This window comes from Flavobacterium sp. HSC-61S13 (genome assembly GCF_024171535.1).
Lineage (GTDB): Bacteria > Bacteroidota > Bacteroidia > Flavobacteriales > Flavobacteriaceae > Flavobacterium.
This window is the reverse complement of sequence record NZ_JALJZV010000003.1, coordinates 1-57,671: the sequence shown is the minus strand read 5'-3', so window position 1 is coordinate 57,671 and position 57,671 is coordinate 1. Positions and strand designations below refer to the sequence as shown.

51 protein-coding genes (1 of these 51 running past the window's edge) are annotated in these 57,671 nt (G+C 37.2%); 39 read left to right on the top strand and 12 right to left on the bottom strand.

The genetic code is table 11. The annotated features are described in order from the left end of the window. From L1275_RS04165 to L1275_RS04145, 5 genes are all read left to right on the top strand, one after another. Positions 1-1,910 carry the 3' portion of a choice-of-anchor J domain-containing protein gene (locus L1275_RS04165; RefSeq protein WP_253470124.1) on the top strand. Its footprint begins 6,394 nt before the window's first position, so the window shows 1,910 of its 8,304 coding nt (coding positions 6,395-8,304); its start codon lies beyond the left edge, outside the window; the stop codon is at positions 1,908-1,910. Between the two features lie 55 nt (positions 1,911-1,965). Beyond that, positions 1,966-2,889, top strand: a complete 924-nt coding sequence (locus L1275_RS04160) for a type IX secretion system membrane protein PorP/SprF (RefSeq protein ID WP_253470122.1) — start codon at positions 1,966-1,968, stop codon at positions 2,887-2,889. A gap of 595 nt (positions 2,890-3,484) precedes the next feature. Continuing rightward, positions 3,485-4,408, top strand: coding sequence for a type IX secretion system membrane protein PorP/SprF (locus L1275_RS04155; protein WP_253470120.1), 924 nt, complete (start codon positions 3,485-3,487; stop codon positions 4,406-4,408). A gap of 114 nt (positions 4,409-4,522) precedes the next feature. After that, positions 4,523-6,409, top strand: a complete 1,887-nt coding sequence (locus L1275_RS04150; protein ID WP_253470118.1) for an OmpA family protein — start codon at positions 4,523-4,525, stop codon at positions 6,407-6,409. 132 nt (positions 6,410-6,541) lie between these two features. Beyond that, positions 6,542-7,753, top strand: coding sequence for a hypothetical protein (locus L1275_RS04145; protein ID WP_253470116.1), 1,212 nt, complete (start codon positions 6,542-6,544; stop codon positions 7,751-7,753). Positions 7,754-7,809: 56 nt separating this feature from the next. On the opposite strand, the gene L1275_RS04140 is transcribed toward L1275_RS04145, so the two are convergent. The 3 genes from L1275_RS04140 to L1275_RS04130 form a co-directional block, all read right to left on the bottom strand. Continuing rightward, positions 7,810-8,595, bottom strand: a complete 786-nt coding sequence (locus L1275_RS04140) for a S1/P1 nuclease (RefSeq protein WP_253470114.1) — start codon at positions 8,593-8,595, stop codon at positions 7,810-7,812. Between the two features lie 83 nt (positions 8,596-8,678). Further along, positions 8,679-9,188, bottom strand: coding sequence for an acyl-CoA thioesterase (locus L1275_RS04135; RefSeq protein WP_253470112.1), 510 nt, complete (start codon positions 9,186-9,188; stop codon positions 8,679-8,681). Positions 9,189-9,257: 69 nt separating this feature from the next. Beyond that, positions 9,258-10,199 (bottom strand): SPOR domain-containing protein, encoded by a 942-nt coding sequence (locus L1275_RS04130; RefSeq protein ID WP_253470110.1) that lies wholly within the window; start codon positions 10,197-10,199, stop codon positions 9,258-9,260. 203 nt (positions 10,200-10,402) lie between these two features. On the opposite strand from L1275_RS04130, the gene dprA reads away from it, so the two are divergent. Then, the gene (gene dprA, locus L1275_RS04125; RefSeq protein ID WP_253470108.1) at positions 10,403-11,506 is read left to right on the top strand and encodes a DNA-processing protein DprA; all 1,104 of its coding nucleotides are present in this window, start codon (positions 10,403-10,405) and stop codon (positions 11,504-11,506) included. A 33-nt stretch (positions 11,507-11,539) separates the two neighbouring features. On the opposite strand, the gene trpS is transcribed toward dprA, so the two are convergent. After that, entirely contained in the window at positions 11,540-12,514 is a 975-nt protein-coding gene (gene trpS, locus L1275_RS04120) for a tryptophan--tRNA ligase (RefSeq protein WP_253470106.1), read from the bottom strand. Between the two features lie 178 nt (positions 12,515-12,692). On the opposite strand from trpS, the gene L1275_RS04115 reads away from it, so the two are divergent. Beyond that, complete coding sequence (locus L1275_RS04115) at positions 12,693-13,436, top strand: 1-acyl-sn-glycerol-3-phosphate acyltransferase (protein WP_253470104.1); 744 nt, start codon at positions 12,693-12,695, stop codon at positions 13,434-13,436. Between the two features lie 78 nt (positions 13,437-13,514). Here L1275_RS04115 and recA read toward each other — a convergent pair whose 3' ends face one another. Continuing rightward, entirely contained in the window at positions 13,515-14,519 is a 1,005-nt protein-coding gene (recA, locus tag L1275_RS04110; RefSeq protein ID WP_253470102.1) for a recombinase RecA, read from the bottom strand. A gap of 252 nt (positions 14,520-14,771) precedes the next feature. Here recA and L1275_RS04105 point away from each other — a divergent pair, with 252 nt between their 5' ends. From L1275_RS04105 to L1275_RS04065, 9 genes are all read left to right on the top strand, one after another. Then, positions 14,772-16,133 (top strand): rhodanese-related sulfurtransferase, encoded by a 1,362-nt coding sequence (locus tag L1275_RS04105; RefSeq protein WP_253470100.1) that lies wholly within the window; start codon positions 14,772-14,774, stop codon positions 16,131-16,133. A gap of 3 nt (positions 16,134-16,136) precedes the next feature. Beyond that, positions 16,137-17,378 (top strand): peptidase U32 family protein, encoded by a 1,242-nt coding sequence (locus L1275_RS04100; protein ID WP_253470098.1) that lies wholly within the window; start codon positions 16,137-16,139, stop codon positions 17,376-17,378. Further along, on the top strand, positions 17,378-17,608 hold the full coding sequence (locus tag L1275_RS04095; protein ID WP_253470096.1) for a ferredoxin: 231 nt from the start codon (positions 17,378-17,380) through the stop codon (positions 17,606-17,608). The genes L1275_RS04100 and L1275_RS04095 overlap by 1 nt, the downstream gene beginning before the upstream one ends. Before the next feature lie 122 nt (positions 17,609-17,730). Beyond that, on the top strand, positions 17,731-18,084 hold the full coding sequence (locus L1275_RS04090) for an arsenate reductase family protein (RefSeq protein WP_253470095.1): 354 nt from the start codon (positions 17,731-17,733) through the stop codon (positions 18,082-18,084). 334 nt (positions 18,085-18,418) lie between these two features. Next, a complete protein-coding gene (locus tag L1275_RS04085) occupies positions 18,419-19,267 on the top strand; it encodes a YicC/YloC family endoribonuclease (RefSeq protein ID WP_253470409.1) in 849 nt (282 codons plus the stop codon). A 115-nt stretch (positions 19,268-19,382) separates the two neighbouring features. Continuing rightward, complete coding sequence (gene gmk / locus L1275_RS04080) at positions 19,383-19,958, top strand: guanylate kinase (protein WP_253470093.1); 576 nt, start codon at positions 19,383-19,385, stop codon at positions 19,956-19,958. 6 nt (positions 19,959-19,964) lie between these two features. Then, entirely contained in the window at positions 19,965-20,549 is a 585-nt protein-coding gene (nadD, locus tag L1275_RS04075) for a nicotinate (nicotinamide) nucleotide adenylyltransferase (protein ID WP_253470091.1), read from the top strand. Between the two features lie 612 nt (positions 20,550-21,161). Next, positions 21,162-22,157, top strand: a complete 996-nt coding sequence (locus tag L1275_RS04070) for an NAD(P)H-dependent glycerol-3-phosphate dehydrogenase (RefSeq protein ID WP_253470090.1) — start codon at positions 21,162-21,164, stop codon at positions 22,155-22,157. A gap of 199 nt (positions 22,158-22,356) precedes the next feature. After that, a complete protein-coding gene (locus tag L1275_RS04065) occupies positions 22,357-23,340 on the top strand; it encodes a TerC family protein (RefSeq protein WP_253470089.1) in 984 nt (327 codons plus the stop codon). A 57-nt stretch (positions 23,341-23,397) separates the two neighbouring features. On the opposite strand, the gene L1275_RS04060 is transcribed toward L1275_RS04065, so the two are convergent. Next, entirely contained in the window at positions 23,398-23,805 is a 408-nt protein-coding gene (locus L1275_RS04060; protein WP_253470087.1) for a hypothetical protein, read from the bottom strand. Positions 23,806-24,166: 361 nt separating this feature from the next. On the opposite strand from L1275_RS04060, the gene L1275_RS04055 reads away from it, so the two are divergent. The 12 genes from L1275_RS04055 (at position 24,167) to atpG (ending at position 35,310) form a co-directional block, all read left to right on the top strand. Next, a complete protein-coding gene (locus tag L1275_RS04055) occupies positions 24,167-25,636 on the top strand; it encodes a DUF5687 family protein (RefSeq protein ID WP_253470086.1) in 1,470 nt (489 codons plus the stop codon). A 22-nt stretch (positions 25,637-25,658) separates the two neighbouring features. Next, a complete protein-coding gene (locus L1275_RS04050; RefSeq protein WP_253470407.1) occupies positions 25,659-26,354 on the top strand; it encodes an ABC transporter ATP-binding protein in 696 nt (231 codons plus the stop codon). 176 nt (positions 26,355-26,530) lie between these two features. Further along, positions 26,531-29,149, top strand: coding sequence for a lipopolysaccharide assembly protein LapB (locus tag L1275_RS04045; RefSeq protein WP_253470085.1), 2,619 nt, complete (start codon positions 26,531-26,533; stop codon positions 29,147-29,149). A gap of 6 nt (positions 29,150-29,155) precedes the next feature. Next, entirely contained in the window at positions 29,156-29,545 is a 390-nt protein-coding gene (locus tag L1275_RS04040) for a polymer-forming cytoskeletal protein (protein WP_253470084.1), read from the top strand. Then, entirely contained in the window at positions 29,546-29,770 is a 225-nt protein-coding gene (locus L1275_RS04035; protein WP_253470083.1) for an AtpZ/AtpI family protein, read from the top strand. It abuts the gene before it with no gap. A 22-nt stretch (positions 29,771-29,792) separates the two neighbouring features. Beyond that, positions 29,793-30,194 carry a hypothetical protein gene (locus L1275_RS04030; RefSeq protein ID WP_253470081.1) on the top strand — a complete coding sequence of 134 codons (402 nt, stop codon included), beginning with the start codon at positions 29,793-29,795 and terminating at the stop codon, positions 30,192-30,194. A 117-nt stretch (positions 30,195-30,311) separates the two neighbouring features. After that, a complete protein-coding gene (gene atpB / locus L1275_RS04025; protein WP_371923418.1) occupies positions 30,312-31,409 on the top strand; it encodes a F0F1 ATP synthase subunit A in 1,098 nt (365 codons plus the stop codon). A 40-nt stretch (positions 31,410-31,449) separates the two neighbouring features. Beyond that, a complete protein-coding gene (gene atpE, locus L1275_RS04020) occupies positions 31,450-31,650 on the top strand; it encodes an ATP synthase F0 subunit C (RefSeq protein ID WP_133712667.1) in 201 nt (66 codons plus the stop codon). Between the two features lie 84 nt (positions 31,651-31,734). After that, positions 31,735-32,226, top strand: coding sequence for a F0F1 ATP synthase subunit B (locus L1275_RS04015; protein WP_253470077.1), 492 nt, complete (start codon positions 31,735-31,737; stop codon positions 32,224-32,226). 9 nt (positions 32,227-32,235) lie between these two features. After that, positions 32,236-32,769 (top strand): ATP synthase F1 subunit delta, encoded by a 534-nt coding sequence (atpH, locus tag L1275_RS04010; RefSeq protein WP_253470075.1) that lies wholly within the window; start codon positions 32,236-32,238, stop codon positions 32,767-32,769. Positions 32,770-32,808: 39 nt separating this feature from the next. Then, positions 32,809-34,383, top strand: coding sequence for a F0F1 ATP synthase subunit alpha (gene atpA, locus L1275_RS04005; protein WP_253470073.1), 1,575 nt, complete (start codon positions 32,809-32,811; stop codon positions 34,381-34,383). A 66-nt stretch (positions 34,384-34,449) separates the two neighbouring features. Beyond that, the gene (atpG, locus tag L1275_RS04000) at positions 34,450-35,310 is read left to right on the top strand and encodes an ATP synthase F1 subunit gamma (RefSeq protein WP_253470071.1); all 861 of its coding nucleotides are present in this window, start codon (positions 34,450-34,452) and stop codon (positions 35,308-35,310) included. Between the two features lie 135 nt (positions 35,311-35,445). Here atpG and L1275_RS03995 read toward each other — a convergent pair whose 3' ends face one another. The 3 genes from L1275_RS03995 to L1275_RS03985 all read right to left on the bottom strand — a co-directional run bounded on the left by L1275_RS03995 (position 35,446) and on the right by L1275_RS03985 (position 40,429). Then, positions 35,446-36,840: a DUF5689 domain-containing protein gene (locus L1275_RS03995; RefSeq protein ID WP_253470069.1), complete on the bottom strand. Its 1,395-nt coding sequence runs from the start codon at positions 36,838-36,840 to the stop codon at positions 35,446-35,448. Positions 36,841-36,854: 14 nt separating this feature from the next. Continuing rightward, positions 36,855-39,650: a carboxypeptidase-like regulatory domain-containing protein gene (locus L1275_RS03990; protein WP_253470067.1), complete on the bottom strand. Its 2,796-nt coding sequence runs from the start codon at positions 39,648-39,650 to the stop codon at positions 36,855-36,857. Between the two features lie 353 nt (positions 39,651-40,003). Then, on the bottom strand, positions 40,004-40,429 hold the full coding sequence (locus L1275_RS03985) for a hypothetical protein (RefSeq protein WP_253470065.1): 426 nt from the start codon (positions 40,427-40,429) through the stop codon (positions 40,004-40,006). Positions 40,430-40,782: 353 nt separating this feature from the next. Between L1275_RS03985 and L1275_RS03980 the strand changes: the two genes are divergently transcribed. The 6 genes from L1275_RS03980 (at position 40,783) to L1275_RS03955 (ending at position 47,781) form a co-directional block, all read left to right on the top strand. Further along, positions 40,783-42,027, top strand: coding sequence for a regulatory iron-sulfur-containing complex subunit RicT (locus L1275_RS03980; RefSeq protein ID WP_253470063.1), 1,245 nt, complete (start codon positions 40,783-40,785; stop codon positions 42,025-42,027). After that, positions 42,011-42,502, top strand: a complete 492-nt coding sequence (locus L1275_RS03975; protein WP_253470061.1) for a gliding motility lipoprotein GldH — start codon at positions 42,011-42,013, stop codon at positions 42,500-42,502. The genes L1275_RS03980 and L1275_RS03975 overlap by 17 nt, the downstream gene beginning before the upstream one ends. Before the next feature lie 170 nt (positions 42,503-42,672). Further along, positions 42,673-44,970 (top strand): transglycosylase domain-containing protein, encoded by a 2,298-nt coding sequence (locus L1275_RS03970; RefSeq protein WP_253470059.1) that lies wholly within the window; start codon positions 42,673-42,675, stop codon positions 44,968-44,970. Positions 44,971-45,041: 71 nt separating this feature from the next. Beyond that, a complete protein-coding gene (locus L1275_RS03965) occupies positions 45,042-45,743 on the top strand; it encodes a CoA transferase subunit A (protein WP_253470057.1) in 702 nt (233 codons plus the stop codon). 87 nt (positions 45,744-45,830) lie between these two features. Then, positions 45,831-46,487, top strand: a complete 657-nt coding sequence (locus L1275_RS03960) for a CoA transferase subunit B (RefSeq protein WP_253470055.1) — start codon at positions 45,831-45,833, stop codon at positions 46,485-46,487. A gap of 136 nt (positions 46,488-46,623) precedes the next feature. Then, a complete protein-coding gene (locus L1275_RS03955; RefSeq protein ID WP_253470053.1) occupies positions 46,624-47,781 on the top strand; it encodes an AI-2E family transporter in 1,158 nt (385 codons plus the stop codon). Between the two features lie 79 nt (positions 47,782-47,860). Here the strand turns inward: L1275_RS03955 and L1275_RS03950 are convergent, their stop codons facing one another. Continuing rightward, a complete protein-coding gene (locus L1275_RS03950; RefSeq protein ID WP_253470051.1) occupies positions 47,861-49,150 on the bottom strand; it encodes a GNAT family N-acetyltransferase in 1,290 nt (429 codons plus the stop codon). A 127-nt stretch (positions 49,151-49,277) separates the two neighbouring features. Here L1275_RS03950 and L1275_RS03945 point away from each other — a divergent pair, with 127 nt between their 5' ends. After that, a complete protein-coding gene (locus tag L1275_RS03945; RefSeq protein ID WP_253470049.1) occupies positions 49,278-50,543 on the top strand; it encodes an ectonucleotide pyrophosphatase/phosphodiesterase in 1,266 nt (421 codons plus the stop codon). 51 nt (positions 50,544-50,594) lie between these two features. Here the strand turns inward: L1275_RS03945 and L1275_RS03940 are convergent, their stop codons facing one another. Together L1275_RS03940 and L1275_RS03935 are read right to left on the bottom strand one after the other, a co-directional pair. Continuing rightward, positions 50,595-50,939 (bottom strand): hypothetical protein, encoded by a 345-nt coding sequence (locus L1275_RS03940; RefSeq protein ID WP_253470048.1) that lies wholly within the window; start codon positions 50,937-50,939, stop codon positions 50,595-50,597. Between the two features lie 12 nt (positions 50,940-50,951). After that, positions 50,952-52,478 carry a carbon-nitrogen hydrolase family protein gene (locus tag L1275_RS03935; RefSeq protein WP_253470046.1) on the bottom strand — a complete coding sequence of 509 codons (1,527 nt, stop codon included), beginning with the start codon at positions 52,476-52,478 and terminating at the stop codon, positions 50,952-50,954. Between the two features lie 154 nt (positions 52,479-52,632). On the opposite strand from L1275_RS03935, the gene L1275_RS03930 reads away from it, so the two are divergent. The 4 genes from L1275_RS03930 (at position 52,633) to L1275_RS03915 (ending at position 56,159) form a co-directional block, all read left to right on the top strand. Further along, positions 52,633-52,971, top strand: coding sequence for a single-stranded DNA-binding protein (locus L1275_RS03930; RefSeq protein WP_253470044.1), 339 nt, complete (start codon positions 52,633-52,635; stop codon positions 52,969-52,971). Between the two features lie 844 nt (positions 52,972-53,815). Beyond that, positions 53,816-54,178, top strand: a complete 363-nt coding sequence (locus tag L1275_RS03925; protein ID WP_253470043.1) for a hypothetical protein — start codon at positions 53,816-53,818, stop codon at positions 54,176-54,178. A 590-nt stretch (positions 54,179-54,768) separates the two neighbouring features. Further along, positions 54,769-55,293, top strand: coding sequence for a hypothetical protein (locus tag L1275_RS03920; protein WP_253470041.1), 525 nt, complete (start codon positions 54,769-54,771; stop codon positions 55,291-55,293). 563 nt (positions 55,294-55,856) lie between these two features. Next, the gene (locus tag L1275_RS03915) at positions 55,857-56,159 is read left to right on the top strand and encodes a hypothetical protein (protein WP_253470039.1); all 303 of its coding nucleotides are present in this window, start codon (positions 55,857-55,859) and stop codon (positions 56,157-56,159) included. Positions 56,160-57,671: the final 1,512 nt, after the last annotated feature.

Sequence of the window (57,671 nt, the reverse complement as noted above, 5' to 3'; positions counted from 1 at the left end):
TGGGGTCGTTTACTAAAAACGGTACTGAATTCCCTTTTAAAGAAGGAATCGTCATGTCAACTAGTGAAGTACAATTCGTACCAGGTCCTTTCACAACGGGTGCAAAAGGAACTAACCGAAATCGTTGGGTTGGAGATAAGGATTTGAATGATGCCATCAATGATACAGGTGGAAACCCTGAGTGGGATAAAAGAATGCGTGTAACTCAATTGGAGTTTGATTTCTTCTCGATCAAGGATTCTATTAAATTTGATTACTTATTTGCATCGAATAGCTACATCGATGGTTGTACCTATACTTGTAAAAATGGATCTTTATTTGCAGCTTGGTTGATTGATACCACTACTGGGGAAGGTCAAAATTTAGCCAAGATAAAAGGAACTAATACGCCTATTGCTCTAAACACCATTTGGGATACCTCAAAGGCAGGAGGGACTTGTCAAAGCTCAAACCCTGATTTATTCTGGAATCAGTATGAAAGAGCAGGTCAAAGTCCAGCAGGTGAGGCGCCTATCAATTTTGCAGGCTCAACCATAGGAATGAGTTCTGAAACGGTATATGTAGTACCGGGGCGTACCTATCACATTAAATTAGCTGTAATGGATTTTTGTACTAACGATGATCATTCATCTGCAGTCTTTTTTGGAGCGGCAAGTTTCGACTTAGGAAACCTCGACTTAGGTGCTGATTTATTGGTGGAAAATGGAACGGCACTTTGTAATGGAGAAGCAAGAACGATCAATTCTGGTTTGGCTAGCGAGGATGTTACCATCAAATGGTTTAAAGATGATGTGTTGTTGCCTGGTGAAGACAAACCGGACTTAGTGGTAAGTGAAAGTGGAATTTATAAGGTTGTAGCTAAATACGATGCCATTGACTGTGATGTTATGGGTGAGGTTAGAGTAGAGATTTTCCCTCCTATAAATACGGTAGTTGGTGCTCCGAAAGCCTTCGAAATTTGTAGAAATTCGTTAGCTCCGATCAAGGTTGATTTGACGACGGTGGAAGACTATATGTTTAGAATTTCGGATCGAACGATCTATAACGTTTCTTATCACCAAGAACTGGCTGATGCCGAATCGGGCACGAATCCTATCGGTCCAATATATGAATTGGTGACTAATGGAGAAGACAGAAAGGTATTTATTCTTGTCGAAGATACCAGAACGGGATGTAAGGAAGTATTTGAATTGCCTTTTAAAGTGTTAAAAGGAGAGTTGCCAGTGAAACGAGAAGACCTAAAGGTTTGTGCAACTTACACTCTTCCTGCACTAGAAGCCAATCAATTCTATTATACAGAAGCAGCTGCACAAGGAATACAATATCAAGCTGGTGATGTATTAACAGAAGTAAAAACACATAAGATCTACGTTCTTCAGAAAAATGATGAGGCAGGTTGTTATGAGGAAATTTCATTCAATGTAACCATTACAGCAGTGGTTAAAGCAGATGTCTTTGAAAATGTTGAGTTAGAATGTCAGCTACATCAACTAGCTCCATTAACCGAGAATAACAGATACTTTACCCAATCCGGTGGACAAGGAATTGAATTAATCCCGGGTAGTCTAGTTCCTTACGCTCAAATCATCTACGTATATGCATCTTCAGTAGATGGATTATGTACCGATGAAAGCAGCTTTAAAGTGAGCTATTTAGACTGTCCGATTCAAAAGGGAATTTCTCCTAATGGCGATGGTAAAAACGATCGTTTTGACTTAAAAGAACACGGCGTAACCAGTATGGTAATTTATAACCGTTATGGTGCTGAGGTTTTTGCTTTCCAAGGAGAGTATACAGACCAATGGTATGGTCAAGATAAATCTGGTAAGGGACTTCCTGACGGAACATACTATTACGTGGTTATTGCACACGGTAAAACCAGAACAGGATGGGTTCAGATCAATAAATAATTAATAAAATAAAAGTCGGCAGTTTATACTGCCGACTTTTTAAATAATCATATTTATGAAGAAACTATATTTTGCGGTATTAACGGTCTTCTTCTTTGTCGGGGAAAGCTCCGCACAACAAGCTCCGCACTATACCCAATACATGTATAACATGAGTGTGGTAAATCCAGCTTATGCCGGCTCTCAGGAATCGCTATCGATGGGTTTGCTATACCGCCAGCAATGGGCAGGTCTTGATGGAGCTCCTCAAACGGGAACCTTGTTTGGACACACTCGCGTCGGTAAAAAAGTGGGACTAGGTCTTTCGGTGATCAGCGATAAAATCGGCCCAGTAAAAGAAAATAACATCTATGGAGATTTTTCTTACACCCTAGACTTAGGGGGTGAGCATAAATTGGCCTTGGGGCTTAAAGCGGGAGTTACCTTGCATGATATCGGTCTATTTTCAGATATCGGAAGCGAGAGTTATATGGATGCTAACGACCCGTCGTTTGCAGAAGACTCGAAAAGCACGCTTTTCAATGTAGGGGTAGGAGCTTTTTATTACACTCAAAACTACTATGTCGGTTTGGGGGTTCCCAATATGCTTAAAGGACGTTATTTGGATTATGACGGTAAAAAATACGGTAGTCAAGTGATGCACGCCTTTTTAACGGGGGGATATGTATTTGAATTGAATCAAGATTTTAAATTGAAACCGTATTTTATGGTTAAATATGCTACGGATGCACCGGTATCGGCAGACTTGTCGGTGAATCTGATGTATATCAATAAATTCGAAATCGGAGCAAACTACAGAATTGATGATGCCATAGGGGGGATGGTGAATTATAGAATCACACCCAATCTACGTGTAGGATATGCCTATGACCACGTGATGTCTGATTTAAAGGTTAAAGCCAAAGCATCGCATGAATTTATTTTGTTGTATGATATTTATTTTTCAAAGAGAGTGTCAAGCTCACCAAGATATTTTTAAAAGGCATACGGTATGCAGTTAAGAGATTTATCGAGATAGTAGTACCTTATGTACCGTTGTTTTTGCGAAATTATTCATGGAAACAGTAGTGAACAGTCGTTTGCTGCTGTTTCTTTGTTTTTGGAAAAATCTTGTTTTTTAGGATGATTTATATGTGATATTTTTATGAAAAAACAATTTTTTTTACCATTTTTAATGATTTAAGCACTCTTAAAATGATTTTTAGAGAATTTTTTTATTTTTGAATGAATTGAACTGTGTAAAAATTAACAAAAAACGATTATCTTGCTAAGAAAAAAAGTATATATTTGGACAATAACTAATCCAAATGTAATATTGGAGGAAGTTAAACGCGCTTTCTTTTTTGTTTTTCTCTTTACAGCTGGCTGTTTCTCAGGATTTACGGTCGCTTAGGGTACTGGTGATAATTGAAAAGACCAAGCCGTATTAAAGATCATTTTTAATAAGTGATTGCGATTAAATGTTAAAAAACGTTGTCAAGAATAGAAATTAGGATTAATAGACCTTAAAATAATTAAAATTTATAGTCGGTAGTTTGTGCTGCAGACCCTTAAACTTGTTTAAATAAATACTTATGAAGAAATTATATCTCGCAGCTTTAACTGTTTTTTTATTTCTTAGCGAAGCTCAAGCACAGCAGGCGCCTCACTATACGCAGTACATGTATAATATGAGTGTGGTAAATCCGGCATATGCGGGATCTCAGGAATCCTTGTCAATGGGATTATTGTACCGCCAACAATGGGCGGGCCTTGATGGAGCACCTCAAACGGGAACCTTGTTCGGGCATACTCGTGTGGGTAAAAAAGTGGGATTGGGTCTTTCGGTTATTAGCGATAAGATCGGGCCTGTAAAAGAAAACAACATTTATGGAGATTTTTCTTACACCTTAGATTTAGGGGGTGAGCACAAATTGGCATTAGGTCTTAAGGCGGGTGTTACCTTACATGATATTGGTCTATTTTCTGATATTGGAAGTGAAAGCTACATGGATCCTAATGATCCATCATTTGCAGAAGATTCGAAAAGTACGCTTTTCAATGTTGGAGCAGGGGCGTTCTACTATACGCAAAACTACTATGTAGGATTGGGGGTGCCTAATATGTTAAAAGGTCGTTATTTGGACTATGACGGTAAAAAATACGGTAGCCAAGTTATGCATGCCTTTTTGACTGGGGGATATGTGTTTGAATTAAATCAAGATTTTAAATTGAAACCATATTTTATGGTGAAATACGCCATGGATGCACCGGTATCAGCAGATTTATCTGTGAACTTAATGTATATCAATAAATTTGAGATTGGAGCAAACTACAGAATTGACGATGCTATCGGAGGTATGGTTAATTATAGAATTACGCCAAATCTACGCGTTGGATATGCCTATGATCACGTGATGTCTGATCTTAAAGTTAAAGCAAAAGCTTCACACGAATTTATTTTATTATACGATATTTATTTCTCTAAAAGAGTATCGAGTTCGCCGAGATATTTTTAATTTTAAAAAAATAGTATTCACAGTATGAAATCGCTAAAAAAAATAGGTACTGATATTCAATACCAGGTGTTTTAAAGCGAGACCATATGACCTTAAAAAAAATAATATCCACATATGAAAAAAATATATTTAAGTTTGTTTTTTGCTTGTAGTGTGTTTCTAGGGCATGCTCAAGATGAAAAAACCAAGGTTGCCGATCAATATTTTAGTAAATATGAATTTGTCAACGCGGCAAAGGAGTATCAAAAATTGGTCAGAGGAGTTAAAACAGATAATTACATTAATCTGCAATTAGCAGAGAGCTATTATAATATTTTTAATACCGTTGAGGCTGCTAAATACTACGGTAAGGCTATTGAGGCCAATCCTAAGTTAGACGCTGAAATATATTATAAATATGCACAAATGTTGAAGGCGAGTGGACGCTATGACACGGCTAATGATGTGATGCGTAAATTCGCTAGACTAGCACCGTCAGATCAACGAACCATCGCTTTTCAAAGAGATCCAGATTACATACCTAAGTTGAGAAGTCAAGAGGAATTATTTACCTTCGAAGATAGCGGAATCAATATACCGGATGGATCTGATTTCGGGGCTTTCTTGTCTCAAAACGATACACTTTATTTTACTTCAACACGTACCGAAAACAAAAAAACGTACGGATGGAATAATCAACCTTTCTTAGATTTATTTCAAGCGAAATTTGATCCGCAAAGTCAGGTTTTTAGTGAAATTAAGGCCATCTCTGAAGTTAATACAAAATACCACGACGGACCAGCTACAGTGAGTGCAGATGGGAAGACCATGTTTTTTGCAACCGAAAGTTTCCGTGAAGGTAATTTTGTTAAAAACAAAGCGAAATTGTTGAAACTGGGGAAAGTGAGTTTGTTTAAAGCTACTAAAAAAGGTAAGAAATGGGGTGATTTCGAAGCATTTCCTTACAACGGAAAAGACTACTCTGTTAGTAATCCTAGTTTGAGTAAAGATGGTAAAACCTTGTATTTTGCTTCTGATATGCCAGGAACTCTTGGAGGAATGGATATCTGGAAAGTAACTATAAATGAAGATGGTACCTATACAGAACCACAGAACTTAGGAAGTAGAGTTAATACAGAAGGAAGAGAATCATTTCCTTTTATCTCTGACGATAACAAACTGTATTTCGCATCAGACTCTAGAAAAGGATTTGGAGGATTGGATATTTATGTCTTAGACTTAGAAATTAAAGACGCTGAATTAAAGAATTTAGGCGCGCCGATTAATACGGCGAAAGACGATTTTGCGTTCACTTTCTATCCGGATAAAAACGTCGGATTTTTCTCGACAAACCGAGTGGGAAGAGACGATATCTATAAAGCCATTCCGGTTTGTAATGTAGAAATGTATGTCACCGTTATCAATGAGAAAACAGGAGAAATCTTAAGCGGTGCTCAAGTTAAAATATTAGATGATAGGAAAAATATCATTGAAGTCAAATATAGTGACGCCAGAGGATTGGTGGAATACGTAGTGGAATGTCGTCAGGGATTCGTTTTGCAAGTGGATAAAAATGGTTTTGAAGGAAAAATCGTTAACCTTCCACCGCATAAAGGAGGAAGACAACAAGTTACGGTAGCTTTGAAACCAATTGAAGTTATTGTAGTTGACGAACAAGTATTATTAGGAGATGTGTTCTTCGAGTTTAACAAAACAAATATTACACAACAAGGATCGTTTGAGTTAAATAAATTAGTTCAAGTGATGGAGCGTAATCCAAATATGAGAATTAAAATCGAAGCACATACAGATTCTAGAGGAAGTGATGAATACAACTTAAAACTATCTGAAAGAAGAGCTCAAACAACATTGCAATATATGTTATCAATGGGTATTTCTCCAGATCGTTTAGAATCACAAGGGTATGGTGAAAGTCAACCAAGAGTGAAGTGTGGAGATCATTGTACAGAAGAACAACACGCTCTTAATAGAAGATCAGAATTTATTATCTTACAGAAATAAAAACATTTTTTTAAATTGTCTCTAGCAATCCCAGTACTTCTCAAGTGCTGGGATTGTTGTTTTTAGTGAGGAATGTTATTATTGGCATAGTAGTTGGTATTATGATAATAGTAAACATCAAAAAACAAAAACATGAAATTATATAGAACAACATTAATATGTATAGCACTTTTGCTCTCTGCTTTAGGATATTCTCAGAAAGCTACTGTTGCTGCTATGAATTATGATATTAGTGATAACTTAGATTTACAAGCTGTTGCTTCTATTTTTGGGGACTCTAGAGATTTAGCCGATTTCGAAAGACGCTTAAATGATCCGCAGTCGCAAATATCCAACTTGGACTTAAATAGAGATAATTATGTTGATTATTTAAGGGTTATTGAAGTCACAGAAGGACAAACCCACTTGATTGTTATACAGGCTGTTTTGGGGCAGGATATGTTTCAGGACGTCGCGACCATTGAGGTAGAGAAAGATCGTAAAAACCGCGTGCAGGTGCAAATTGTAGGTAACGAATACTTATATGGACGCAACTATATCTATGAACCGGTTTACGTATCGACACCAATTTTGTTTGATGTTTTCTGGGGTGTTTCTTATAGACCTTATTATTCTTCTTGGTATTGGAATTATTACCCAACGTATTATTCTCCGTGGGAGCCCTATCCAATTTACCGATATAGAAACAATATCCATGTACATATCAACACGAGTAACCGTTATGTATACGCTTCAGATCGCAGAAGTTCTAGATCAGTAAGATTGTTAAATGATGTGCGTGGAAATTCGTATGAAAGACAGAATCCGCAAAACTCGTTCAGCAGTAGAAATGCCAATACTTCTAATCGATACGTCTTAGATCAAAATAGAAATAGTAGTCGATCAGTGCAAAGTCAAAACGGAAATTCCGTGAGTTCAGGAAGAGGTAATGATGGAAGTAATTCTGGACGTCAAGTGAACAGCAGCACTCGTGAAAGTTATAATACAACTAGTGCCAGACCGGTTAGTAGTTCAAGAGATGTAAATTCTTCGTCTTCAAGATCTACCAATACAATGTCCACTCGTGTAGCGCCTTCAACAACTAGCAATAGTTCTAGGAGTTCATCTAGTAGAAGTAGTATGAGATCCAGTTCAGCAGCTACAAGTCAACCGGCGCGTATAGAACGTGCGACTAGCTCGTCAAGATCGAGTTCGAATTTTAATTCCAACAGCGGTTCATCAAGCAGAAGCTCTTCTTCGATGTCAAGTGGTCGTTCTTCCAGTTCGTCCAGCATGGGAGCCTCTTCAAGCAGTAGAGGATCGGGTGGCGGTTCTAGCAGTAGAAGTGGTAGTAGTTCAAGATAATTAATTATTCATTCAATAAAGACATAAAAAAAACAGGCTATAAGCCTGTTTTTTTGTTATCCGTATATTTCATTTAGGATTTTCGCCAAGCGCAAACCTCCTTTGAGAAGTTGATCTTCAAGATCTTTTTGATGGTCAAAATAATATTTGTAACTCAATTTATCATCGGCTTTTGCAGTGTCGTAGATGTGCTGCGCTGCAGTATAAGATTCATAGAGCCAAGTTACCAATTCACCTTCGCTTAAGCGGTTGTTAAACTTTTTATCGTGTATGTTTAAAACCGTTGAAAACTCGGTATAGCTGTATTGTGTAAAGTCTACTAATTTGGAATCCCAAAGGGTGTGGAGGTTGGTTTTTTGACCAAACCATTCTACTCCAATTCTGTTTCCCCCCAAGTCTTCGGCTCTACCAACGTGTAAGGGTTGATGTGCGTCTCCGATCAAATGGATTAGAAAATAAAGGTTCACTTGTTTTTTCTCTAAAGAAAGGTCCTTGTCTTTCAGTTCTTCTATAAGGGAAAGCGTTTTTTTATAGAGATTATCCGCTGTGGTTTCATTCATCTCTTTGGTGAAATCCGTCGGGGTTAAGGAAGTTCCAACATTGACATAATGCCAAGCATCAGCGTGTTTCCATGTTGGATCCGATTTGATAAAATCGGGCCAATTGGACCAATAGGCCAATTTTTGGTCTCCAATTATTTTCTTTAGATTTTTTTTCGCTTTTCGAGTCAAATTGCGTTCGGCAATTTCGGCTACTACGCGATGTCCTGTTGTGCCCCAGGCCCAAGACGTGGAGGTATTGATCAATAGAACAGCTAAGGCTAAAAATAATATTTTTTTCATTGTTTAAAATTTTACACAAAGTTAGGCACTACATGTAAGAGTTGGAAGTGCCTAGAGTGTTAATAAAAAGATAAGATCTTAACTTACTTGAATAAAGCTTTTAGTTCTGTAGCTTCAGACGGTTTCATCTTTCCTGCCAATACGAGGCTCAATTGTTTTCTGCGTAGTGCTGCTTCAAAGCGTTCTGTTTCCAATTCCGTTTCTGGAACAATTTGGGGTACTGCTATTGGTCTTCCGGTTTCATCGACAGCAACAAAGGTATATATGGCCTCATTTGCTTTGTTTTTAACGCCGGATTCCCGATCTTCTATCCATACGTCTATAAACACCTCCATAGAGCTGTTAAAGGCTCTTGAAATACGCGCTTCTATCGTTACTACGCTACCTAATGGAATGGCTCTGTTGAAAGCGACATGATTTACCGAGGCGGTTACACACACGCGTCGCGAGTGTCTGCGGGCTGTGATACTCGCAGCACGATCCATTCTAGCCAATAATTCACCACCGAAAAGGTTGTTTAAAGGATTGGTTTCTCCAGGGAGTACTAAATCGGTTACTACAGTTACGGACTCTGATACTAATTTCGGCTTCATCTGTTTTTTTTACAAAGATAAAAACATTATGACAAAAAAAATCCTGAATTTTAATTCAGGATTTTTGTTTTATTTTACCAGTATCCAAGCTTCCTTGTTGTGTTTCTTGTGAATAGCTCTCATGGCATCTTGTGCTTCTGAAAGATTCGCATAACTTCCGTAGGCTACTGGGTATAGACCGTATTTGTTTTTTTCTAAAAAAGTAGATTCAAAACCTTTTTCTTCCAATTCTTTAGCGGCTTTAGCGGCGTTTTTTTCGCTTTTAAAAGCACTTGCTATAATGTGGTAGGGTTTGAGTACAATGGGTTCCTTGATGGTAAGTACCACTGGACTTAAGGGTTTTTCAATAAAGAAAGTCGCTTGCTGTATTTGATAATCAACCTTTTCTTGTACGGCTTTCTCTACTTCCAAAGTTTCTTTAGCGATGTAAGCATCGTGTTCTTGTTTGTATATAGTAGTTCCTAGGCTGGCAGCGACTACAAAAACCGCAGCATATTTTAAAAAAGTATATTTTCTTCTTCGCTTCGTGATTAGAGCGATGGTAGGAGTCACGTCAAGCTCTTTTTCTTCTTCTGGTATTGGAAAAAGATTTCTTCCAATGGCAGGAGCAGAAACGGTACTGAGGCCAAAAGCTGCCGTCAAATAATTTGTCGAGGCTTGTGGTTCGAAAATCCAATTTGAATCCGTGTTTACATGGATGGTTCCAATCGGTTTTAAAACGAGCGTTTTATCAACGGATAGACGCTGTTTCCAATCGCTAACGCATTGCTGAATTTCTGCTAGGGCGCTTTCATAAGTCATCCCTTCCTCCAAAGCGATGTGATTGGCTAACAGACCATCATTATGGATCAATTGTGTATTAAAAGAAATTGACTTTTTTGGTGGAAAAAAAGTCTGAGTAGCCTCATGGAAGCTAGCAGATTGAACTTCTGTCAAAAAAGCGCCAAATCCAGGCACTATAACACATTGATAGCGATATAATAAGGCGGATATGTATTTTTCTATAATCATATTACAAAGTTAACGAATCAACACACAAAGCAAAATTTTATCCACAAATGTTATTAACAAAACGGAAAATAAATGTAAATAACTTGTTCATAAGATGTTGACTAATTAATCAAAGAATGCTCTTAAAATGTTTTTTTTAAAAGCCTAAGGGTAGTCTGTTGATATTTATTATATTAGGTGATGTTTAATTGATTTCCTGTTTTATGAATGAGGAAAAATTGTTTTATACGCTGGCGCTGCAAAACGTCGAGGGCGTTGGAGATGTTATAGCAAAAAGATTGTTGAGTCATTTTAAAGATGCGAAGACCGTTTTAAAAGCTTCGACTGCTGATTTGATGCAGGTTGATGGAGTTGGTGATCGGTTGTTGAAAAATCTACGCGATAAAAATATTTATCAGGAGGCTGAAATGGAGCTGAATGCGATTAATAAACTAGGGATTCAGGTTAGTTTTTATACAGATGACGATTATCCCAGTCGATTAAAACATTGCGATGATGGACCGGTATTGCTTTATTCAACCCGTCGGTTCGATTGGAAAAACTCGAAAATCATCAGTATCGTTGGTACAAGACGACATACGAGTCAGGGAAAAGAATTCTGTCAGGCACTCGTAGCGGGTTTGGCGATCTATAATCCGATTATTGTTAGTGGATTTGCTTTTGGAATAGATATCATCGCACATAAAGCTGCGGTCGATAATCAACTGCGAACTGTTGGGGTTTTGGGTCATGGATTGCAGGATGTTTATCCCAGATCTCACTATAAGTATATGGAAATCATCAAGGAGCTTGGTGGATTTTTAAGCGAGTTTAAAACCCGAAGCAGTATGGAGCGCGAGAATTTTATTCGAAGAAATAGGATAGTGGCAGGGCTTTCTGAGGCTACTGTAATTGTAGAGAGTGCACAGAAGGGAGGTTCTATGAGTACGGCTCGTTTTGCTAATGATTACAATCGAGAAGTGTTTGCTGTTCCGGGTCGAGTGACCGATAAATATAGTCAGGGTTGTAATGAATTGATCAAGTGGCAAAGAGCACAATTGATTACTTCTGCTCAGGATGTCATCGATATGTTGCAATGGGATGGTAAGGGAGTGAATCAAGGCTCGGGGCAAAGAGCCATATTTGTAGAATTGAGCGAAGAGGAACAAAAAATTTACGACTATTTGGCTTTTTCAGGAAAGCGGACTATGGATGAAATTGCACTGGCTTGTCAATTGGTCGTTTATAAAGTGGGGGTCTTGCTGTTGAGTATGGAACTCAAAGGGGTTATACGGCCGATGCCGGGAAAGGTTTTTGAGTTGATATAAAAAGAAACGGACTCCAAGGGAGTCCGTAAAAAATTAAATGCGATAACCCAATTTCTGGCGAACGCGATTTAAGGTGTTTTGTGCTATGATACTGGCTTTTGCTGCGCCAATCTTTAATAGTGCGTCGATTTCGTCAAGGTTATTGATATAGTAATCATATTTCTCTCTTTCCGTTTTAAATCGGGTAAGGATCAAATCAAAAAGTTCTTGTTTGGCATGCCCGTAACCATAATTACCTCCTAAATATTTATCCCTTAAAGCGGCAGTTTGATCAGCGCTTGCAATCAATTTATAGATTGAAAAGATGTGACAGGTATCTGGGTTTTTAGGATCCTCCAAAGGAGTGCTGTCGGTTTGTATGTTCATGACTTGCTTGCGCAAGGCCTTGTCATCCTGAAAAATATTGATATAATTATTTCGGGATTTACTCATTTTTTCACCGTCAGTTCCCGGCACGATCATCACTTCTTCCGCAATTTTAGCTTCTGGTAAAACAAAAGTTTCACCCATTTGATGATTGAAGCGTGAAGCGACATCTCTAGTGATTTCTAAATGTTGTAGTTGGTCTTTTCCAACCGGTACGAATTCCGCATCATACAGCAGTATATCTGCGGCCATCAACATCGGGTAAGTGAAAAGTCCAGCGTTCACATCGTCAAGATGTGATGCTTTATCTTTAAAGGAATGGGCTAGTGTCAATCTTTGAAATGGAAAAAAACAACTTAGATACCAAGATAATTCAGTGGTTTGTGGAACGTCGGATTGTCGGTAAAAAGTTACGTGATTGATGTCTAATCCACAAGCCAGCCAGCTAGCAGCTACACTATACGTGTTGCTTTGCAAGGTGGATGCTTCTTTTATCTGTGTCGCCGAGTGTAAATCAGCAATAAAAAGAAAGGAATTGTTTTCTTTAAGGTTGGCCATTTGTATCGCAGGGATGATAGCTCCTAAAAGATTTCCTAAGTGGGGAGTACCTGTACTTTGTACTCCAGTTAGAATTTTAGCCATTTTTGATTTTTTCTATATTTAGTACAAATATAGCGGATTTGAATTACCTAGTATGGGTTTTGGTTTAATTACTGGGTGCTTTTTTTATAATTGATTGTTGCTTTTGGCTTACTGTGATGAAATATTGATTAATATGTTTACTTTTGGATTTGTTAAAAATTTTAGAAATAGATACTGCATGAGGTTATTGAAAATCGCATTTTGGGTTTTATGGAAAATTTGGTTTTATTTTTTAATGACTGTAGTTATTATATTAATGTCTCCTTTGTTGGTATTGACTATTTCGAGTGATCGAACCTATCCTTATTTTTTTATTCTGGCTCGTTTTTGGGCAAAAGTCGTCTTTTATGGTATGGGCTTCCGGTACCGTGTTGAATGGCAGCAGAAACCGGAAAAGGGTAAAAGTTATATGTTGATTTCTAATCACACTTCGATGATGGATATTATGTTGATGTTGATTTTGATAAAAGACAACCCTTTTGTTTTTGTAGGCAAGCAGGAATTGGCAAAATTGCCGATTTTTGGATTCTTTTATAAAAGAACCTGTATTTTGGTTGATCGCGGAAATTCTCAAAGTAGAATGCAAGCTATAAAAAGTGCAGAGGATAAAATAAAATTGGGGCGTAGCATTTGTATTTTTCCTGAAGGCGGGGTTTCGGATGATAAATCCGTGGTCTTAGATGAGTTTAAAGACGGTGCATTTCGCTTGGCGATAGAACATCAAATAGAAATTGTGCCGATGTCTTTCGGTGGATTAAAGCGTTATTTTCCTTTTGAATTTCTTGCGGGTTATCCTGGGACGGTCCCCGTGGTGGTTCATCCGTTTATAGTAACTAAAGGAAAGACTCTTGCCGATAGAAAAGAAGTGAAACAGCAAGCTAGAGAAATGATGTTAAAGCAGTTGTTGCTTTTTAAATACTAGAAAAATCAGCTACGAAAAAGGGCCGTCTTTTTTAGACAGCCCTGATATTTATGGAAGTATTAACCCAGATTTCCTAGCTTAATCTTCTTTGCTTTTGATTAATTCTTTGATTTTAAGCTCTAATTCGTCCATCAATTCTGGGTTGTCTTTGATAACACCTTTGACAGCATCGCGACCTTGACCTAATTTAGTGTCTCCATAGCTAAACCAAGAACCACTCTTTTTAACGATTTCAAATTCCACAGCTAGGTCTAATACTTCCCCTACTTTGGAAACTCCTTCACCATACATAATGTCAAATTCTGCTGTACGGAACGGTGGTGCTACTTTATTTTTAACAACTTTTACTTTAGTACGATTTCCCATCACTTGATCACCGTCCTTAATTTGGGTCGATTTACGAATGTCTAAACGTACAGAAGCATAGAATTTTAAGGCGTTACCTCCCGTAGTAGTTTCTGGATTTCCAAACATTACTCCGATTTTTTCACGCAACTGGTTGATGAAAAATACCGTACAGTTCGTTTTACTGATTGTTCCAGTTAGTTTTCTCAAGGCTTGTGACATCAAACGAGCGTGAAGACCCATTTTGGAATCTCCCATTTCTCCTTCGATCTCACTCTTTGGAGTCAAAGCGGCAACCGAGTCAATAACAACTAAGTCAATAGCTCCAGAACGAATTAGATTTTCTGCAATCTCCAAGGCTTGTTCACCGTTGTCTGGTTGAGAAATAATTAAATTGTCGATATCTACTCCTAATTTCTGTGCATAGAAACGATCAAAGGCATGCTCTGCATCAATAAATGCAGCAATACCTCCTGTTTTCTGAGCTTCGGCGATTGCATGTAAAGTAAGTGTGGTTTTACCAGAAGATTCCGGGCCGTAAATCTCGATGATTCTTCCACGAGGATATCCGTTTACTCCCAAGGCTAAATCCAAGCCCAAAGAGCCGGAAGAGATAGCTTCTACCTCTACTACAGCACGGTCACCCAATTTCATCACCGTTCCCTTACCGTAAGTTTTGTCTAATTTATCTAATGTAAGCTGTAAAGCTTTTAATTTGGCTTCTTTATCTGCACTCATCTTTCATAAAATTTGAAATGTAAAAGTACAGCTTTTTTTTGAGTTACAAAGGAGTTGCTTGTCCATTAGAATTTAAAATAATAGCGATAGAACCCCTTCTGATAGCATAAAATCAGTATTTACTGCTGGGTTTCGTCATAAAATGATAATTATCATTTTATAGGATTTTTAAAAAAGGGTATCTTTGTCGCTTCATTCTTCCAATTAGAATGATTTTCATATTGTTTATTTACCAACTTAAAAGTTAATAGCATGCAACTGTATAACACTTTAAGCGCGGAGGAAAGGGCTTTGCTCATCGAGCAAGCTGGGCAAAATCGTTTGACCCTATCTTTCTATGCTTACGCAAAAATCGAAAACCCACAACAATTTAGAGACGAATTATTCTTAGCCTGGAGCCATTTAAACGCCTTGGGTAGAATCTACGTAGCCCAAGAGGGAATCAATGCACAAATGTCGGTTCCTGCCGAAGGATTTGAAGCACTGAGAGCAACCCTAGAGGCTTATGATTTTATGAAGGGAATCCGTTTAAATGTAGCTGTAGAGCAAGATGATATGTCGTTTTTAAAACTGACCGTTAAGGTTAGAAGTAAAATTGTCGCTGACGGACTCAAGGATAGTAGCTTTGATGCTACAGATATCGGTATACATTTAAAAGCCAAAGAATTTAATGAGATGTTGAGCGACCCCAATACGGTGGTTATAGACATGAGAAATCACTATGAAAGTGAGATCGGGCATTTTGAAGGAGCTATAACTCCCGATGTAGACACCTTTAGAGAATCACTGCCAATTATTGAAGCCCAACTTGCCGAACACAAAGAGGATAAAAATCTTTTGATGTATTGCACGGGTGGAATACGTTGTGAAAAGGCCAGTGCGTTCTTTAAACACAAAGGCTTTCAAAATGTATATCAGTTGGAGGGTGGTATCATAGAATACACCCGCCAGATAAAAGAGGAAGGTTTACAGAGTAAATTTATTGGAAAGAATTTTGTTTTTGATCACCGTTTAGGTGAGCGAATTACCGATGATATCATTGCAAATTGTCACCAATGTGGACAGCCTTGCGATACTCATGTCAATTGTGCCAACGAAGCTTGTCATTTATTGTTTATTCAATGTGATGATTGCGCAGAGAAAATGCACCATTGCTGTTCCGATGAATGTGTCGCTGTAATTCAACTGCCTGAAGACGAACAACGAGCAATGCGTCGTGGTGTTCAAAAGGGGAATCTGATCTTCAAAAAAGGGAAGTCAGACGCTTTAAAATTTAAAAATGAACGCAACGTTTTTGATGAGATTGTTCCTGTCAAAGTAAGTGCTGTTACAAAAATCAGAAAAAAACGTATTGAGAAAAAGAAATTGATAGGTAGGGTAGAACATTATTTTACCAAAGCGAGTGTCGGACAATTCTCGATCGAAAATGAAGCAATAACACTAGGTGATATTCTAGTTGTTGTGGGGCCAACTACGGGAGAGCAGCGATTGGATTTACAGCAGATGATGGTTAATGGAGTTGTAGTTCAACAAGCACAAGTTGGAGATAAAATGACTTTGAGTTTGGATTTTAGAGTGCGAAAATCAGATTTATTATATAAAATACAAGCATAAAAGATGACGGTTTCGGGAAAGGTGGAGTTGATGGCTCCTGCAGGTAATTTTGAATCTTTACAGGCGGCGTTAGACAACGGCGCGGATTCGGTTTATTTTGGTGTAGATCAATTGAACATGCGCGCGCGTTCAACGGTTAATTTTTCAGTAGATGATTTGCCGGAAATAGCAAGGCGTTGTGCTGAGAAAAAAGTCAGAACGTACCTGACTCTAAATACCATTATCTACGATCATGATTTATCGGTGGTTAAGACCTTGTTAAACAAGGCGAAAGAGGCGGGATTAACCGCTGTAATTGCTTCAGATCAAGCGGTGATTGCTTCGGCAAGAGCTATTGATTTTGAAGTTCATATCTCGACACAACAAAACGTTACCAATATAGAAACCGTAAAGTTTTACAGCCTTTTTGCGGACACCATAGTTTTGTCTCGAGAATTGAGTTTGCGTCAAGTAAAAAGTATAACTGCACAGATTGAAAAAGAAGGCATAAAAGGGCCGTCTGGCAATTTAGTGGAGATTGAAATTTTTGGACACGGTGCTTTGTGTATGGCGGTTTCTGGCAAGTGTTATCTGAGTTTACACGCTCATAATTCGTCGGCTAATCGAGGTGCTTGCAAGCAAAATTGTCGGAAGAAGTATACCGTGATTGATCAGGATTCGGGTTTTGAGATTGAAATCGATAACGAATACATGATGTCGCCAAAAGATTTGTGTACCTTAGATTTCTTGGATCAAGTGATTGATTCGGGTATTAAGGTATTAAAATTAGAGGGACGTGGACGCGCTCCGGAATATGTAGCTACCGTTGTAAAAACATACCGAGAAGCTATTGATGCACAGGCCGCAGGACTATTTACAGCTGAAAAAGTAGATCGATGGATGAGAGATCTAGAGACGGTATATAATCGCGGTTTCTGGAGTGGATATTATCTGGGGCAGCAGCTCGGTGAATGGAGTGATAACTCCGGATCTAGTGCTACTCAAAAAAAGGTGTATATCGGTAGAGCAACCCATTATTTTCAAAAAGCATCGATTGGAGAATTTAAGATCGAGGCTTACGATATTAAAAAAGGGGATCGTATATTGATTACTGGGCCTACAACGGGGGTGCAAGAATTGGCTATTGAAGAAATGTATGTCAACGAGCAGTTTGCAGTTAAAGCGCTGAGAGGTGATGACTGTACGATAAAGTTGCCGTTTAGAGTACGGATGTCTGATAAGCTGTATAAAATCGTAGAAAATTAATGATTGTCATTACTTTGCAACGCGACAAATGCATCGGTTGTAACTATTGTGTGGAGGTCGCACCAGGGCAGTTTCAAATGTCTAAAAAAGACGGGAAAACGGTTTTGTTAAAAGCGATAAATAGCAAGGGATTTCATACAGTAAAATCATTGGATTATACCATTTTAGAGAGTTGTGAGCAAGCAGAGAAGATTTGCCCGGTACACATCATTAAAGTCAAAAATATTTAATAATACTCAAGCCTTGTTGGTTGGAATAAAGACCGAATCGTTAAACCCATTTTTACTCGAGAATATCTGGTGTAAAGCCTTAGTGGGAGTTTAAAAGTCTTGAGAATATACTAGAAAAGATTATGAAAAAAATATACCATTTAAAAACCTGTGATACCTGTAGGAAAATTTTAAATCAGATTCCTGATTTAGATCAATTTGAATTGCAGGATATTAAATCTGACCCCATTACAGCATTGCAATTGGAGGAAATGAAAAACTTATCGGGTAGTTATGAGTCTCTTTTTAGTAGAAGAGCAAAACTATACAAAGAAAGAGGTTTAAAAGACAAAGGGCTTACAGAGCAGGATTATAAAAATCTAATCTTAGAGCATTATACCTTCTTGAGTCGACCGGTTGCCATCGTTGAAGGGCGCATTTTTATCGGGAATTCTTCAAAAACAGTTGAGGAGTTAATAGCTGGGCAAACGAGTTAAAAATCACTTGATTTAAGTTTTTAGCAGGGGCAGTTCTGCTGATAAACGAAGTGCTGCATTTCGAAGCGAAATTGTTGATGATTCACAGAGTAGAGACTTCTGCTGTGGTGGTAGAATGATTTTAAGTTTTTCTGAAAAAAAAGCTACACACGCACATAATAGATGAAAAACCGAATCTTAATTCGCTCGGTTTTGTATATTTAAAACCGCAAACAGTCTTGATTGTTGCGATAAAGCCTGAGAGCACAAATATTATAAATCACTGAAACTGAATTTAGCTAGATACTTTTTTAGTACCTTTGTAGCTATTATTATTTTGAATATGATACATTCCATGACTGGATTTGGGAAAGCAAGTATGCAATTGCCAACCAAAAAGATTACTGTAGAGGTGAAATCGTTGAACAGTAAAGGCTTAGACCTGAACGTACGACTTCCTTTAACGTATAGAGAGAAAGAGTTGCCTTTGAGAAATCAAATTGCACAAGAATTAGAGCGCGGAAAAGTTGATTTTTCTTTGTACGTAGAAGTTACGGCTGAGGAAACTTCCAACAAGATCAACGCTCCAATTGTGATGGCTTATATCAATCAAATGAAAGCTATTTTACCACAGGCCGATGAAACGGAATTGATGAAAATGGCTGTGAGAATGCCTGATTCATTAAAAGTAGAGCGTGTTGAGCTCGATGAAAATGAATGGGTTGAGATTCAAAAAGTAATCGTTCAAGCCTTGGCAAATATAAAATCTTTTAGAAATAGTGAGGGGAATACACTCGAAACGGATTTCAGATTGCGTATTGCTAATATTCGCAACAGTATGGAGTTGGCAGCAGCTTTAGATGGACAGCGAATTCAAACGGTTAAAGATCGTTTAAAAAACAATTTAGCAGAACTTCAAGTCAATGTTGATGAAAATCGATTTGAACAGGAATTGATCTATTATCTTGAAAAAATGGATATTACCGAAGAGCAAGTTCGCTTGACCAATCATTTGGATTATTTTATCGAAACCTTATCCGGTTCTGAGGCAAATGGGCGTAAGTTAGGCTTTATTGCTCAGGAAATGGGACGTGAAATCAACACGATGGGATCTAAATCCAATCATTCAGAAATGCAAAAATTAGTTGTTTTGATGAAAGATGAATTGGAAAAAATCAAAGAGCAAGTACTAAACGTTTTATAGCAAACGCACAGTAAGAGATTTTATGATAACACTGCTCATAACGCATTTGTTGCAAACAAATACTGATCGGGATTCGGTGATACATAAGATTTTAGTATAAAAATATAATTGACTTATGAAAAAAGGGAAACTGATCGTATTCTCAGCACCATCTGGATCGGGTAAAACCACTATTGTAAAATACTTACTTCAACAAGAAGACCTAAATTTAGCCTTTTCCATTTCGGCAACCTCGAGAGAACCACGTGGTACTGAAATAGACGGAACGGACTATTATTTTATCTCCTTACACGATTTCAAACAGCATATAAAAGCCGAAGATTTTTTGGAGTGGGAAGAGGTTTATCGCGATAATTTTTATGGAACTTTAAAAAGTGAAGTAGAACGTATTTGGAGTCTTGGTAAAAATGTAATTTTTGATATAGATGTAGCTGGAGGTTTGCGTATTAAAAGTAAATATCCCGAGGAAACCTTGGCGGTTTTTGTGAAACCACCGAGTATTGACGAATTGAAAATTCGATTAAAAAAACGCTCTACGGAAAGCGACGATAAAATTAATATGAGAATTGCCAAAGCTTCGGTTGAATTAGCGACGGCTCCTCAATTTGATACCATTATTAAAAACTATGACTTGGAAGTGGCGCAGAAAGAAGCTTACGAACTGGTCAAAGAATTTATAAATAAAAATTAATTTACCATGAAGATTGGATTGTATTTCGGTACTTTTAATCCCATTCATGTAGGGCATCTAATTATAGCCAATCACTTGGCGCAATACAGTGACCTAGATGAAATATGGATGGTAGTGACTCCTCATAATCCGCTCAAAAAAAAGAGCGGATTATTAGAAGACTATCACCGCCTTCAAATGGTTCATTTGGCTACTCAAAATTACCCGAGAATCCGCCCTTCGGATATCGAGTTTAACTTACCACAACCCAACTATACCATTACTACTTTAGCGCATCTTCAGGAGAAATTCCCCAAAGAGGAATTCGCCTTGATCATGGGAGAGGATAATTTAAAATCCTTAGCAAAATGGAAAAACTACGAAGTCATACTCGAGCGATATCCAATCTATGTTTACCCGAGAATTTCTAAGGAAGTTTCCGATTTGCCCTCGTCAACAGATATCTCTAAGATTAAACTCGTAGATGCGCCAATCATTGAAATTTCCTCTACAGCAATTAGACAGGGTATAAAAGACGGAAAAGATGTTCGTCCTTTGCTTGATCACGAAGTATGGAAATACATCAACCACAATCTGTTTTATAAAAAATAACAGAAACTTAGGTTTTTCAACTTTTTAGAAGCTTTAATTTCAGGGTTTTAAAATCCATAATCCAACACGATCCATCTTTGTCGAAGGTCGGATTTCCAAACGATATCATTTTATATCATAAGAGCAGAAAATACTTTTAGTTGACGACGGTGAAGTGTTTTAACAAAAGATTTTAGGGTTCGGAAAATTCTAACAGAGGTTCTAAAATAAAAAAGCGTTCGAATCGAGCGAACGCTTTTATTCCAAAATAAAAAAAATGGACTGACCGTCTAAAAAAACAGCGATAATTACATATTGATCAGGCCAATTATATAATGATAACGCGACAGTTTCTTAGTAGATTGTGGGTAGTCATATTAAGATAGTGTTAAAGTTTTTTAATTTATCCAAATTAGAGATAAGTTCAACTTATCCTATTTGCTTAGTTTTAATTGATGCTTTTGATTAATAATATTTATTATTAGTTCGATTGTGGTTAAAAATTTGTATATTTAATTGAAAATACACATAGAATTAGAACGATGTTTATTTAATTATTTTAATAGTTGTGAATACCTAATTGTTTGAAATTAGTTTTTTAACTACTTTTGGTGGTTGAATAATATGTGTTATATGAGGGAAAATCCAAAATTTGCAGTAATAGGAGGAGGAAGCTGGGCAACAGCCATTGCTAAAATGCTTTGTGAAAATCTGACTGAAATTGCTTGGTACATGCGAAGCGAAACCGCTTTAGAAGCACTAAAAATTAATAAACACAATCCAAACTATTTAAGTGCCGTTGAATTTGATACCGATCAACTTCGATTGACCAATGATATCAATGAAGCGGTGGCTTATGCCGATTATATAATTTTTGCAATTCCTTCGGCTTTTTTAAATTCGGAGCTTCAAAATTTAAAAGAAAGTTTGGAAGGGAAGGTGATTTTTTCTGCGATTAAAGGAATTATTCCAGAAACCAGTTTGATCGTTGGTGAGCATTTTCATCAAGTCTACGACATTCCCTATGAGAATATTGGGGTGCTTACGGGGCCTTGTCATGCAGAAGAAGTGGCTTTAGAGCGGCTATCGTATTTAACTATTGCCTGTTCTAATACGGCAAATGCTGAAGTACTTGCAGAGAGTATCAGCAGCCACTATATCAAAGTAAAGATATCTGATGATATCATAGGTACGGAATATGCAGCGATGCTTAAAAACATCTATGCCATCGCTTGCGGTATGGCACACGGCTTGGGCTATGGCGATAATTTTCAGGCTTTACTGATGAGTAATGCAATTCGCGAGATGAAAAAGTTTATTCAAAAGGTTCATAAAATGAAAAGGAACATCAATGATTCAGCCTATTTAGGTGATTTATTGGTGACGGGCTATTCGCTGTTTTCAAGAAACCGTATGTTTGGTAACATGATTGGTAAGGGTTATACCGTAAAATCGGCACAAATGGAGATGAATATGATTGCAGAGGGTTATTATGCCGCCAAAAGTGCTTTTGAGCTCAATAAGAGATACGGCGCTAAAACGCCGATTATCGATGCTGTTTATGATATTTTATACGAAGGAAAAGACCCTAAAAAAGTGTTTAAAAAGTTAACCGATAAATTGGATTAATTTTTTCAAATAAGAGCATTATTGGGAAAATAGACTCGTTTAAAAAAGCAAGGCATTGATATTCATTGTCTTGCTTTTTTTTTGGACGATGAGGTCTGTTTTTTAAATGCTTTTAAGATCTTGATATTTAGTGAATTATAGCGTTTCTCTAGGGGGAGATTATTAGAATTATTTTTGCCGTGTAAAAAAAAAATTAGTTATGGATCATCTGATTAATCATCCGGGAATTTTAGCCGTATTCGGTATTGCCGTATTTATTATGTTGTTGTTAGATTTGGGAATCTTCAACAAAAAAAGCCACGAGGTTTCTACCAAAGAAGCGCTGACTTGGTCGATTGTATGGATTTCATTGTCCATGGTATTTAGTGGAGTCATCTACTATTATATGGATTTTGAAAATTTCGCGCGATTCCAGTCTGCCTACTGGATTGAAAAAGCACTTTCTGTAGATAATTTGTTTGTGTTTATCTTGGTTTTCACCTTCTTTAAGGTGCCTAAACACTTACATCACCGCGTGTTATTCTGGGGAATCATTGGAGCTTTGGTCTTTAGAGCTATATTTATCTTTGCAGGAGTAGAGATGATCAATCATACCTACCTGCCAGATATGACTATTTTTGGTCAAACGGTTCGAATCAATGTGGTGTTGACCATTTTTGGTATCTTTTTATTGTATTCCGGAATTAAATCCTGGTTTAGTAAAGAGGAAAACGATGCGAATGCCGATTTGTCTAAAAATCCAGCTGTAAGACTCGTTCATAAATTTTTTAAAGTCAGTGAGAACTACGATGGAGATAAATTCTTTACCGTTCAAAACGGTGTAAAAATGGCAACGCCTTTATTTGTTGCTTTGGTAGTTATCGAATTTACGGATTTGCTTTTTGCAGTAGATAGTATTCCAGCGATTTTCGCTATTGCGCCAGATGACCCGTTTATCTTATATACTTCCAATATTTTTGCTATTTTAGGATTGAGATCACTTTATTTCCTGTTGGCGAATTTCATGGATAGTTTTAGCAAACTAAAATATGGATTGGCAATCATCTTAGCTTTTATTGGTGTCAAAATGATTATCTCTCCGTTTTATCATATGGAGTCGTGGATATCACTCACAGTAATAGGTAGTGTGCTAACCTTGTCTATTGTACTGTCGCTGTTGTTTCCTCCAAAGCACGAACAATAAATAAAGATGTTGTTAAATATAACGCCCCTAAATCCTTTTGGTTTTAGGGGCGTTTTTTTATTGAGATAAAATGCCTTGATGGCTATTATTGTCCAAATCGACTACGTTGTCAACGGTAATCGTATTTGCGGGGAAAATATAGTTTTTGTCAAATAGGGTGCCCTCTGAAAAGAAAGTGACCATAAAGCGATTGTCAAGTTGAAAAATATTCTCGTCTAATAGCTCTACTTTTATCGATGCACCTGCTTCTAACCTAGGAAAGGCATGTCTAAATAGGGTGCTTTTTCTCAACTCAGCATCAATCATTCCTTCTGCTTGAGAGATGATCATAATGGCTTCTAAAGGCAATTCGCTCTTATTGATTAGATAGGCATACCAAGCATGGCTGGCAAACTCCTCATTCCATTCATATACGGCAGCCATAAAAACATCTTTGACTACTGGAATAATAATATCTTTTTTCATGCAGATTGTGTTTTGTGTTTAAGGATGTATGATTTTGCTTGGTGTACATAGTTGGTGGCTTTCAATTCTATGTTAGTAGCTATCGCATAAATCCAATTCCATGTGATTTTTATGTTGCAAATATAATTATTAAAAAGGAGTTGATCTTGGCGTAGTTCATAAGTAATGGTTTTTTTTTAGGAAACACTTAAGCTGTATTTGTATGGAATTAAACATTAAAATAGGGGATTTTTAAATTCGCGATTTTCTCTAGAATTCCTTTGATTTGATAAGAATATTGAATTTGTTTCAAAAAAAACTTGAGTTAAAGTGTAACATCTAAGCTCGAAAGTATACTTATTATGTAAAACCGCATATTGCTATGTTAAAATATCTTGTTCCTTTAGAGTGGAAAGCTTTTTCAAGAGCTGCTTCTTTTAAGTTCAATCTTTTCGCAAAAATTTTATTTCTACTGGGAGCTTTATATTTACTGGGAGTTTTTATGGCATTTGGGGTTTTAAGTTATTTCCTTTTAGAGGAAAATGGTTTGCCTCCCTTTGAAACGATTAATAAATACCTGATTTATTATTTTGCGGCAGACTTATCATTGCGTTTCTTCTTTCAAAAACTACCTACGGCAAATATCCGACCTTTATTAATACTCAATATCAAGCGCAGTTGCTTGGTTAAATATTTCTTGGGCAAAACGATGGTTGCTGTTTTTAATACGGTACATCTATTCTTTTTTATTCCCTTATGTGGAATTTTGATCTATGAAGGAATGCCGGTATTGCAAGTGGTGTTTTGGGGAATGAGTTTGTTGTTGTGGATCTACTGTTTCAATTTTCTAAACTTACTGCTCAATAACCGTCCTGTTTTTTTCTATCTAACAGTGGGAATTATTGCTGTAGTCGGCGTTTTGCAGTATTTTGGAGCTTATGATCTGACTGTTTTTACAGCGGCGTTTTTTAAATCCTTCTATGATTATCCCTTTTTGGTGGTCGTGCCTCTAGGGCTTTTAGTCCTATTATATAAATGGGCTTTTGCATTTTATTCGAAAAATTTATATTTAGACGCTGGGCTTGCTACGATTCAAGAGGAGGTGGAATCGGAAGATTTTAGTTGGCTGGATCGTTTTGGTACGATAAGCACCTTTTTGAAAAATGACCTAAGAATGATCAAAAGGAATAAAAGACCGCGAACAACGATTGTGATGAGCTTGGTTTTTTTGCTTTTTGGACTTCTGTCTTTTGGTGATCTAGTGCCTATGTATAACAATGAAGTTATGCATGTTACTTTTGGTATAATAATCTCAGGGGGTTTTCTATTAAACTTCGGACAATTTGTTCCGAGTTGGGATTCTGCCTATTACCCTTTAATGATGTGTCAGAATATTAAATATAGAGATTATTTAATGGCGAAATGGTGGTTGATGGTTTTGGGTACTTTGGTCTTAATGATACTCAGTTCTTTTTATCTGTATTTCGGTTGGGAAGTATATGCCTTGATTCTAGCGACTGGTGTTTTTAATATTGGGGTGAATAGTTATTTGGTATTATGGGGAGGAGCTTATATAAAAACACCCGTTGATTTGGGAAAAAACAAAAATGTATTAGGAGAAAAACAAGCCTTTAATTTAAAGGCGTTGCTGATTTCACTGCCAAAGATTGTTATTCCAATTCTGATTTATATAACCTTTAAAACGTTTTGGAATTTAGAGGCTGCTCTTGTTGCACTGACAGTTGTCGGTGCAAGTGGTTTGATTTTTAGGAATAAGGTTTTCGATATCATAGAGCGACTCTATAAAAGTGAGAAGTACGAGGCATTAATGGGATATAAACAAAAAAATTAAATCGATAGAAATTAACGATATGATGATACAAGTACGAAATTTATCTAAAACATATAACGGTACCACGGTTTTGGACATCGACTCTTTGGATATTCAAAAAGGGGAGAGTTTCGGTTTAGTCGGAAATAATGGAGCGGGAAAAACCACTTTTTTTAGTTTGCTTCTCGACTTGATTACCCCAACTAGAGGCACTATTTTAAATGGCGGTTTTGAGGTCAATATTACGGAGCAATGGAAGCCTTTTACAGCGGCATTCATCGATGAGAGTTTTCTAATAGGGTATTTGACACCAGAAGAGTATTTTTATTTTATTGGAGAGCTAAGGGGGATGGATAAAAGTGCCGTTCAGAATTTTCTGGTAGAATATATGGACTTCTTTAATGGGGAAATTTTAAATGTCAAAAAGTACTTAAGAGATCTCTCAAAGGGAAATCAGAAGAAAGTGGGAATCGTTGCCGCGTTTATTGGAAATCCACAAGTAGTTATATTGGATGAACCCTTCGCTAACTTAGATCCAACAACCCAAATTCGATTAAAAAATATTATCAAGCAAAAATCAGAATCTAAAGAGACAACCATGTTGATTTCCAGTCATGATTTACAGCATACGGTCGAGGTTTCCACGCGTATAGTTGCGTTGGAAAAAGGCCGCATCGTTAAAGATGTTTTGCCTTCCGAAACGACATTACAAGAACTGGAAAGCTTTTTTTCAGTTTAATTATTACGGATCTACATTCAATTATTATTCATTCTTAGAATCCGCTGATCCTCTTTTGGATCAGCGGATTTCTTATTTTTGAGTAAAAACCATTTTTTTTGATAAAAGTGCCGTATTTTTACCCATTAGTCATACTAAAAAAGTGTTTTAAAAGTTAAGTACTTAAACTTCGAATATTGAAAACGAATATCTCTAAATATATTTTAGTCTTGGTGATCGGTGCTTTTATATGGGCCTGTTCCACTAAAAAAGATGCCCTTGTAAACAGGCAGTTTCAGTCGTTAAATACAAAATTCAATGTTTTGTATAACGGAAATCTCGCTTTTGACAAAGGACTTTTAAACCTAAGAGATCAATATCACGATAACTTTTGGGAAGTTTTACCCATAGAAAGAATGCAGCCAGAAGAGCGGGCATTGCTGGATGACAAACCCAAGGATCCCGATTTCCAATTAGCAGAAGATAAAGCGACTAAAGCCATTCAGAAACGATCGATGTATATCGGGGGGCGGGAGAAAAACCCACAAATGGATGAAGCTTACTTGTTATTGGGAAAATCCCGTTACTACGACAATCGTTTTATTCCAGCCTTGGAAGCGTTCAATTATATTCTTTATAAATACCCAGATAGCGACAAAATCAATGAAGCTAAGGTTTGGCGTGAAAAAACCAATTTGAGATTGATGTACGATGAATTGGCGATTCAGAACATCAAAAAAATGTTGAAAGATTCGCGTTTAGCTGGACAGAATAGAGCTGATGCTCTTGCTACAATGGCACAGGCTTACCTGAATATTGGGCATATGGACAGTGCGGTGACTCCGTTGGTGGATGCTAAGAAGTTGACCGAACGCATAGAAGAGAAAGCGCGTTTTAGTTTTATTCTCGGGCAACTTTATGGGCGACTGGATCAAAAGGACCTTGCTATGGCATCTTTTCAAGATATTATTGATATGAATCGACGTTCTCCGCGTCCTTATATGATTCAATCTCATGCCAATCAACTCTTATATGGAGATTTTAAAAAAGTGGATACCGCTGCTTTTTTGGATAAATACAAGGACTTGCTAAAAGACAGGGAAAACCGTCCGTATTTGGATTTGTTAAACCGACAAGTCGGACTGTTTTATTTGAAGCAGGAGAAAACACCTGTGGCAATTGATTATTTTAAAAAATCTCTAAAGGAGAGTAAGGGCGATGAATATCTAAAAGCATCGAACTATAAAAGTTTGGCGGAAATTTATTTCAACTCTGCAAAATATGAATGGGCGGGGCAATATTATGATAGTACGCTTGTTTTGTTGCCTCCTAAAACCAAGGAGTTTTTCCAGATTACAAAAAAGAGAGACAATCTTCACGATGTAGTCATGTATGAGCGCACTGCCAAAACCAGCGATAGTATTTTGCGTTTGGTCAATATGAGTTCTAGTGAAAAAGATGCTTATATCAATCAATTGATCGATAAGATGCGATTGGATGACAATCGAAAAGAACAGTTGGCTGCTAAGGGCAGTCAGGGCAGTGGGCAATCGACTTTTGCAGCGATCAATAACCCGCTGAATAATGCCGCTGGATCTCTAGGGGGGGCATCTGATGTATCGAATAAAGGCAACTCCAGTACTAGTTCGAAATCTGGATCATCTAATTTTTATTTCTATTCCCAAAATGCCGTGGCTTTTGGTAAACTGGAATTTAAAAAACGTTGGGGAAACCGTGATTTAAAAGAAAACTGGCGATGGAATGCCGCAACGGTTGGATCGACTGCAAGCTCAGAATCGAAAAACGATGAAAAAGGCGCTGATCAAGCGGGAGCTGAAGTTGCTGGTTCAGAAGAAAACCTAAGGTATTCGGTAGACTTCTACAAAGGTCAAATTCCTACTGATCCTGCGGAGTTAACCGCAATAAAAAAAGACAGGGATTTCGCGTATTTCCAATTGGGATCCATTTACAGTGATAAATTTGCTGAATTTGAATTGGCAGCGGAAAAACTAGAGGCTTTATTGTTATTTGAACCCGAAGAACGTTTAGTTTTGCCGGCGAAATACAATTTATACAAAATTTATTTAAGCATTAATCCGGCTAAAGCGGAGCAATGGAAGCAGAATATACTGTCGAAACATCCCGACTCGAGATATGCAGAATTGTTGTTGAATAAAAACATATCTGAAGAGGTTGAAGGTTCGCCAGAACAAGTGTATGGCAAGCTTTATAGCGAATACGGAAAAGGGAATTATGTCGAGGCCTTGGATCAAGTAAATAAATCTATAGTGCAATTTGTCGACAGTGATTATCTTCCGAAATATGAATTGCTTAAAGCGAATATTATCGGACGATTAGAGGGCGTTGAGGGGTATAAAAAGGCCTTAAATTATGTTGCTTTGACTTATGCGGGCAAACCGGAAGCAAAAGAGGCAGATCGAATCATCAATAGAGATTTACCGCGATTAAATGCTTTGACCTGGAGTGATGCTCCATCTAAAAGCTGGAAAATCATTTATAGAATACCGGTGGAGTCTTTGGATAAATCGGATTTGATGGCTAAGAAGTTACAGCGATATGCCTTGGATAGACATGACGGTAAAATCAAGTTCTCACAGGATTATTACACGGCTGATGAGGTGTTTTTTGTAATTCACGGATTCGATAGTGAGGCAAGTGCTAAGTCGGTGATTGCTTACCTTAAAAATGCGTCGGAATATAAAATAGAAAATGAAGCGACGACCATATCTACGGAGAATTATACCGTAATTCAAGTGAAGAAAAACTGGGAGTCTAAAGTTGAAAATGAAAAATAAATACTGATGTTTGATAAACCCAAGAAGAAAATATATACTGACTTATTAGGGAAAACGAATAGGATTGTAGAAGGAACTACGATAACGGGTTCGATCGAAACGATTGCAGATTTTCGATTAGACGGCATATTGTTGGGGAATTTTACTTCTCAAGGAAGATTGGTTTTGGGTCCTAGAGCGGAGATCAGAGGCGATGTCGTTTGTGAAAATGCGGATATTGAAGGAGTTGTCGAAGGAAAAATGAATGTTTCGAAGTTGTTGATTTTAAAGTCATCAGCAGTGGTTTCTGGAGAGGTTACCGTCGGACATTTATCCGTAGAACTTGGTGCAACTTTTACAGCCAGTTGTAAAATGACTGGTATCAAGCCCCTAGATGAAAAAGTGAAAGACAAATAAATGGAAGACCAGCAAAAGAAACCCGTAAACCAATACATCCGTTTTTCGGGTATGGCACTGCAAATGGGGGTGGTTATCGCAGCGGGAACCTATCTCGGAGTGTGGTTGGATGAAAAATACCCTAACGATTATTCTGGATTTACGGTAAGTTGCTCTCTTTTGTCCGTTTTTATATCCATGTATTTGGTTATTAAACAGGTGCAACAGTTAAACAAAAAAAATTAAAACTCACAAAACAACAATCATAATGAAACAACAATTACTGAATTTTATAAAATACTTACTGCTTTTTACTATCGTCGTAGGCGGTGCGCAATATCTTTTTATCGAGTTTATCTTAGAGCCACGAGAGTACTATTACAACACATTTGCGATTTATGGCTTTCTCTTTGCGGTAACTTTGTTGTTGTTTGGAGCTATTTTATACATCAATTCTGTTTTTTCTGAGTACACGGGTTATGCGTTTATGGCCAGTAGTTTCTTTAAAATGATTCTGTCTGTTTTGTTTCTTTTACCGATTATTCGAAGCGATGATCGATCGTATATAGCTGACGTAGTGGTATTTTTTATTCCCTATTTTTTATATTTATTTTTCGAAACCTTTTTTGTAGTTGATTTATTAAAAGACAAAAAAGAGGAAACCGTTTGATTTATAGTAAGATGCGTCTAGATTTTTTTTTCATCATTAACAGTAATTTATAAATTAAAAATTTTATCTTTGCATCAAATTTTACAGACCATAATTTTCAATTTTTAAGTAAAAATGATGACCGCAAAAAAATTCATGAAGTATTTATCTGCCCTATTGATGATCTTGATGCCTTTCGTTTCAATAGCTGCCGATGGAAGTCAAAGTCACGACAAAGAAACTGAAGAGTTTGATGCTACTGAATTAATTCAGCACCACATTGCCGACTCGCATGAATTCCATATTTTAGATTACAATGGTCATTCGTACTCTATGCCATTACCAGTTATTCTCTGGACAAACGATGGATTGGTTACTTTTATGTCTAGTGAGTTTGATCACAATGATGATGCAACAGTAGTAGTGGAGAAAAACGGACAACAGTTTGTTAGATATCACGGAAATATTTACTATGCCGATGCGTTTGCAACTCAAGTTGCTGGAGAGCATGTAGAGGCTCCTTCTATTACAGATTTCTCTAAAAGACCAATGAATTTCTCGATTACAAAACATGTGTTTTCTTTGATTTTCTCTGTGGTATTAATCCTTATCGTATTTAGCGCAGTAGCCCGTTCTTATAAGAAAAACAATGCAGCTCCAAAAGGTCTTGCAGGTTTCTTAGAGCCTTTGGTTATTTTTGTTAGAGACGAGATTGCTATACCAAATATTGGTGCAAAAAAATACGAAAAATTCATGCCTTATTTGTTAACCGTATTCTTTATTATATGGGTGAATAACTTATTTGGTTTAATTCCTTTCTTCCCTTTTAGTTCTAACCTTACTGGAAATATCGCCTTTACTTTTGTGATGGCTATGTTTACTTTCTTGATCACGATATTTAGTGGGAATAAAAATTATTGGGGACACATCTTTAATACTCCTGGAGTTCCACTTTGGTTGGCGCCAATCATGGTTCCTGTGGAAATTATGGGGATGTTCACCAAACCGGTTGCTTTGATGATTCGTTTATTTGCTAACATCACTGCTGGTCACATTATTATTTTGAGTTTAGTTTCTTTGATTTTTATATTCCAATCTGTATTTATTGCGCCGGTTTCTGGAGCATTTGTATTGTTCATGAGTGCATTGGAAATATTAGTCGCAGCCTTGCAAGCTTATGTGTTTACATTATTGTCGGCACTATTCATTGGTCAAGCAGTAGAAGACAAACATTAATCTGAGTTTTATTAAATATTAACTATATAAATTTTTAACTATGATTTTAGCTGGAATTGGTGCTGGTATTGCTGCTTTAGCGGCAGGAATAGGTATCGGAAAAATTGGTGGATCTGCAATGGATGCTATTGCTCGTCAACCTGAGGCAGCTTCAAAAATTCAAACTGCAATGATTATCTCTGCTGCACTTATCGAAGGTGTTGCATTGTTCGCAGTGGTTGTTGCATTAATTGCAAAATAATTTTTGAAAAAAAAATGCATCCTGAAACGGTTGGTTTTAGGATGCTATTTTTACATTAAAAAAACAAATTAAAGCTAATATACTATGAATTTTATAGCACCTGAGAGTTTAATTTTTTGGACAACAGCTATTTTTATTGTTTTCTTTTTCTTGCTAAAGAAATTTGCTTGGAAACCTATTTTAGGCGCCGTAAAAGGTAGAGAAGATTCGATTAACACGGCATTGGCTTCTGCTGAAGCAGCCCGTAATGAGATGCAAAATCTTAAAGCAGATAATGAACGCATCTTACAAGAAGCGCGTATCGAACGCGATGCGATGATTAAAGATGCTCGTGATATTAAAGAAACGATGCTTGCTGAAGCGAAAGAAGAGGCACAAAAGCAAGGAGATAAAATAATTGCTCAAGCTAAAGCTACAATCGAAAGTGAGAAAAATGCTGCGATGAGTGAATTGAAAAATCACGTATCTAGCCTTTCTATTGAAATCGCTGAGAAGTTATTGAAAGATCAATTATCTAACAAAGAAGCCCAAGTTAAATTGGTGGAGAAAATGTTAGACGAAGTAAAACTAAATTAATTCATCCTTATGATTGGAACTAGAGCTGCTGCAAGATATGCTAAAGCGATGCTGGAGATTTCCTTGGAAAAGGGAACTTTGGAAACGATAAATAAGGATATGATTCTTATTTCGGATTCGATTTCTCAAAGTGAAGATTTAAAGAGTTTTCTTTCAAATCCTATCATCAAAGGAAATGTAAAGTTAGATGCTTTATCCGAAATATTTGCAGCTACATCTGCACAAACGATTGAATTGTTTAAATTGCTAATGCACAACAAACGTTTTGATATCTTAGAGGCGATTGCTTCTAAATTTCAAGAGTTGTATGACCTGGAATTGGGAATACAAAAAGCAAAGGTAACTACGGCAATTGCAATGGACGAAGAAATGGAAACCAAAGTTTTAGCGAAAATCAAACAGATTTCCAATAAAAAGGTGACTATTGAAAATATTGTAGACCCAAGTATATTAGGAGGATTTATCCTTCGAATTGGTGACCAACAATTCAATGCTTCTTTGGCAAATAAATTGCAAGATTTAAAACGACAATTAACTAATTAAAATCACCGCACGTATTACGTGTATAAACCATAAATCAAAATGGCAGAAATTAAACCTGCTGAAATTTCAGCAATATTAAAAAAACAGTTATCTGGTTTTGAATCTGACGCTTCTTTAGAAGAGATAGGAACCGTTCTTGCAGTAGGAGATGGAGTAGCACGTGTATACGGCTTATCTCACGCTGAGTATGGAGAACTAGTTCAATTTGAAAATGGATTAGAAGCAATGGTACTTAATCTTGAAGAAGATAATGTTGGTGTTGTATTGTTAGGTCCTTCAACAGGAGTAAAAGAGGGTTCTATCGTTAAGAGAACACGCCGTATCGCTTCCCTTAAAGTAGGTGAGCAAATGGTAGGTCGTGTTGTTGATACTTTAGGTATTCCAATCGACGGTAAAGGTCCAATCGGTGGCGAATTGTATGAAATGCCATTGGAGCGTAAAGCACCAGGGGTTATCTACCGTCAACCAGTAACAGAACCTTTACAAACAGGTATTAAGTCTATCGATGCCATGATTCCAGTAGGACGTGGTCAACGTGAGTTGGTAATTGGTGACCGTCAAACAGGTAAAACAACTGTTTGTATCGATACTATTTTAAATCAAAAAGAATTTTATGATGCTGGGCAACCGGTATTCTGTATATATGTTGCAATAGGGCAAAAAGCTTCTACTGTAGCAGGTATTGCAAAAACATTGGAAGATAAAGGTGCTATGGCGTATACGATTATCGTTGCGGCTAATGCTTCTGATCCAGCTCCAATGCAAGTTTATGCTCCAATGGCAGGGGCTGCTATCGGGGAGTACTTCCGTGATACTGGTCGTCCAGCATTGATCATTTATGATGATTTGTCTAAACAAGCTGTTGCATACCGTGAGATGTCTTTGATCCTTCGTCGTCCACCAGGACGTGAGGCGTATCCTGGTGACGTTTTCTATCTTCACTCTAGATTATTAGAGCGTGCTGCTAAAGTTATCGCTGATGATACGATTGCAAAAGATATGAATGACTTACCAGATTCGATCAAACATTTGGTGAAAGGTGGTGGTTCATTAACAGCACTTCCAATTATCGAAACTCAAGCTGGTGACGTTTCTGCTTATATCCCAACTAACGTAATTTCGATTACTGATGGTCAGATATTCTTAGAATCCGATTTGTTTAACTCTGGTGTACGTCCAGCGATCAACGTAGGTATTTCGGTATCTCGTGTTGGTGGTAACGCTCAGATTAAATCCATGAAAAAAGTTTCTGGTACTTTAAAATTAGATCAAGCGCAATTCCGTGAATTAGAAGCTTTCGCTAAGTTTGGTTCTGATTTGGATTCGGCTACTTTAAACGTAATTGAAAAAGGTAGAAGAAACGTTGAAATCTTAAAACAAGCAGTAAACGATCCTTACAAAGTAGAAGACCAAGTAGCTATTATCTATGCTGGTTCTAAAAACTTATTGAGAAAAGTTCCTGTAAATAAAGTAAAAGAATTTGAGAAAGATTATCTAGAAATCTTGAACTTAAAACACAAAGAGGTTTTAAATGCTTTAAAAGCAGGTAAATTAACTGACGAAGTTACAGCAGCTCTAGAGCAAGTAGCTAAAGAAGTATCTTCTAAATATTAATAATTAGGTTGTAGAAAAGCAATTGATCTTCAATTGCTTTTCTCTAATTACTTACACTATTTAAAAATGGCAAATCTTAAAGAAATTCGTAATAGAATTACCTCCATTTCATCAACGATGCAGATCACTTCTGCGATGAAAATGGTTTCTGCAGCTAAATTAAAAAAGGCGCAAGATTCTATTACTGCGATGCGTCCCTATGCTGAAAAGCTTACGGAATTAATCCAGAATATTAGTGCAACTTTAGAGGGTGATCATTCAGGTGTTTTTTCTCAAACAAGAGAGGTAAACAAGGTTTTAATTGTTGCCATTACTTCTAACAGAGGATTATGTGGGGGTTTCAACGCCAACGTAATCAAACAAGTTAACCTTTTGAAAACTTCGGTTTATCAAGGTAAAACAGTAGACTTGTTGACTATTGGAAAAAAAGGTTATGATGCTTTGCATAAAAATATTCAAGTTATCGAAAACGATAGTGATCTATTTGATCATTTGTCTTTTGATGCTACTGCTGTTATAGCAGAACACTTGATGGACGTTTTTGCAAAAGAACAATATGATACCATTCAATTGGTGTACAATCAGTTTAAAAATGCGGCAACACAAATTGTGATTACCGAACAATTTTTACCGTTGTTGTTGCCAGAAGTATCTACTTCAAATACAACTTCAGATTATATCTACGAACCGTCAAAAGAAGAAATTCTTGAAAGTTTGATTCCAACTTCATTAAAAACACAATTGTTTAAATCGGTTTTGGATTCTTTCGCATCGGAACATGGAGCGCGTATGACTGCTATGCATAAAGCAACAGATAACGCACAAGAATTAAGAGATCAATTGAAATTGACTTATAACAAAGCACGTCAAGCATCGATTACCAATGAAATTTTGGAAATTGTTGGTGGAGCAGAAGCTTTGAAATAATTTCTATTTTCAGATATCCTATATAAAAAACCTTCAGCAATGAAGGTTTTTTTTTTTGGTGTAAACTTTGTCGTTAGTGCCGTTGTATTGAGTTTTTTAATAGGGTTTCCTTTTTTATTTATCAGTACGATAAGTTTACTTCTGTTCGAATACGATGTCATCAATTAATAGGTTGTAGTCGGAGTTTGAACCGATTTTTATACTGAAAAAATTCTCTTTTCCCGTTTGATTATACCTAACATCCCTTAAGTCCAAGGTGATTTTTACCCATTGACCTTTAGTGTCAATTGTTCCACTGTAATCCGCCTGTCCGTTTTCGGGTTTTGTGGTGCTTTTTAGCGCTTTTTTAATGGTTTTGTCACGAGATACAGTTCCGAGATTAAAGACTTCATAGTGATAGCCGTTTGCTTTGTATAGGTTGATCGATAAGGACTTTGCGCTAGAAGTACCTTTGAGGTGAAAACTCAACTTAGTAGTTCCGTCGGGAATTCGTTGCACGTTTTCTGCGGTAAATAGATAGTCATTCTTGCGGGTAATGCCGATGATGCTGAGCGCATTTGAATTTTCTAGGCCTGTTCCGATACTGTGGGAGGCATATTCGTGCAGTCCGTAAGAATTCAGTTGTGCTAGAAAAGTATCCCAGTCTTCAAAATCTGCACCTGGAAAAACTAAGTTTCCTTGTGTCTCTGCTACAGGTTCCGAGTTCTTTTCAATCGTAAATCGTGAATTATTTAATTGTATATCACTTTCCTGTCGCGGGATCAAATAGAAGGTAGTTCCTGTCTTCGATATAATTCCTTTGATTGTACCGCTGTTGGATGGAATGAGGTTTGTAGAGAAAACAGCCTGTCTATGGGTTCTTACCAAAAGTGTTTTACCCGTTGAATCTATGATTTGTCTGTCGGTATAGCTTGATGTATCTTCATTGTAGGGTTTTCCAATGCACTGATCGGTGAATTGTGCGACTGACAATTCAATCAACTGACCGATATAGCTATCGGATCTTAGAATTTCTTCTATGGAAGTGTGCGTTACAAAGTCTTCTTCTGTTGACGCTTGACAAGTGGCGATGAGGGTGTTTTTGACGGAGGCTTTAGGGATGCTTGCGAGATTTTCTTGTATTAGGCTACCAATTTGCAGTAAACCGTTGCGCTTTTGTAGGTAAAGGCCTTCTAGGTTTAGGTATACTTTTTTTCCAATGCCGTATTGGGTGTAATGTCCCAATCCTAAGGGTTCAGCTAATACTTTTATAGCTAGGGAATCGGTTTGCGTGACCAAATGTATAGCTTGATAAAATTGCTTTTCGTGATCGGTTGAGACGACATAGGCAGAAATAATATCTGGAAGTATATATCTGCTTGGTCGATCAGTAGCTAGTGCATTGATATGCGCAACGGTTTGGGTCTGTTGAATGTGTGGTTCTGTACAATCTATTTTTGGTATTGAAAAATCATCACTTTTAACACAGGCCGAAAGAGTATAAGTCAACAGAAAAACGTGATGAACTAAAATTTTTATAGTGAATTTCATAAGTTGTAAGGGATTTAAAATTGGTAGTAGATGTTAAGTAAGTATTGACGCCCAAAGCCATAAATATATTGGTTGGCAAACGGATGTGGGCTGTTTTTGCGACCGGATGATTGTTGTTTATAGTTGGCGGTTCGGTTTTGTTCCTGACCTGCTACCTTAGTAATCCGATCCAAAACATTGTGAATGCTGCTAAAGAATCCGAAGGTTTTGCGGTCGACTTTCCATGATTTGGCTAGTTTTATGTTGACTAGTACCAAACTGTTTAGCCTTTCTTGTTTTAAATTTTCTTTTAGATCCGCTTCACTGATGTTTTGATAGGGGGACTGGTTTGGGCTCATAGGATCGATGACAAACTGATCTGTTCGTCGCATGGGCGCAATTTGTACGTGATTGTGATCAAAATAGTTGACGTTGACTCCCGCTGACCATTGCTTGTGATTGCGATAGTCTAAACCCAGTGAAAAAGCCGTTTGCGGACCTGCAGCGAGTCTGTAATTTTTCAAATAGCTGGTTCCGTAATTTAAACCGGTTTGGAGCTGATCAATATGTAATTCGATATGGGGATGGTTGGTGTAAAATGTTTGTGCGACTGCCGCTGCGACAATACCGCTAATCTTTCGGGATATTTGATAGTCAAAACCCATTTCAAATCCGAGACTTCGCTTGTTGATTCCTTGGAGAATTTGAGTGACATAAGCGTTGTTTAGAACGTTTATAGTACCTTCTTCTTCATAAGCTAATTCTAGATCTTGGGAGTAAAAAGAAACCTGTTCTACGGCATGGCGTATTTGTGAAAGAAAGGCGCTTGCTCTTAAACGTACATTTGGGGTTTGGTACACATAACTTGCGTCAATGCTAAATATGGTTTCGCTTCTGAGATTCGAAACGGGGTGGTTATTGATGCGTGCATTGGTAAAACTGTTTTTTAGAGTTGGTGCCTTTTTGATATAAGCAAGATGGAGATCCACAAAATGTGCAGGCGAGAATCGAAAGGAAGTTCCAGTTTTAAAACCGTAATTGCTAAAATTTACAGCAGCACTCTTTCCATACGAGTGTTCGGGATAAAGGCCGTTTTTGTAAAATCCGATTCGCTGATAATTTGTTTGGGATACTTCGTTAGCGAGATAAGCGGTTAGTTTTTTGCGTTGAAACCGGATCTGGCTAAACAATTCAAAAATTTCCGCTTGTAGTTGATAATGATAACCCAAGCGATCTCCTTTATAAACCGTTTTATTGGGGTGATGCAAATCGGTTTGTGATAGATCATTTTTATAAAAGGGATTGATGTCTAAATAGCCATCACCACCTAACAAATCGGTCACTATACTAAAGTTATCAGAATGGAGGCGACGGTAACTAAGAGCGCTGTTGAACTGAAATTGTTGTGAGAGTCTATGGTTTAAATTGGAATTAAACGAGTAGGATTGGTCATCCGTTCGATCGGCGTAGAGTATAATACGACTAGGGCCATTCATCAGGTTGTTGTGGTATATCTCGTCCCAATTGATTTGGCTGTTGTTTGTGAAGTGGTTTTTATAAGTTGTGGCAAGCGTTTTATAAGGCTCTTTATCTCCTTGAAATTCGCCGTGGATATCATGAAAATGGGCATAATAACTCGGCAAGTTTTTGTAGTATGTCGGAAGGGGATTGTTTGCGCCTAGATACCCCAGACGACTCCTCGATATTTTGCCAAATTGAAAATACACCGTGGATGACAAGGTCGTTTTTGGACTGATTGACCAATAGTGAGACAATATAAAAAAGGGTTCTTGTACAACTGTTTGCCGTGAATTGCGTTGTCTACCAGCTTGCCAACCCCAATTCGGATTGTATTGATGTCCCATCAATTCGGTAATTTCATCGGTTAGAGCACTATTTAGAGTTCTTGTGTTGGAGGCATATATTCCATTAAAACTTAAAGCATGACGGTCGTTCAGCTTTTTTTCAACAGCGAAGGAAAGCGAATGTATACGAGAATGGGTTCCCTCAAAATATACCTCATTAGCCCTGCTAAAAGAGGCGGAAAGTGCATAGGCCCAATCTTTTTGGAGTATACCAGATGAATGTGTGATGGACAATCGTCCTTGGTAGGTGATATTGGTCATCGAATGAGTTATACGAGTGCCTTTGCGTTGGTCTGACGCTCGAATCTGGATCATTTGTGTTCCCGTAGTACCTCCGAAAGTATAGTTGGTTGGAAATATACCCCTCGATAATTCTTGATGTCTAGTAAGTTCGTGCAACCCATTCCAATTACTGCGTAAAGGGCGTCCGTCTATGATCTTATTAACAACGATGCCATTTATCAGTGTTTTGTGGTATTTGCTGTCTAAGCCTCGGCTTTTAAAACGCATAGGTGCCCAGTTAGTTGCAGCAACTCGTTGGAAAATATCTTTCGAAGCGCGTATGAATACGGCACTGTTTTCCTGCCCATGATCCTCGTCAACGAATTCGTGATCGCTCATGTGGATATGGTTCGTCAAAACATCCGCTGCAATGTCCTTATCTAAAATAATAACGCCTAAATCAATAGCTTTTCCAATTGGCAGTTCTATAGGGAATCGTTTCGTAATATATCCTGAATAAGTGACCATCAAGATAAAAGTCCCTGCAGAAACTTGGTTAAAAATAAAATACCCATCAGCATCTGTATACTCCAATTCATTACCACCCACGATGGATATACCAACATCTTTTAAGGGGTAATGTTGCTGTGAATCAATGATGCTACCTTGAAGTTGCTGATTCTGCTGGGGCCAAGTGTGTATAAGTGGTAAAACTAGAAAAAGACTACACCATAGTTTTTTCATAGATTATATATTAAAACAGTACTTGTGACTGATTTATAATGACTTAACAGTGATAAAAATAGTTTTTTGAAAATAAAAACATTCCCTATAAATGTGGTTTCGGCTTGTAGCTGTGTTAAATTTTTGATGATTCGACTCATTGATTGGATCGGTTGATCGCTTTTCAAAGTTTCAATGGGTGTCGCGCAAAAAAGGTTTTGCGCGATAGTTTCTATTATGAGTTGAGACTACAAACAAAACCCCATCACGAATTTATGGATGGGGTATTTATGTAATTTAGATATTCTCTGTGAAAAATAAGATCGATAACTTGATAAAAACGGATTGGATTTATCTGAATCGCGTAGTAATCATTAAACTTGTGGAATCACGATAATCTCAGATGCGGTATTGTGATCACCTGGATTGATTTCTCTTAATATAAATTGTTCCGTTCCTTTGAAAGTAATGATGATTTGAGAATTATGACAACGGACGGACTCGATTTCTTTTCCATCAAGTTGGTATTTTGCTTTGTAGTCCACATAGACCACTTCATCGATATGCGCTTCGGATTGGTCGACTTCAGTTTCCTGCCAGTTCTCCCAAAATCCCGTACCGGCATCTAAAAAGAAACGGTTCCAGTTTTTGTCTTTGATTTTAATAAAAACGAGTAAGGGTTCCCGATCTTCCAAGTCTTCCATTCCCAAGAGTCCTTCTAAAAGGACATTTGAAAAGTCACTAACCACAAAATCAGTATCCTGATATATTCTTCCGCTTATTGGGGTTTCTTCTTTCATAAAGTAATTTAATTGTAATCAAAGCTACTGTTAATTTTCGAAAAGTATTGGTCTGGGTGAAGAAAATATCCCTTGCTGTATTCGGAGTTTTTTATCCGTGAAAATCAGCTCTGAAAAGGAGAGAGGGTGATGGTGAAAACGTGAAATTTAACACTTCTCGTCGAAGGGTCTTTGTGGGGAATGGATTTAAAAGGCAAAGGCTGCTTTTGTAAATGGCTTCATCTTTAGGAGGTTGTAATTCATAATCTATCGCAAAAATAAATGAAGTAACCTACAAAAAATACTATCTTTACAGACGATTAAACAAAAATGATTTATAACAACCTTGGGTTGAAAATATATAAAAATATAGAATGGCTTGTACAAATTGTTCAACAGGAAAAGATAGTTCGGGTACACCGAAGGGGTGTAAAAATAATGGAACGTGTGGTACAGATAGTTGTAATAAACTAACGGTTTTTGATTGGTTATCCAATATGTCATATCCAAATGGCGATGAGCCTTTTGATGCGGTAGAAGTGCGTTTCAAAAACGGTAGAAAAGACTTTTATAGAAATACGGAAAAACTGACTTTAAGTATCGGTGATATTATTGCAACGGAAGCCTCACCAGGACATGATGTTGGTATAGTGACTTTAACAGGTGAATTGGTTAAGGTACAGATGAAAAAGAAAAAAGTAGATGCAAAAAGCACGCTTTTAAAAGTATATAGAAAAGCGACACAAAAGGATATCGATATTTGGCAAGATGCTAGAAGTAAGGAAGATCCGATGAAAGTTAGAGCTCGTGAATTGGCGATCAAGCTGAATTTGGAGATGAAAATTTCGGATATTGAATTTCAAGGAGATGGTTCTAAAGCAACCTTTTACTATACAGCGAATGACCGAGTAGATTTTAGACAACTGATCAAGGATTTTGCTCGTGAATTCAGTACGCGTATTGAGATGAAACAAGTGGGTTTCAGACAAGAAGCTGCTCGTTTAGGCGGTATAGGATCTTGTGGTAGAGAATTGTGTTGTTCAACTTGGTTGACCGATTTCAGAAGTGTAAATACTTCTGCAGCTCGATACCAACAATTATCATTAAACCCGCAAAAATTAGCTGGTCAATGTGGTAAATTAAAATGTTGTTTGAATTATGAATTGGATACCTATTTGGATGCACTAAAAGGTATGCCGGATTCTGATACGAAAATCAACACGGTAAAAGGAGATGCCTATTGTCAGAAAATCGATATTTTCAAGGGACTGATGTGGTTTGCTTATGCTAGTAACTCTGCCAATTGGTATGTTTTGCCTGTAGAACAAGTGAAGGAAATCGTCGCTTTAAACAAAGCTGGTGAAAAAGCAAAAGAATTAGAGAATTATGCGATTGAACCAGAAGTAGGGGAAGAGAAAAACTTCCAGAATGCTGTGGGTCAGGATAGTGTGACGCGTTTCGATCAGCCTAAAAAGAAAAAGAGACCTGCTAAAAAAAGAGTACCGAATAAGACTAACGCGCCTAATAACGCTGCAGCTCCGGCACCCAATAATAGCCAGTCTAATAAAAATCAAACCAATAACAATTCAACACATAGAAAAAATGCTCCTAAGAAATAATATTCTTTTAGCAGGGTTCGCGTTACTCTTTGTTTTTGCTTCATGCGACAAAAAGAGTTTTTTCGACGAATACCAAACGGTTGGTTCCGCATGGAATAAAAACGATGTTAAAAAGTTTGTGGTTGAACAGCAAGATAGTTTGGGTTCATACAATTTGTTTTTAAACGTTCGCAACAATAAAAAGTACCCTTTTAACAATCTGTACGTGATTTTGAAAATTCAGCAACCCAATGCAGCAGTATTGGTAGATACGTTGGAATTTCAAATGGCAAATGCAGACGGATCACTATTGGGTACTGGATTTACGGATGTCAAAGAAAACAAATTGTGGCTTAAAGAGGGGTTTCAATTTAAACAAGCCGGGACCTACAATTTCGAGATTCAACAAGCCGTTCGGGAGTCTGGCAAGGTTGGAGGAGTAGAGGTTCTAGATGGAATTTCAGAAATTGGCCTAAGAATTGAGCATGCCAACTAAAGAGTACTAGATTGGATAGCACTTCACGAAGGGTTAAATCCATTTTAGACTATTTGAACAACGACAATAACAAGAATATAGAAGTAGTGATTACAGGGGATCGATAGTGTCAACTTCGGTATGAGTATGGCTATTTCAAAGGATAAGCAGAGAAACAACAACAACAGTATATGAAAAAACAACAAGTTACAAAACCCAGTGAATTTGGGGCCTATATAAAATGGTTTTGGATTTTATTTGTAGGGGGAATGACAGCCATTATTTTATTTTTCCTTTTCGCCTCATGGGGTGTATTTGGAGCGATGCCTACATTCGATGAACTTGAAAATCCGGCGAGTAACGTTGCAACAGAGATTATTTCTTCCGATGGAAAAACCTTGGGAAAATTTTATTTAGAGAATCGCGTTCCAGTGAAATTTGACGATTTACCCGACTACTTAGTAAAGGCATTAGTAGCTACTGAGGATGAGCGTTTCTACGAACATTCGGGTATAGATGCGCGTGGTACTTTAAGAGCTTTAACTTCGGTTGGTAGTAACGGTGGGGCAAGTACAATCACCCAGCAGTTAGCCAAATTGTTGTTTCACGGAGAAGGTTCGCGAAATATTTTTGAAAGAATTGCTCAAAAGGCAAAAGAATGGGTTATTGCCGTGAAATTGGAGCGTCAATACACCAAAGAGGAGATCATTACCATGTATTTGAACAAGGCAGATTTCGTTAATAATGCGGTTGGAATTCGTTCTGCAACCCGTGTTTATGTAGGAAAAGAGCCTAAGGATCTTACGATAGATGAGGCAGCTATGTTTGTAGGGATGCTTCAAAATCCTTCGTACTTCAATCCAGTACGACGTCCTGAACTGGTTCAGAACAGAAGAAATGTCGTATTGCATCAAATGGAGAAAAGCAACTTTATTACCGAGGAAGAGAAATTAAAGTTCCAAGGTAAGCCTTTGGCTTTACACTTTACTCCGGAAACCCATAAAGACGGTATCGCTACTTATTTTAGAGAGTATTTGCGCGACTTTATGAGAAGATGGGTAAAAGAGAACCCAAAGAAAGACGGATCGACTTACGATATTTACCGCGACGGACTTAAGATTTATACCTCTATCGACTCTAAGATGCAACGTTATGCGGAAGAAGCGGTTACGGAGCATTTATCTAATTTGCAGGAAGAGTTTTTCCTTCAAAATAAAACGAATAAAACAGCACCATTTTTAAAATTAAATCAAGCTGAAATTGAAAGCATCGTCAACCGTGCTATGAAAAATTCCGAGCGTTGGAGACAGATGAAAGAACAAGGGAAATCGGAAGCAGATATCTTGGCCTCTTTCAATAAAAAAACCGATATGCGTATCTTTACTTGGAAAGGGGAGCGCGATACCATCATGACACCGAGAGATTCAATTATCTACTACAAGCACTTTTTGCAGACCGGTTTGATGGCTATGGAGCCACAAACGGGAAACATTAAAGCTTGGGTTGGTGGTATCAATTACAAACATTTCCAATACGATCACGTTGCTCAAGGAGCGAGACAGGTGGGATCAACTTTTAAGCCTTTCGTTTATGCAACGGCTATAGAGCAGTTACACTATTCTCCTTGTGACTCGATTATCGATTCACCGTTTACGATGCCTAAAGGGCGTTATGGAATCAGTGCAGACTGGTCTCCGCAAAACTCTTCGAGATCGTATAGAGGTATCATGACATTAAAAGCGGCTTTAGCCAATTCAGTGAATACGGTTACAGCAAAATTAATGGATAAGGTAGGACCAAAAGCTGTAGTGGATATGACTAGAGATTTGGGAGTGAAATCTGAAATTCCACAACAACCCGCAATTGCTTTAGGAGCTGTAGAAATCACCGTATCGGATATGGTTGCGGCCTACAGTACTTTTGCGAACCAAGGGGTATACATCAAACCGCAGTTTATCATGAGGATAGCTGATAAAAATGGTGTTGTTCTGTACAATGCGGTTCCGGAAGCTAAAGACGTATTGAGTAAAGACGTGGCCTATACCGTAGTCAAATTATTAGAAGGAGTTACCGAATCCGGTTCCGGTATTCGTTTGCGAACGGGAAGCGGCGGTTCGGGTTATGCCCGAGTAACGGGACACCCTTATAAATTCACTAATCCGATTGCCGGTAAAACGGGAACCAGTCAAAACAACAGTGATGGATGGTTTATTGGAATGGTTCCGAATTTAGCCACAGGTGTTTGGGTGGGTAACGAAGATCGTGCAGCCCACTTTAGAAATACTTTATACGGGCAAGGAGCTACTATGGCATTGCCGATATGGGGGATTTTTATGAAAAAATGTTATGCCGATCCCGATCTAAAAGTGTCGAAAGGACAATTTGAACGACCGGCAAATCTATCGATTAAGGTCGATTGCTGGAAAGCCGATGTTGTAGAGACAGAAACCGATTCAGTAGGAATTAGCACAGAAGAATTCGATTTTTAAAATAACCAAAACGCCTTTTTTTAAAGGCGTTTTTTTTATAATTTTAACCAAATTAATTAAACCAATTAGTTATGATAAATAAAAGAGTTGCAAATGTAGAAGTTGCTTTGCAAGACATTACCGATAACGTTACTATTATGCTTGGTGGATTTGGATTATGTGGCATTCCTGAGAATAGCATTAACGAGTTGGTGAAAAAAAATATAAGCGGTCTGACTTGTATCTCCAACAATGCTGGAGTAGATGATTTCGGATTGGGATTGCTTTTGAAAAAAAGACAAATAAAAAAAATGATATCCTCTTATGTGGGTGAAAATGCAGAATTCGAAAGACAGATGTTGTCTGGTGAATTGGATGTAGAATTAACTCCACAGGGAACACTAGCTGAAAAATGTAGAGCAGCACAAGTGGGTATACCGGCATTCTTTACACCAGCTGGATATGGAACTGAGGTAGCAGAAGGTAAGGAAGTTCGCGTATTCAATGGTAAACCACATATATTAGAGCACGCTTTTGATGCGGACTTTGCTATTGTCAAAGCATGGAAAGGCGACGAGGCGGGTAATTTGATCTTTAAGGGAACTGCTCGTAATTTTAATGCGTGTATGGCAGGAGCAGCTCGAATTACCATTGCTGAAGTGGAAGAATTAGTTCCGGCTGGACAATTAGATCCCAATGAGATTCACGTACCTGGTATTTTCGTAAAGCGTATTTTCCAAGGAGAAAAATATGAAAAGAGAATCGAACAACGTACGGTGCGTTCAAAATCATAAGTAACTATTTTAAAAACGGATGTATCGCTTGCAAACCCTAGTTTGGTAGCAGTAGATCTGGAGTTGTTAACCATTGAATCAAAAATTATGTTAGATAAAGTAGGCATCGCTAAGCGAATTGCACAAGAATTAAAAGACGGTTATTTCGTCAATTTAGGAATCGGAATACCGACTTTAGTAGCCAATTATGTTCCTGAGGGAATGGATGTTGAATTTCAAAGTGAAAACGGTGTTTTGGGTATGGGACCTTTTCCTTTTGAAGGGGAAGAAGATGCTGATTTAATTAATGCAGGTAAACAAACGATTACCGTTTTAGCGGGAGGTTCTTTCTTTGATTCGGCTACGAGTTTCGGAATGATCCGCGGTCAACACGTGGACTTGACGATTCTTGGAGCTATGGAAGTCAATGAGAGAGGGGATATCGCCAATTGGAAAATTCCCGGTAAAATGGTTAAAGGAATGGGGGGCGCCATGGATTTAGTGGCCTCTGCAGAAAACATTATCGTAGCGATGATGCATGTTAACAGAGCCGGAGAATCGAAAATATTAAAAGAATGTACTTTACCGCTTACTGGTGTGAACTGTGTAAAGAAAATTGTTACGGAATTGGCTGTTTTGGAAGTAACCGATAAAGGTTTTAAACTTTTAGAGCGCGCTCCCGGAGTTACTGTAGAAGACATTATCAAAGCAACGGAAGCAGACTTAATTATAGAAGGAGAAATTCCTGAAATGAAAATGGATTAATTCCTTATAATATTAAATTAAAAAGCCTTTTGAAGAATTTCTAAAGGCTTTTTTTGTAAAAATTAAGAAAAACATTGAAGTTAGAACTTTTTTGTGTAAATTAACTTGGTATAAACTCCTCTTAAACTGACGAATCATGCGATTAAAACCCGAGTTACCCTTTTATTTAAAATTATCTTGTGTACTGATTAGCATTGTTATACTGGGATATCTAAGTGTTTTAGGGCAAAATGTATTGGTACCCATTATTTTGGGATTGTTGTTTTCTACATTACTAGTTCCCTTCTGCGGATTCTTAGAAAAAAAATTACGATTTCCCCGTTCGCTAGCGGCTATAGTTGCTACCGTTCTTTTTACGGGTATTATAATCCTGGTTATTTATCTGTTGGCAATGCAAATGACGAAGCTCGCAGACGATTGGCCGGCTTTTCAGCAGCAATTGCTCGATTCGTTTACCTCGCTGCAACTTTGGGTGCAAGATCATTTTGGAATCGAACAAAACAGCCAGTTGAATTATATTACTGAAACGGCATCCAAATCGATCAGTACAGGAACCGATATGTTGGCCAAAATGCTGAGCTCTATATCCAGTGTAATCATGTTGTTGGTATTTACTTTTTTATATACGCTGTTTCTGTTGTTGTATAGAAGACATCTCGTTAAGTTCTTGGTTATCGTATTTAGAGATAAACATCAAGATGTGGTATTGGATGTAATCATTCAAATACAAGTAATGGTTAAAAGGTATTTGATTGGATTGTTGTTGCAAATGGTCATTGTGACCGTATTGGCTTTTGTGGCTTATACCATCATTGGTGTCAAATACAATTTTATGTTGGCGATTTTGACGGGGGTACTCAATATCTTACCGTATATCGGAATATTTATGGCATTAGTCATCGGTGTCATCATTACTTTTGCAACGACTTCCGCCAGTCATGTATTGTTGGTAGTAGCTGCTATAGTAGTGATTCACGCCATCGATGGGAACTTAATCATGCCAAAAGTGGTGGGTTCCAAAGTGAAGCTCAACTCCTTAGTGGTGATCTTAGGTCTGGTTATAGGCGAGATGACTTGGGGTATATCGGGTATGTTACTTACGATACCAGTATTAGCCATTATGAAAATCGTTTTTGACCGTGTTCAAGACTTGAGACCGTGGGGATTCTTATTGGGTGAAGAGGAAAATGAAACGCCTTTGTTCAATAAAACCATTACTAAAATCTTTAAAAATCAAGAAAAAACGAGTGATGATGATAGCGATATAGCGGACGACATCAAAGACGATAAATAACCTAACTACGGCACAAGGTTTTAGTGAAAAACCGAGGGCAGTATTGCTTTTACGTCTAAATGGCTTTGTTCCGTGTTTTTTAAAACAGATAAGGAGTATTGGTTTGTCGAACAACCCAATCACCGCAGACTTTTTTCTGTAAGCTCCAATCTGTAACGGTATCTGGGGGCAGTTGTAGTCCGCGCTCCATTGCGGCACGTTCGTAAAACTGTTTTCGGGTTTGGTTATAAGGAGCTACTAAATTATAAATAGCGTTCTGCTCATCTTTTTCTTGAATTAACAATTGTGTCGTCAGCGCAATAACATCGTTTAGATGAACCATATTAACACTTAAATCCGGATTTTCGAATTCGGATTTTTGCGTTAGAAACGTAACGGGATGTCTATTTGGTCCAAACAAACCGCCCAGTCTCAGTATGGTCGTTTTCAAAGAACTCTGATCGAGTAATAGTTTTTCTGCCAACACGATCTGCTGACCGCTTTCTGACTCGGCAGCGGTTGGAGTCGTTTCCGTTATTAAGGCAGCTTGACATCCGTAGACAGAAGTAGAACTGGTTAAAAAAACTCGCTTTACAGCGCTTTGTTGGATAAAGGGAAGTAACTGTTCGATTTGCAAGTGATAGGCCAGATTAGCGTGCTTAAAACGCGGAGGAATAGCAATGATTAGGATTTCGCTGTTATCTAAAAAAGCATGCAGTTCCGCCTGATCTGTGGAAGGATCGTCTAAGTTGATTAGAAAAGGGGTGATTCCCGAATCTTTGAATACCGACAATTTTGTTGAGCTGGTCGTAGAACCTTTTACAAGATGTCCCAAGCTTATTAAATGTTGCGCTAAAGGCATGCCTAACCAGCCGCACCCCAAAATACTAATCGTACTTTTTAGTGTTTTTAGCGTTTGCAGTTCATACCACAACTGATCTGAGGTATTGGGAATTAAAGTGAATTGGTTCTTGAGTAAAACGCGTTGTGAGGCAAAATTCTCCAAGGCAGTACGTGCTAGTATCTTGTGGTAGCCTGTTTTTTGTAAATATTCCACCAGCAAACGGACAACCTCAGAGGCATATCCGTTACCCCAAAAATCCCTTCCTAGCGAATAACCGATTTCGGCAGTGCCCAAATCTTTAGGGGTATAGACAACGGTACCCATAAGTTTCGCTGTCTCGAGATTGACGATCGCCCATCTAAAAGTAGTGCGGGTTTCGATATCTATCCGAGCGCGTTCTATCGTTTGTACAGCGTCTTCTAAAGTTAGAAGTGGAGCTGTTTGCCGAAACTTCATCGCTTCCTTATCCGAATAAATTAGAAAGAGATCAGTGCTATCTTCGGTATTTAATTCGCGAATTAAAATTCTTTCGGACTGGATTTTCATAAAGTAGAGGTTTTTTTTCAACAGGTAAAAGTAAAGATAATTCTGTGAACCTATAAAATATTAGATCAGTATTGAAGTTTAACGCCGACTTAATATCGGTTTATATAAAATGGAGTAAATTTGAATTATGAGAAAATTAGTTTTATCGCTGTTGTCGATCACTGTGATTTTGGGATCTTCATCGGCTTTTGCTCAGAGTGAAAACGAGCAAATTGTAGTTGCGAATCGAAAAAATGACGAACAGCAACAGAAAAAGCCTTATTTAATATTGATTTCTGCAGATGGATTTCGTCATGATTATATTGAAAAACACCAAGCGAGTTTTTTGAGTGAATTGAGTCGAAGTGGAGTTAGAGCGGAGGCATTAATCCCGTCTTTTCCGTCGGTAACCTTTCCGAATCACTATACCATAGTGACGGGTTTGTATCCATCGCATCACGGATTGGTAGGTAACAATATGTACGATCCTAAAATAGAAGAACGTTATTCTTTGCGCAATGCAAAAGCGGTGTTGGATCCCGCTTGGTACGGAGGAACTCCGATTTGGGCTTTGGCAGAACAGCAGAAAATGTTGACGGCTTGTTACTATTGGCCGGGATCAGAAGCGGCTATTCAAGGGGTTTTACCAACGTATTATTATCCGTATTCGGAAAAAATACACATCGACAAACGCATTGAAGAAGTTGTGAAATGGTTGCGACTACCCGAAGCGGATAGGCCCCATTTGATCACGTTCTATTTTCCAGAAGTCGATCACGCCGGACATACCTACGGACCTGATGCTCCAGAAACCAAAGCTGCGGTGCAATACATCGATGCATCTGTAAAAAGTTTGGTCAAAGCGGTAGGGCAAACAGGGATTGCGGTCAATTATATGTTTGTGGCAGATCACGGAATGACTGCTATTAATCAAGAGCAATTGTTAAAACTGCCTATGGAAGTCAATCCGGAAGAAATGGTTGTGGTAAGTGGCGGGGTCTATATGAGTTTATTTGTAAAAGATGCCGATAAAATTCAACAAACCTATCAGGAGATCCTAGCTGCTAAAGCACCACACTATCAAGTATACCTGAAAACAGAAGTACCTGAAAAATATCATTTTGGGGCTAAAGATGACTATTTTGGAAGAATTGGAGATATCGTGCTTATTGCTGATAGTCCGTATTACTTCTCGAATCACAAAGCAAGCCCGGGAGCTCATGGATACGATCCTTATCAATATCCAGATATGAATGCTACCTTTATGGCTTGGGGACCACAAATCAAACCCAATACTCGCGTTGAAAAATTCGAGAATATCCACATCTATCCGTTGATGACCACGTTGTTGGATTTAAACCATAACAACAAGATTGACGGTGATGACCGCATGGTTAAGCAGATTTTAAAATAAAAAAATCACCAATGAAAAAGCCTCCTCTTCATATAGAAGAGGAGGCTTTTTTTATTTTCTGATTACCAGTAGACAATATTCGTGATCGATATTCATATATCCCTGATCGTAAACAAAATAATAGGTAGTTCCCGATTTGGTTTGATAAATACTGGTGAATAATTGAAAATCAAATCCCTGTTGTAATAATTTTGAAGTCAGGATTTTGGTTTTACCATCTTCATTGAGTAAACATAGAATGCGGTAGTTTTTGCGCAATTGATTGTTGGTGTTTCGCATTAAGTTATTGGAGTCCTTATTGATTTTGTTGTTATAAGAATTCCGACAGCTGTCGTTACAAAACTTTTTATCTTCTCGGCCTACTAATTTTGTTTCACATTCTAAGCAAGTTCTCATGTCACCTTGATTTTACTTCAGTTTTTTAGTCTCATACAAATCGGTTCTTCGATCCTTTTTAATTTGAACACTACCGTGTTCATGCAGTTCTTTCAACAGGTTTACGTCCACATCTACGATAAGGGTCATCTCTGTATTGGGTGTCGCTTCGGCTTTAATTCCATTGGTTGGGAAAGCGAAGTCTGACGGTGTGAAAACCGCCGCCTGCGCAAATTGTATATCCATGTTGTTGACCTTCGGTAAATTCCCTACACAACCGGCTATGGCTACATAACATTCGTTTTCGATGGCTCTGGCTTGTGCGCAACTTCTAACGCGCGTATATCCGTTTTGTGTATCCGTTAAAAACGGAACAAAGAGAATATCCATTCCTTGATCGGCTAATAAGCGCGATAGTTCAGGAAATTCTACATCATAACAAATGATGATTCCAATTTTCCCACAGTCGGTATCAAAAGTTTGAATTTTCGAACCGCCTTGCATTCCCCAATAATGTACTTCGTTGGGGGTAATATGGATTTTGGAATACATCTCGTAAGTACCGTCTCGTTTACATAAGAATCCGACATTATATAGGGTCCCATCAATCATATACGGCATACTTCCCGTGATTATATTGATGTTGTATGAAATGGCAAACTCCTGAAACTTTTTGCGAATCGCATCGGTAAATCGAGCCAATTCTCTGATGGCTTCGGCTTCGGATAAGTGATTGTAATCCGCCATCAATGGAGCGGTAAATAACTCGGGAAACATAGCGAAATCACTCTCGTAATCGGCTACGGCATTGATGAAAAACTCGGCTTGATCAAAAAATTCTTCCAAATCGTTGAGCAAACGCATTTGCCATTGGATCAATCCCAATCGGACCACACTTTTTTTGGTGTTGATTAACTGTTGTGTCTTCTCATAGAAAATATTGTTCCATTCTAGTAACACGGCGTATTCTTTCGAGTCTTTATCGCCTTCGAGATAATTGCGCATCAGACGAACCACGTGAAAGTCGTTGCTTAATTGGAAGGACATCACCGGATCGTGTATTTCTTTGGCGCGTACTTTATCTAAATACTGCTTAGGCGTGAGTTCTTTGGAAAACTTTAAATAATTCGGAATTCTTCCTGCAAATACGATCGACTTTAAATTTAATTGCTCGCAAATTTCTTTTCGGGCATCATATAAACGACGGCCCAAACGCAAACCGCGGTATTTCGGATGAATAAAAACATCGATTCCATAGAGTACATCACCGTCTGGATTATGTGTGGAGAAGGTAGAGTTTCCGGTTATGGATTCATAAGTGTGGTTAGACATGGCAACACTTTCATCGACAATCAAGGATAGCGCTGAACCCACCACGATATCATCGACCAACACCACCAACTGACCTTCTGGGAAGGTTGCTAATAAAGCCTCGATCTCATCCTTAATCCAATAGGAGTCCTCCATGCCTTCATAAGATTCCATCATCGATTTTTTGAGTTCCAAATAATCTTCGACTTGAAGGTTTCTAAGTTCTACTTTATTGATCGCTGCTTCCATTGTTTTTTTTCTTTTAAAGGTAATAAAAATCCATTTGCAAACGCTTACAAGCAGTTACATTCGACTGTAAATGTTTTTTAAACGGTTAGTAATTTTCAAAATAAGTGATTTGTAGGACAAAAACAAAGATGTTTAATTTAAATTTTTTAAAATTATGAGTACAATAAGAAACAGCGTAAGGCTAATTGGAAGATTGGGTAGAGACCCGGAAGTAAAGGAATTCGAAAGTGGAAAAAAGGTCGCTCGATTTAGTCTGGCCACTTCTGATATTTATTACGACGATCAAAGTAATCGAGTAGAGCAAACTCAGTGGCATTTGGTAGCAGCTTGGGGGAAATTGGCTGGTACTGTAGAGCAGTTCTTGCACAAGGGGCAGGAGATTGCATTGGAAGGCAAATTGGTTTATCGCGAATACGAGAACAAAGAGGGCATCAAGAAGCATGTGACAGAAATTGTTATTTCGGAGTTGTTGATGTTGGGAGGTAAGCCGTGATTTGTGTTGAATTTAGGGTCGGGGCAAGATCTGGCCCTAAATTATAACCGTTAAAGAGAGAGAAAAAAGGGTATTTATATCCTACGCTACCGTGCGCGTCTTCTCGCGTGGTCTGTACTATATACAAAAACTCTCACTCATGGTGGGAGTTTTTGTTTACAAAGGTGGTTTATCGATAAAAGTAGGTCTTCTGATTATGTCAAAATAGAATTAGGTTTCTTTGTATATTAAGTGCGGTTTAAAAGTGGAATTTTAGTATATTAAATTTTGCCACACGAAAGGATTGACTCCGTCGAATTCCATTTCGTGCGGCAGCGGGGGAGTAGAGTGTTATATGAACAATAAAGAGAACTAATAATGATGCAATTAATAGGAGGGGCGTTGTGTATTATTGTGAGTAGCATATATTTACTCTATTTAAAAAAAAGAGACTTAAGTGAGAGTGATTTATGGGATAAGTCTACTGTTTTTAAAGGTTATATTGGAGGTGTTGGAATATTCATTATTGGTGTAATATTGATGTATAGATTTTTCGCATAGGATTATACCCCCGCTAGCGCACGAGTATTAAAAATACCCGGATACGCTACCGCGCGAGTCCTCTTGCGTGGTCTATGTTATATACTAAAATCCCAATATGATTGAGAGTTTTGTGTTTACTAAGACAGTATATAGATAAATGTAGATCTTCTGATTATGTCAAAACAGATTAGGTTTCTTCGTATATTACTACTCTTTTGATGAAAATGAATTGATGTAGTTAGTTTTTCCACACGAAAGGATTGACTCTGTCGAATTTTATTTCGTGCGGCAGCGGGGGGGGTAAATTTAAAATAATAATAAAATGAAATTTAATGATTTTTATTGGCATGATGCCATAATAAAAAATATTCAAATTGATAGAAATAATCCTGGAAATGATGATTCTATTTTGTTTGAAGTAGAATGGCCTGAAGATAATGAAAGAGGCCTTCTAGTTTTTGAAGACGTTTATTGGACTTCGATGAATTTAAATTTTGGGATAATAGCAGATGAATCTATTTTGGATGTGACTCAGTTAGATAAAAAAAACGAAGATTTAGTCAATTTCTATTCGAAATGGAAGGGAGTTATGAATGAAGTGCAGTTGAATACCTATAAAATTGAATTAAACTCAACGGGAGGTGAGATAAAAATCATTGCAAAATCATTTAGAATAGACAAGTAGTTGTTGCCGCCCGCTGGTGCGCGAGTATTAAAAATGTCCGGATACGCTACCGCACGAGTCCGCTCGCGTGGTCTATAATAAACACAAAACTCTCAATCATGTTGAGAGTTTTGTGTTTGCTAAGGCGGTTTATCGATAAAAGTATGTGTTTCAAGTTTGGTAAAATAGATCAGGTTTCTTCGTATATTACTATTCTTTTGATGAAAATGCATTGATATTGTTAGTTTTGCCACACGAAAGTATTGACTCTGTCGAATTTCATTTCGTGCGACAGCGGGGGGTAGGTGGGCTTGCTACTCAAAAAGGTAGTGTTCTTGGAATAATTCAGTATTTTTCTAGTGCATTTAGTCTGTATGGAAATGATAATACTGATTCATCAAGTGAATAGGTTAAACATACTTATAAAAGTTATCATACCAGAATAATACCTTATACAAATTTGCCTTATGGTGTAGTTCCTACATTGAAAGATACTGTTTTATCAAAAGACAAAGTTAATGATGTAGATTGGAGTAGGTTAAGTACGAGAGATTCGTTAAGTAGGTTAAATGAAGCTAAAAGATTGAATGCTAAATATAATTTAAATTAAAATGAGAATATTAATTTTAACGTTGTTAATGTTATGCGTTTCTTGTAAAAAAGAAAAAAAGAATACAGATCTCTTTGACAAATATAAAGGCATTCAACTTACAGAAACACGATCAGAATCTTTAGAGAATAATATAAAATATTCTTTAGAATTTCCAGACACTTTAAAAGTGAATCAAGCATATGATGCTGTATTTGAATTCGAAAGTGATTTTGATACTATTGTAGCACCGATGGTTGTGGATTCTATTAAATTTCGAACAATTACGTTATATTATTATAATCCAGTGAGAATAGGTGTCAGAAATAAAGAAAGTGACTTAGTCCTAAGGGATTCTATTTTGATTCCTAATAAAAAATTCACCTTAGGAAATGTGAAGTTTACAGAAAAAGGGAAATATTTGTTTTTGGCGTTAATTGAAGATGAAATTATGTATAATTTTTACAATGCTGAGGGGATAAGAGATTCTGTTCATTTTAATAGGAAAATTCAAGAAGTTAAAAAAGAAGTGGTTGTAATTGAGTAGTTTAAGCCTCTGCTCCATCTGCCCCGCTACCGCGCGAGTCCTCTCGCGTGGTTTATAATAAACACAAAACGCTCAATCATGTTGAGCGTTTTGTGTTTACAAAGGCTGTTTATCGATAAAAGTAGTTCTTCCAACTTTGTCAAAATAGAGTGAGGTTTTTTGTACATAATTTGCGTTTTAAGACAGGAATATATGTATATTGATTTGCCACACGAAAGGATTGACTCTGTCGAATTTTATTTGGAGTGGAGGCAGAGTTTTTTAAGTACCACACGAAAGGATTCGTGCGGTAGCGGGGGTGATCAGTAGTTAATCTAAATTCATAAGATATGATGGGAATAAAATTTATGAATATAAGATTCATAATAATCGTATTTCTTACTAGTACAGTTACGTTCGGGCAGGTCAATGGTGAACATTTAGAAACATCAGAACGATTAGTATTGAACAATCTTAATAATCATCTTATTGAAATAGTTGAACTAGTATGTTCTGAAAATAAAGAAATTTAGCAAAATACTATCCTTATACTCAATGTTGACATAAACCCTCGTAAAATAAAAGTGACTATACTTGAAAAAGATTTGTTGAAATGGTACTCTAAGGAGAAGTATAGAAAAATAAAAGGAGTCTGTAATATAAATGATAGAGAAATATTAGTTTATGGAGAAGGTTATAACTATTATTTTAAAAAGACAGAAAATAAGGTTGATGTAAGTGGTTTAAGTTTTGGGGAAGGCGAAGAAGCTAATAAAAAAGCTTCAAAACCTATGTTTAGACCAATAATCGACCCAATAGTTTGGGTGTTTTTCGTTGATGTTGATGGATTTGAATTGGAGAGAAAAGATGTTCTAAATCCATTTTAATTTTTGAGTAATATTTAGATGTCTTAATAAACACAATAACACCGATTTCTATCATTCGAAATTGTATCAATATATTATGAGAAGCTAAAAAAAACAAAAGATGAGAGACATAGTTATAGTTTTAATAGTATCTCTGTTTTGTTGGATTTTTTATTTTTACGAGAGGAAAAGGGAAGCACAGAAAATCTCCGATAGTTAATTAAAAGGGTATTATTGGTAGTTAAACTTTAAAGTGTTGATAATGGCGATTGTGTGCAGTATAGTTGCTTGTTATCTTTTAGTTATTTATTTTTAAGGAACAATAGAAAGATAATTAGTATTGTTTTTGTAAATCTTCCACGGATACACGCAAAATGTTTACCGCTATGTTTAATTCTTAACTAAGAAGAAGTGAAAAATTATGAGTAATGTTCGAAAACGTAGCCTAGTGTATTTGATAAGTTTTTTGGTTATTCTACTTTTAGTGACATTTATCTTGACTAATCATTATAAGAAAAAAGAATTCGCGCAAGAAATATATTTTATTGTAGAGAAAGTGGAAGTAAGCCCTGCTCTTCGATGCTTTTATTACAACGAAGAGGGTGATAAGTTATTATTGAATAGTTATACTTTTTATGCTCCGTCAGAAATTGAGAAAGGTGACATAATAACAAAAAAAACTAATTCGAATCAAATTGTAATTTATAGTAAAAATAGTTTGGGAGTAGATGAAATAAAAAGAGTTATAGATATTAAATAGATTTTGTAATATATAATATCTCGCGAGTCCTCTCGCTTGGTCTATAGTAAACAAAAAACACTCAATCCTGTTGTGGGTTTTATGTTTGCATAGACAGTTTATCTATAAAAGTAGGTCTTCTGACTTAGGCAAGATAGAATTGGGTTTCTTTGTATATTAATTGCGGTTTAAAAGTAGAATTTTAGTACATTAAATTTTGCCACACGAAAGGATTCGTGCGGCAGCGGGGGTAGGGTATGCTTTTGCAGTTTTTGGCTCTCAACTTAAGAAGAAATAATTAATGAAAAAAAAAGTGTTTGTAACTATTGTATTAGGAGTATTGTTATTTGTAATAATAAATACTTACAGTAATTCAAGAAAAGAATTTTTAATAAGTTATAATTTTGAGATTAGTAAGATAGTGGCTTCTCCAACCAAAAGTGTAGCTGTATACAAAGGTGAAGAGAAGGTCTATCTTTGGAATTTTTCAATTCGAGAGAATGATGATATAAGGATAGGAGATGTCCTTGTAAAGGGTAGTTGTTCAGAATATTTATTTATTTATTTATAGAGTAAATGAAAGAGGATATAAAAAAAAGTATTTAAAAATAAAAGCTAATGGAATCTTTCCATACAGGTGGTTTTGTCATTAAATTTAATAACCTCCGCTACCGCACGAATATTTAACTACCGGGCTACGCTACCGCGCGAGTCCTCCCATAAATCCGCAACTCTATAGCAGAAGTTGATATTTTATCATTTAGAACTACTAAGGATGAAGAAAAGTAGCTTAA

Coding starts and splice junctions, on each gene's coding strand:
- L1275_RS04040 (WP_253470084.1), top strand. CDS start 29,156: ATGTTTGATAAACCCAAGAAGAAAATATATACTGACTTATTAGGGAAA.
- L1275_RS04155 (WP_253470120.1), top strand. CDS start 3,485: ATGAAGAAATTATATCTCGCAGCTTTAACTGTTTTTTTATTTCTTAGC.
- L1275_RS04060 (WP_253470087.1), bottom strand. CDS start 23,805: ATGAAAAAAGATATTATTATTCCAGTAGTCAAAGATGTTTTTATGGCT.
- L1275_RS03925 (WP_253470043.1), top strand. CDS start 53,816: ATGAAATTTAATGATTTTTATTGGCATGATGCCATAATAAAAAATATT.
- L1275_RS04030 (WP_253470081.1), top strand. CDS start 29,793: ATGAAACAACAATTACTGAATTTTATAAAATACTTACTGCTTTTTACT.
- atpG (WP_253470071.1), top strand. CDS start 34,450: ATGGCAAATCTTAAAGAAATTCGTAATAGAATTACCTCCATTTCATCA.
- L1275_RS03950 (WP_253470051.1), bottom strand. CDS start 49,150: ATGAAAATCCAGTCCGAAAGAATTTTAATTCGCGAATTAAATACCGAA.
- L1275_RS04135 (WP_253470112.1), bottom strand. CDS start 9,188: ATGAAGCCGAAATTAGTATCAGAGTCCGTAACTGTAGTAACCGATTTA.
- atpB (WP_371923418.1), top strand. CDS start 30,312: ATGACCGCAAAAAAATTCATGAAGTATTTATCTGCCCTATTGATGATC.
- L1275_RS03980 (WP_253470063.1), top strand. CDS start 40,783: ATGGCTTGTACAAATTGTTCAACAGGAAAAGATAGTTCGGGTACACCG.
- L1275_RS03930 (WP_253470044.1), top strand. CDS start 52,633: ATGAGTACAATAAGAAACAGCGTAAGGCTAATTGGAAGATTGGGTAGA.
- trpS (WP_253470106.1), bottom strand. CDS start 12,514: ATGGCTAAAATTCTAACTGGAGTACAAAGTACAGGTACTCCCCACTTA.
- nadD (WP_253470091.1), top strand. CDS start 19,965: ATGAAGATTGGATTGTATTTCGGTACTTTTAATCCCATTCATGTAGGG.
- atpE (WP_133712667.1), top strand. CDS start 31,450: ATGATTTTAGCTGGAATTGGTGCTGGTATTGCTGCTTTAGCGGCAGGA.
- L1275_RS04050 (WP_253470407.1), top strand. CDS start 25,659: ATGATACAAGTACGAAATTTATCTAAAACATATAACGGTACCACGGTT.
- L1275_RS04070 (WP_253470090.1), top strand. CDS start 21,162: ATGAGGGAAAATCCAAAATTTGCAGTAATAGGAGGAGGAAGCTGGGCA.
- atpH (WP_253470075.1), top strand. CDS start 32,236: ATGATTGGAACTAGAGCTGCTGCAAGATATGCTAAAGCGATGCTGGAG.
- L1275_RS03965 (WP_253470057.1), top strand. CDS start 45,042: ATGATAAATAAAAGAGTTGCAAATGTAGAAGTTGCTTTGCAAGACATT.
- L1275_RS04095 (WP_253470096.1), top strand. CDS start 17,378: ATGATTGTCATTACTTTGCAACGCGACAAATGCATCGGTTGTAACTAT.
- L1275_RS03935 (WP_253470046.1), bottom strand. CDS start 52,478: ATGGAAGCAGCGATCAATAAAGTAGAACTTAGAAACCTTCAAGTCGAA.
- L1275_RS04130 (WP_253470110.1), bottom strand. CDS start 10,199: ATGATTATAGAAAAATACATATCCGCCTTATTATATCGCTATCAATGT.
- L1275_RS03985 (WP_253470065.1), bottom strand. CDS start 40,429: ATGAAAGAAGAAACCCCAATAAGCGGAAGAATATATCAGGATACTGAT.
- L1275_RS04140 (WP_253470114.1), bottom strand. CDS start 8,595: ATGAAAAAAATATTATTTTTAGCCTTAGCTGTTCTATTGATCAATACC.
- L1275_RS04015 (WP_253470077.1), top strand. CDS start 31,735: ATGAATTTTATAGCACCTGAGAGTTTAATTTTTTGGACAACAGCTATT.
- L1275_RS04105 (WP_253470100.1), top strand. CDS start 14,772: ATGCAACTGTATAACACTTTAAGCGCGGAGGAAAGGGCTTTGCTCATC.
- L1275_RS04115 (WP_253470104.1), top strand. CDS start 12,693: ATGAGGTTATTGAAAATCGCATTTTGGGTTTTATGGAAAATTTGGTTT.
- L1275_RS04100 (WP_253470098.1), top strand. CDS start 16,137: ATGACGGTTTCGGGAAAGGTGGAGTTGATGGCTCCTGCAGGTAATTTT.
- L1275_RS03975 (WP_253470061.1), top strand. CDS start 42,011: ATGCTCCTAAGAAATAATATTCTTTTAGCAGGGTTCGCGTTACTCTTT.
- L1275_RS03990 (WP_253470067.1), bottom strand. CDS start 39,650: ATGAAAAAACTATGGTGTAGTCTTTTTCTAGTTTTACCACTTATACAC.
- L1275_RS04035 (WP_253470083.1), top strand. CDS start 29,546: ATGGAAGACCAGCAAAAGAAACCCGTAAACCAATACATCCGTTTTTCG.
- L1275_RS04145 (WP_253470116.1), top strand. CDS start 6,542: ATGAAATTATATAGAACAACATTAATATGTATAGCACTTTTGCTCTCT.
- recA (WP_253470102.1), bottom strand. CDS start 14,519: ATGAGTGCAGATAAAGAAGCCAAATTAAAAGCTTTACAGCTTACATTA.
- L1275_RS03940 (WP_253470048.1), bottom strand. CDS start 50,939: ATGAGAACTTGCTTAGAATGTGAAACAAAATTAGTAGGCCGAGAAGAT.
- L1275_RS04090 (WP_253470095.1), top strand. CDS start 17,731: ATGAAAAAAATATACCATTTAAAAACCTGTGATACCTGTAGGAAAATT.
- L1275_RS04085 (WP_253470409.1), top strand. CDS start 18,419: ATGACTGGATTTGGGAAAGCAAGTATGCAATTGCCAACCAAAAAGATT.
- L1275_RS04055 (WP_253470086.1), top strand. CDS start 24,167: ATGTTAAAATATCTTGTTCCTTTAGAGTGGAAAGCTTTTTCAAGAGCT.
- L1275_RS03960 (WP_253470055.1), top strand. CDS start 45,831: ATGTTAGATAAAGTAGGCATCGCTAAGCGAATTGCACAAGAATTAAAA.
- L1275_RS03945 (WP_253470049.1), top strand. CDS start 49,278: ATGAGAAAATTAGTTTTATCGCTGTTGTCGATCACTGTGATTTTGGGA.
- L1275_RS03955 (WP_253470053.1), top strand. CDS start 46,624: ATGCGATTAAAACCCGAGTTACCCTTTTATTTAAAATTATCTTGTGTA.
- L1275_RS04150 (WP_253470118.1), top strand. CDS start 4,523: ATGAAAAAAATATATTTAAGTTTGTTTTTTGCTTGTAGTGTGTTTCTA.
- L1275_RS04160 (WP_253470122.1), top strand. CDS start 1,966: ATGAAGAAACTATATTTTGCGGTATTAACGGTCTTCTTCTTTGTCGGG.
- L1275_RS03995 (WP_253470069.1), bottom strand. CDS start 36,840: ATGAAATTCACTATAAAAATTTTAGTTCATCACGTTTTTCTGTTGACT.
- L1275_RS03970 (WP_253470059.1), top strand. CDS start 42,673: ATGAAAAAACAACAAGTTACAAAACCCAGTGAATTTGGGGCCTATATA.
- gmk (WP_253470093.1), top strand. CDS start 19,383: ATGAAAAAAGGGAAACTGATCGTATTCTCAGCACCATCTGGATCGGGT.
- dprA (WP_253470108.1), top strand. CDS start 10,403: ATGAATGAGGAAAAATTGTTTTATACGCTGGCGCTGCAAAACGTCGAG.
- atpA (WP_253470073.1), top strand. CDS start 32,809: ATGGCAGAAATTAAACCTGCTGAAATTTCAGCAATATTAAAAAAACAG.
- L1275_RS03920 (WP_253470041.1), top strand. CDS start 54,769: ATGAGAATATTAATTTTAACGTTGTTAATGTTATGCGTTTCTTGTAAA.
- L1275_RS04065 (WP_253470089.1), top strand. CDS start 22,357: ATGGATCATCTGATTAATCATCCGGGAATTTTAGCCGTATTCGGTATT.